Origin of the sequence: Actinomadura sp. KC345 (genome assembly GCF_004348515.1) — a bacterium.
Classification (GTDB): Bacteria; Actinomycetota; Actinomycetes; order Streptosporangiales; family Streptosporangiaceae; genus Spirillospora.
Map to the genome: position 1 here is coordinate 1 of NZ_SMKH01000017.1, position 49,341 is coordinate 49,341.

Sequence of the window (49,341 nt, forward strand, 5' to 3'; positions counted from 1 at the left end):
CCCTGAGCCCCGATCGGATCGTCCTTCAACCGATCCGGGCCTGGGTCTTCCGGACGGTCACCGGCTCAGCCAGACCCTGTTCGTCCACGACCCGCTGCAGGGTCGCGAGGGTTTCGTCGAGCCCATTCCCCCACCGCTCGCCGGGGGTGAAGGTCGCCGGCAGGTGGCGCATCCCGTTGATGACGCCGATGGTGTCGTAGTGCACCGTGCCCTCGGGGTCGCACCGGTAGTCCGGCATCCGGTCGAGCACCTGCACGAGCATCCGCTTGAACACCGTGCGCGCGACGTTCGAGCCGATGCACCGGTGGATGCCGATCCCGAAGCTGCTGTGCCGGTTGTTCTTCCGCGCGAGGTCGATCCGGTTCGGTTCCGGGAACACCTTGGCGTCCCGGTTGGCCATGGCCCACGACAACCAGAGCCGGTCGCCCTCCTTGAAGCGGGCTCCCTCGATCTCGCAGTCGGCCGAGATCGTCCGGCCGTCGCCCACCGCCGGGGTGTAGAAGCGCAGGAACTCCTCGGTCGCCGAGTTCAGCATGGCGCCCCGCTCGCGGCTCAGCTTCGCGCGCTCGTCCGGATTCTCCCCCAGCCACTCCAGGGCGTGCGCGGTGAGGGCCGTGGTGGTGTCGAAACCGCCGCCGATGATCAGGCCGATCGTACCGAGCAGTTCCTCGAACGGCGGGGTCTCCCCGTCGATCTTGAGCCGAGCGATCTCGTCGATCAGGCCCGGCCGCGGGTTCCGCTGGATCTCCAGGAAGCTGCCGACCAGATGCTGCCCCATCTCTCGGTGCAGCTCAGCGACCCGTGCCGCCTCGGGCGTGCCCGGCCGCGTGTACACCGCCGCGTGCACCGGCTCGTTGTAGATCTGCCAGTCCTCGAGGGGGATCCCCAGCATGCCGAGCGTGAGGACGGCCGGGACGATGTTGGCCAGTTCGTCGACGAAGTCGATGCGGCCTTCCTCGATCTTCTCGTCGAGGCAGGCGCGCACCAGTTCGTCGATCACCGGGACCCACCGGTCGATGGCGGCCGGCGACAGGTACGGGTTGAGCGCCTGCCGGTAGTACCGCTGGGTGGGCGGGTCCATCTCCAGGAAGCCGCCGACGCTTCCCGCACCCCGCTCGGGGGTGGGAATGGAGATGCCCTTGTAGCCGCGCCGCACACCCTTCACATCGTGGTCGTTCGACACGCGGTCGGCGGCTCGGGCGAGCTCGAACACCTCGCGGTTGCCCGCGGCGACCCAGTGGCCGTCATAGGTGTCCGACCACGCGATGGGGCATTTCCCATGCATTTCCTCGGTGATCGCCTCGAACTGCTCGCGATACTCCGGCGTGTGCCGGTCGAAATGGTATCGCGGCTTTTTCCGATCGCCGTCTCTGACGACGTCATCCGCACCCATGTTGCCTTTCTCCAATGCCGATCGAGGTTGGGTCGCCGCGGTGGGAGCCCGGCACGGCGCCGTCAAGAGGTGGAGATCGCTCGCTCCGGACACGAGTTGACGGCCTCGCTCACCTGAACCTCCTGGTCCGGCGGAACATCCTCGTGCACGACGGACGAATGACCGTCGATATCGCGGAGCTCGAAGATCTCCGGGGCGATCATCGCGCAGAGCGTATGCCCTTGGCACCGTTCCGAATCGACGCGCACCTTCACGCTGTCTCCTTCTGCCCGATTGTCGTCACGTATTGATCAGATGTGATAGTCGTGCCACTTCAGGTAACCGCCGGCGTCCACGCGCATCTGCATCCCGGTCACGAACCTGGATTCGTCCGAAGCGAGGAAGAGAACGGTGTCGCTGATGTCGCTCGCCTCGACGTAGGGGACGGGGAAGGCCTGCTGGACCGCGAACGCGGGCTCGGCGTCCGCGCGGGTCGGCGCCTCCAGGTCCGGGCGGAATGAGCGGTACATCGGCACGCTCTGCAGCATCGGGGTGTTGCAGTTGGTCGGGTGGACCACGTTGATCCGGATCTTCTGCGGCGCGAGGTTGCGCGCGAGCTCGTGCGCGTACTCCGACAGCGCCCGCTTGGTGAACGCGTAGCCGGTGCCGCCGGGATTCGATCCGGGATTCTGCACGGCGCCCATGTTCATCAGCGCCGCCGCCGACCCGGTCGCGATGATCGAGGCACCCTCGCCCAGGTGCGGCAGCGCGACCTGGATCGCGTTGATGGTGCCGACAAGGTTGACGTTGATGACGTCCGTCCAGGCCTGCAGAGGCGGCTGCCCGTGCAGCGGCGCGATGCCGGCCTGCGCGACCACGACGTCCAGCCGGCCGAGCTCGCGGACGCCCCGCTCCAGGGCCTCGCCCAGCTGCCCGGCGTCGCGCACGTCGGCCTGCGCCGTGACCACGCGCCGACCCGCCGCCTCGATCAGGCGGGCCGTCTCCTTGAGGTCGTCCGGCCCGGCGAGCTTGTAGCCGACCGTCTCGATGTCCTGGCAGATGTCGACCGCGATGACGTCGGCGCCCTCCTCGGCCAGCCGCACGGCGTGACTGCGCCCCTGTCCGCGCGCCGCGCCCGTCACGAACGCGACCTTCCCCTCGACACGTCCCATATGGCGTCGTCCCTTTCCTGCTATGCCGTCCGGTTCCGTCAACCGGCGGTGGAGCTTGTCATCCGGTCGCCGGCGGTGGCCGCCGCCAGCACTCCGGCCAGCGCGTCCAGGCCCTCGCCCAGCGCGCCCAACTCGGAGCCGTGCTCGGCGGCGACCCGCCGGACTACGTCCATGTCCTTGCCGAGGAACCCGCCCACCGCCGCGGCGAACGCCGTGACGGAGCCGCGCGCCGCCACGCCGGCCAGCGCGCGGCTCGCCGCGCTGCCGTGCTGAAGCGCCTCGATCAGGACGGTCTCGTCCACCCCGGACGTCGCGCCGAGGCGGACCGCGTCGGCCAGCAGCCCGATCTGGGCGCCGAAAAGCGCGTTGTTGAGCAGCTTCACCCGCTGGCCCGCGCCCAGCGCGCCCACGTGCAGGATCGGATCGCCGTAGCCGCGCAGTACGGGCCGGACCCGCTCCACGGCCTCCTCGGCGCCGCCCACGAAGAGGCAGATCCGCCCAGCGGCGATGTCGTGCGGACCACCGCTGACCGGGGCGTCGACCACCTGGACGCCGCGCGATGCGGCGCGGGCGGCGACGGCCTCGACGGTGTCCGGACTCCCGGTGGTGTGCACGACGACCACGGACCCGGTCCGCATCCGGGACATCAGCGGACCGTCGATGCACACGTCGCGGACCTGGTCATCGTCGAAGAGGCAGACCATGACGGCGTCCGCGTCCTCCCCGACGGCGGCGACGTCCGCGACGGGCCGCGCGCCGCCCTCCGCGAGCGCGGTGCGCGCCTCGGGAGTCCGGCCGAGCACCCGGGTCTCGTGGCCGGCCGCGACGAGGCGGCCCACCATCGGGCGGCCCATCCGGCCTGCTCCGACGTATCCGAGGCGCATGGCTGCTCCTATTCGCCAGGGCGTCGCACCCGCGCGACGTGGACGCCGACCCGAACGCGTTCCGTGGGGAGTTCCGGGTGATCGCGACACTAGCCATGCTCAACAGATTGAGCAATAGGTCATCTTGGTGAACGATAGTTCAATCTGTTGATCTGACACATGGAAGATGGAAGCCGGACGCGGGCGGCATGCCACGCGGCACCGCACCGAAACGCAGATCCGTCCAGAAGGAGCGCCGATGAGCGGAGCGAACGTGACCCCTTCGTCTTCGTCCGAGACCACCCCCGACGGCGTGCCCGGGAGCGCACCCGCCGTGACGTTGCGCGTCGGCTTCATCGGGCTGGGCAGCCAGGGGGCGCCGATGGCTCGTCGGATCGTCGACGCGGGGTTCCCGACGACGCTGTGGGCCCGCCGCCCCGCGTCCCTCGAACCGTTCGCCGGCACCGGCGCAAAGGTCGCCGGCTCCCCCGCCGAACTGGCCGCGGACTGCGACGTCGTCGGCGTCTGCGTGGTGGACGACGCGGGTGTCGAACAGGTCGTCGCCGGCGAGGCCGGAGTGCTGGCCCGGCTCGCGGCGGGCGGGGTGATCGTGGTGCACAGCACCGTCCACCCCGACACCTGCCGGCGCCTGGCCGAGGCGGCCGCCGCGTGCGGCGTCTCGGTCGTGGACGCGCCGGTCAGCGGTGGCGGCCCGGCGGCGGCCGAGGGGAGCCTGCTGCTGATGGCGGGCGGTGAGCCCGCCGCGGTCGAGCGCTGCCGGCCGGTGTTCGCGACCTACGCCGATCCGATCGTCCACCTCGGCCCGCTGGGATCCGGGCAGCTCACCAAGCTGCTCAACAACGTACTCTTCACGGCCAACCTCGCGACGGCGGCGGGTGCGCTCGCGCTGGGCCGCTCGCTCGGCGTCGACACGGCCCGCCTCGCGGAGGTCGTGTCCCACGGCAGCGGGGCGAGCTTCGCGCTCGGACGGGTCGCCGCGGCCGGCGGGACGCTCGACCCGCTGGCGTCCCGCGCGGGTGCTCTGCTCCAGAAGGACGCGCGGTTGCTGGCCGCCGTCGCCGAGGCGGCGGGCGTCCCCACCGGCCCGGTCATGTCGGCGGCCGACGACGCCCTGGAGCTCATGGACCATCGCAGGGGAGAGCCCGCCCGACCGTGAACGGAATTGACCTATTTCGGATGCGAGATTAATATTCTCGTACTTGGAGAGCGAGGTGCTGCACATGGGGGACACACCGCATGACGAGTCGGACCGCCGCCCCAAGGACGAACCGGACGGACGGCCGCCGCAGCGGGTCGTCCAGTGGGCCACCGGGAACATCGGCGCCCGGGCGCTGCGGGCCGTCATCGAGCACCCGGCCCTGACCTTGGCCGGAGCGTTTGTCCACACGCCGGCCAAGGTGGGCAAGGATTCCGGGGAGCTGTGCGGCTTGGACCCGACGGGCGTCACCACCACCGGGGACGTTGACGAGATCCTGGCGCTGGGGGCCGACTGCGTCCTCTACATGCCGCAGTCCTGCGACTTCGACACGGTGTGCCGGCTGCTGGAATCGGGGGCGAACGTCGTCACGACTCGCGGCGAGTTCCACCACCCGGGCAGTCTCGACCCCGACGTCCGCAAGCGGATCGAGGCGGCGTGCGAGCGAGGCGGCACCTCCGTCCACAGCACCGGTAGCAGCCCCGGTTTCATCACCGAGGCCGTTCCGCTGGTACTGACCTCGATCCAGCGCCGGCTCGACCGCCTCACGATCCACGAGTTCGCCGACCTCTCCCGGCGGGAGTCCCCCGCACTGCTGTTCGACATCATGGGCTTCGGCAATGCGCCCGCCGAGATGGACGAAGGCCGGCTCGCCCACGGGCGCGCCAGCTTCGGCCCGTCCCTGCGGTCGCTGGCCGAGGCGCTGTCGATGCCGCTCGACTCGCTGGAGGCCGACGGCGAGGTCGCGACCGCGCCGCACACGTTCCGCATCGCCGCCGGCGAGATCGAGGCCGGGACCGTGGCCGCCCAGCGCATCACGGTCTCCGGCATCCGGAACGGACGGGCCGTGCTGCGCTTCCGCGCGAGCTGGTACTGCACCACCGACCTCGAACCCGCCTGGGATGTCCGCGGCACCGGATGGCGCATCGCGGTGGAGGGCGACGCGCCACTGGACGTCGACCTGCGCTTCCCCGTGTCGCCGGACCGGATGGCCGAGACCACCCCCGGCTACACCGCCCACCGCGCCGTCAACGCCGTCCCCTACGTCTGCGCCGCGGAGCCCGGCATCCGCACGACCGCCGAGCTGCCGCAGATCGTGGGCATGCTCGGCTGAGCGCGCCGACCGAACGAAAGCTCCTCCGAGGAGCTGCTCCGCTTTTCGTTGACAGTGATCTCCGCCGTCAACTGGGCTTCTTGCTCCTGGTGCTGCAGCGGTGGGCCGGACGGTGGCCGCACAGCCCGCCCAAGCGCTCCGCGAGACCAAGCGGGTGGTCAACTACACCTGTCCGAAGCGCTGGACGGTGCGGTGTCGGCCGGTTCCGGTTTCGCCGCCGAGGCCGCCGCCATACGGTCGCCCGGGCATGAAAGCGCCTGCTCGCGCTTGGAGGACGGCCCGGTGACGCTGAGGACACGGTGCAGGGGGCGTCGGCACGCAGCGGTTCCTCGCTCCGAGTACCTACAGCGCATCGACGACGCACTGGAGCAACTGAACGCCCGACTCGGCGTCGGTGCGGGGCGGCGGCGCCGCGTCTCAGCCCCGGTCGGGGGCGAGGTCGGCGGCACGCCAGGCCATCGCCGTGATCGAAATCCCGGCCCGCCCGGGCGAGAGCACCCGGCGTCCCCGGCGCTCTCATCATCGGCAAGGCCGAGAACCCAGGCCGGCCAGCACACTGCCTCCTGGACCCGCAGCGGCAAGGCGCCGTGGCAGGCCGCCTTGACATGCTCCCGATGAGTAGCAGATTATTGAATCTGATTTCGATGTCAAGAGTTTGTGCGGGGCAGGAGAGTCCGATGGACCATATTCTGTACGAGGTGAAGGACCGGGTGGCGGTCATCACGCTGAACCGTCCCGAGGCCGCCAACGCCCAGACCATGGAACTGCTGGACGACCTCGACGCAGCATGGACCCGCGCCGCCGCCGACGACGACGTGCGGGTCATCGTGCTGCGCGGCAACGGCAGGCACTTCTCCGCCGGCCACGATCTCAAAGGCGGCGGCCCCGCCCCGGAGAAACTGACGCTCGAATACATCTACGACATCGAAGCGCGCCGGTACCTGGAGTACACACTGCGGTGGCGCAACGTCCCCAAGCCCTCCATCGCCGCAGTCCAGGGCAAGTGCATCGCCGGCGGGCTGATGTTGTGCTGGCCCTGCGACCTGATCGTCGCCGCCGACAACGCCGAGTTCTCCGACCCCGTCGTGCACATGGGCATCGGCGGCGTGGAATACCACGGCCACACCTGGGAACTCGGCCCCCGTAAGGCCAAGGAGATCCTGTTCACCGGCCGCCCCGTCACCGCCGAAGAGGCCGAGAAGGTCGGCATGGTCAACCGCGTCGTCCCCCTCGACGACCTCGACTCCGCCAGCATGGAACTGGCCGAGCAGATCGCCCGGATGCACCCCTTCGCACTCCGCCAGGCCAAACGCGCCGTCAACCAGACCCTCGACGTCCAGGGCTTCTACGCCGCCGTCCAGTCGGTCTTCGACATCCACGAAACCGGCCACGGCAACGCCCTCAGCCACAGCGGCCTCCCCGTCCTCATGCAGCTCGAAGGAATGAAGAAGAACCTCCGAGGCCAGTGAGCGCCCTTGCTGATTTCGACATCGCTTTCGGTTGAACGGTACGGGGAAGACATGAGGTTCGGAGTACAGCTCGGCGCCGTCAGTCCCCGGCTGTGGGGCGAGGTGGCCGGGGAGGCCGAGCGGCTGGGGTTCGAGTCGGTGTGGATCCCCGAGCACCTGGTCCTGCCGATCGATGTTGCGGGGAGCCCGCACCGGGGGTCGGACCATCCACCCCTGCCACCGGAGGTCCCGGTCTTCGACGCGTTCGGGGTGCTGTGCAACCTTGCCGCACGGACGTCCCGCATCACGCTCGGCACCTGCGTGTACAACATCGGGCTGCGGCACCCCTTCGTGACCGCGCGGGCGGCGGCGACGGTGGACGTCCTGTCCGGCGGGCGGCTGGCCTTCGGTGTCGGGGCCGGCTGGCTGCGGTCGGAATGGGAGGCGGTGGGGCTGGACTTCGACCGCCGCGGGGCACGGATGGACGAGGCCATCGCCGTGTGCCGCCGCCTGTGGGACGAGGCCGTGGTCGAGCACCATGGTGAGCACTTCGACTTCGGTCCCGTGGCGTTCGAGCCGAAGCCGCTGCAGCGTCCGGGGCCGCCGCTGCACATCGGCGGCGACGGGGCCGCGGCCCTGCGCCGGGCCGCCACCGTCGGCGCCGGCTGGATGCCGATGAACCACACCCTGGAGGAGCTCCCCCGCTCGCTGGCGCGGCTGGGCGAACTGGCCGAGCACGCGGGACGGACGGCCCCGATCGAGATCACGCTGCCCGGCGAGCGGATCACCCGGCCCGCGGATGTCGAGCCGTATGCCCGTGCCGGGGTGACGCGCCTGATCGTCGCGCCCTGGACCCGTTCCCGGGAGGCGCTGGAGGGGCTGCGCCGGTTCGCCGGCGACTTCCTCGGCTGACGGGCCGAGCCGCGCTCCCTAGCCGCTCCCGCCCTGGAAGGTCCTGGTCACGGCGATGCAGCTGAGGCGGCCGCCGTTACCCGAGTCCCGCAGCTCCACCCTCCCGAGACCGTCCCGCCGGACGGCGGTGGCGATGACGGGTCCCACGCGGGCGGGCTGGAGGTAGCGCAGGCCGAGCGAGCACAGCGTCTCGCCCTGCGCCGGCGACAGTGCCGCCTCCTCCGCGACCAGGGCGAGGAGACCGCCGTTGACGGTGCCCGAGGCGTTCAGACCGTCCTCGGTCCTGGGCAGGACGGCCACGCCGGGGCCGCGGCGCTCGCAGCCCGCGCGCTCGGCGAACGGAACGGCCAGGGGCTCCCGGGACGCCGGAAGCTCGACGCTGAAGCCTGGCGGGAGCCGGAGCCGGGCGTCCGGCGCCGTCATGAACGAGGCGTTCGCGATGGCCAGGGGCCCGCCGCCGGACGACGTGAACTCGACCTCGGCGGCGAAGACCGAGCGGCCGACCTTGACGACCCTGGCGGTCCCCTGGACGGTCCCGTCCCCGGGAGCCGGACGGTACAGCTGCACGTCGAGGTCCAGGGTCACCGGCACGCGGGGCGTCGTGACCTGGGTGGCCAGCAGGCCGGTCAGGGTGTCCGCCCACGCGGCCAGGATGGACGTCCGCAGGTGCGGGGTGCCCGGCACGCGCATCGCGGGGGTGACCGCCGCCGTACCGTGCAGCTCCCTGCCGGCCGTTCTGGTGGCGAAGCCGAGCTCGTCCAGCAGGTACTTCGGCGCCCGCGGCTCGTCGCTGACGGTCACATTCCCGCGCTCCTTCGATCAGAGGGTCATTCCAGTGCCGGGAGGACCTCGTCGGCGAAGAGCCGGACCGTCTCCGGTGCGCCGAAGTCGTGGAACTGGCAGACGAACAGCTCGGCTCCGGCGTCGCGCTGGCGCAGCAGCGCGGCGGCGACCTCGTCGGGGGTACCGGCGATGACGCCGCCCCACGCGCCGAAGCGGCGGTGGGTGGTCTCGACGACCTCGTCGCGCGCGGCCGAGGAGGGTGCCAGGCCGATCGGGTGCTGGACCGAGACCCGGGCACGGCCGGCCGACGGACGCAGCTCGGCGAGCCGGTCCGCGGCGGTCGACGGGCAGTTCCACCAGTCGGCCCGTCCGGCGACCAGCGGCATCGTGAGCTTCGGGCCGGAGCCGCCGATGTGGATCGGCACCCGGCCGGAGACGGGGCGGGGCAGGCAGACCGCGTCCTGGAGGGTCCAGTGCGCGCCGTCGAAGTCGACCGGCTCACCGGTCCACAGCAGGCGGACGAGGTCGATGGCCTCGGCGAGCCTGGCCGCGCGGGCCGGGGGCCCGGGGTCGGTGAATCCGTAGTCGGTGAGCTCCCCCGCCACCGACCCCCAGCCCAGGCCGAGTTCGAAGCGCCCCCCGGAGATCACGTCGAGGCTGGCGGCCATCTTCGCCAGGACCGCCGGGTGGCGGAACTCCGCGCACAGCACGAGGTGGCCGACGTGCAGCCGCTCGGTGCGCATGGCCACCGCCGTGGCGACCGTCCAGGCGTCGAGCATGCCGAGGTCGCGGCCGCGGGGAGGCGCGAGGTGGTCGATGAACCAGGCGGAATGGAAGCCTGCCTCCTCGGCCGCCCGCACGCGCCGTTCGATGGTCGCGAAATCCATCCTGACCTGCGGCAGGTAGAGACCGGCTTGGCCCGCTCCATCATCTGATCGCTCCGCCCGGCGAATCGGTCACACGGGGATGAGGCGGGAGAGGTTGCCGCCCATGATCTTGGCTTTGGCCTCGTCTCCGAGGTGGGCGAGGTCGTCGACGAAGGTGATCGGGTCGGCCTTGCCCTCCGGGTGCGGGAAGTCCGAGCCGAACAGGACCCGGTCGAACCCGATCAGGTCGGCCAGCGCGCCCATGTCGTCCTCGATGAACGGGCTCACGTGGATCAGCCGGCGCATCTGCTCCACCGGCTCCTCCTGGAAGCCGTGCGGCATCTTCTTGTAGGTGGTCGCGAGCTTCTCCAGCAGCGGCCGGACCCAGGACGCCCCGGTCTCGATGGTGGCGATCTTCAGCTCGGGGAAGCGGGACAGGCAGCCGTGGCAGATGAGCGACGCCACCGTGTCCTCGATCGCCCGCCACTGCCCGATCTCGCGGAAGGGTTGCAGCGTGAACGGCAGGTACTCGTTCTGCCGGCCCTCCCAGTCCGCCGTGTAGCGCTGATAGCCGCTGTCGGACGAGTGGAACGCCACCAGGACGCCGCTCGCCTCGACGATCTTCCAGAACGGATCGAACTCCGGCAGCGCGACCGAGCGGGGCCCGCGGATCCCGTACGCCGGGGCGGGACGGATGAGCACGACGCGTGCGCCGCGTTCCAGGCACCACTCCAGCTCCTTGATCGCCTCCTCGACGATCCCGAGCGTTATCACCGGGGCGGTGTAGATGCGGTCCCGGTAGTTGAAGGACCAGACCTCGTCCAGCCACTGGTTCAGCGCGTGCACCGCCGCGTGGGCCAGCTCGGGGACGTCCCGCATGCGCTCTTCCAGCAGGCTGGCCAGCGTCGGGAACATCAGGCTGCGCTGGACGCCCTGCTCGTCCATGAGCTCCAGCCGCGGACCCGGCTCCCGGAACGCGGGGATCGACTCCATCGGCTTGCCGACGATCTCCCGGTACGACTTGCCCTCGGGGTTCCCGTTCCTGAAGTAGTCCTCCTGGGCGCCGGGGCGGGCGACCTTCTCGAACGTGGGGTTCGGGATGTAGTCGCTGATCTGCCCGAGAATCGCGATCTTCGTCCGTCCCCGGACCCGCACGTACTCGATGGCGCCCTGGTACTCCTTCGGCAGGTACCGGGTGAAGGCGTCCTCGGTCTCGTACAGGTGGTTGTCCGCGTCGAACAGCGGAAACGGAAGCTCACGTGACGGCATTGGGTCACCCTTTCGGAATTCGGAGGGACGCCGGGCGTTCGGCCCGCGTCAGGCGCGGGGGGCGGAGGTGACCGGGTCGGCGACGCCGAGCCGGACGACCACCCGGTCCTGGTAGAAGGCGATGTGGTCGAGGAGGACGGCTACCTGGGGGTACGGCTCGGGGTACCCCCAAGCGACCGGCTCGGTGCCGTCCCGCAGCCGCCAGTACTTCGCCGTTCCCTTGAACGGGCACCGCGACGTGTGGTCGGAGGGCGCCAGGTGCTCGGTCCGCACGTCCGCCCGCGGCACGTAGACGACGATGCCGTGGTCCTGCTCGTCGACGACGAGCGCGGCCGCCGTCTCGGCGAGCGTGACGCCCTCGTGCGAGACCTGGACGAGGTTCCGCTTACGGCGCACGTCCACGCGGTAGTCCGGCCGTTCGACGTAGCCCGACGCTTCCATCCCTTGTCCCTCTTCAGTCACGGGCCCCTCCTCGGTCGAGCGCGTGCCGCAGCGAGCCGCCGCGCACCTGCTCCCGCAGCAGGAACTTCTGAATCTTGCCCGTGGCCGTGCGCGGGAAGTCGGTGACCAGATGCACCGACTCCGGCCACTTCTGCCGGGCGAGCCCGGCCTCGGTGAGATGGACCCGCACGTCGTCCAGCGACACCGGTCCCGCCGTGTCGTGCGGGCGTATCACCGCGCAGGCGTGCTCGCCCAGCCGCGGGTCGGGCTCGGCCACCACGCTGACCTCGGCGACCTGGTCCATGGTGAGCAGGAGCGACTCGATCTCCTGCGCGCTGATGTTCTCGCCGCCGCGGATGATCACGTCGGCGACGCGGTCGGTGATCGTGAGGAAGCCGTCGGCGTCCACCACGCCCATGTCGCCGGTGCGGTACCAGCCCTCGCCGGTGAACGCGCGGGCGGTCAGTTCCGGATCGGTGTAGCCGACGAAGCAGTCCGCGCCGCGCGTCAGGATCTCGCCGTCCTCGTCGAGGCGGAACTCGGCGCCCGGCAGCGCGCGGCCGTCGGTGCGCAGCCGCTTGGCGGCGGCGTCGTCCAGCAGGCTCGCCGTGACCGAAGGGTGCTCGGTGCTCCCGTAGGAGCGGTACACCGCGATGCCCTCGCCGGTCGCCCGCTCGGTGAACGCCTCCGGCACCGTCGAGCCGCCCAGCCCCATATACGGGATCAAGGCCAGGTGCTCGGGGGTGAAATCGGGGTGGTCGAGCAGGCTGGTCAGGAAGTAGGGCGGCCCGCCGGCGACGCCTAGCCCGTCCGCGGCCATCGTGCGCAGCACCTCGGCCGGGTCCCACCGGTCGATCAGGAGCACCGGCTCCGCCCGCAGCAGCGGCAGCAGGAACGCGTTGATCATCCCCATGAAGTGGCCGACCGGGGTACCGACGATCTGCGGCGGCCCGCCCTTGCCGTAGAAGTGGTCGGCCTGGCGCGCCTCCCAGCCGATCGTCTGGTGGCTGTGCACCACGCCCTTGGGATTGAGCGTCGTGCCGGAGGTGAACCCGACGACCGCCGGGGCGGTGGGGTCGACGGCCTCCGGCTCCGGGAGCGGGTCGGCGTCCAGCATCCGGGCGAACGGTGTCGCCGCCTGCGGCAGTTCCCGCTCCGGACGGTCGCTCACGACCAGCCACAGCGGCTCGATGTCCCGTCCGGCCAGCAGTTCGCCGTACTGCTCCAGATGATCGGTGCGGCCGAAGCGGTCGGGGGTGACGATCACGTCGGGCCGGACGACGTCGAGGATGTAGCCGACCTCCTTCGGGCCGTAGAAGTGCACCACGGGGACGACGACCGCCCCCACGTAGGTCGCGGCCCAGAACGCGATGGCGGCCTCTGCCCAGTTCGGCAACTGGAGCACGACGACCGACCCCGGGCCGACGCCCCGTACCCGCAACGCCCAGGCGAGCGAGCGGGCGGCGCGGTCGACGTCGGCGAGGGTGCCGTCGTAGGGGCGCGCTCCGGACCGCACGAGGAAGCGCGAGCGCGGGGCGCGGCGCAGGCCGGCGGCCACCATCGAGCCGAGGGATTCTCCGGTCCACCAGCCTTCGTCGCGGTAGCGCTGCGCGAGCTCGGCGGGAACCGGCCGGATGCTCCCGCTTTCGAGAGCAGAGCTTCGGATCACGGTGTCGCCTTCAGTGGTCGGTATCCTGGTCGGACGGACGCCGTCCGCCGGTGCTGACGATCCATATCAAAGTATATTTCGACGTCGAGGTCAATACCTGGAGGGCGGGACCGGCCGAGGCTCACAGCGTGGTGCCCGTCACCGAGCCGACGGTCAGCGGCCGAATCATCCCCTGCACCGCGTAGGAAGCGACAAGCCTGCCGTCTTCGCCGTAGACGCGCCCCTCGCCCTGCGTCATCCCGCGGCCGGTGTACACGACCTGGTTGGCGTAAAGCAGCCATTGGCTGACGTCGACGTCGGCGTGAAAGGCGACCGTGGCCTTCGAGATGCCGGTGGAGATCGTCTTGTGGGCCATCGCCTCGCTGTAGCCGGCGTGCGGACGCAGCGCGGAGGCGATCGTCCAGTGCGTCGTCGACTGCGTCATCAGCGCCGCGTGCAGGTACGCCTCCGGTGGCGCGTCGTCGAACCGGGTCCACACGTACAGCTCCGGCGGCCCGACCCGCCGGGGGTCGAAGTCGTAGGCGTCGTCGACGACGCGGATCTCCCGGCCCCCGACCAGCATCTCGGGGAAACCGAGCGGGCGCACCTCCTCCGGCGCCGGCACGTCGGGCATGGGCGCGGTCGAGCCGACCAGGTCCTCGACGTCCGCCCCCGCCAGGAGGAGGCCGGCGGCGCGCTGCCTTCCCGCCTGGACGACCCGCGCGTTGATCGTGGAGTAGGTCCGGCCCGCGTGCGGTACGTCCAACTCGAAAACGATCTCCTCATCGTGGCCGGCCGCCCGCGAGAAGATCATCGTCGCCGACGTGACGCGCTGGTGCGGGATCTCCCTGGACGCGGCGGCGACGGCGCCCCCGAGGAGCTGGCCGGCCTCCACCACGTTGCGCGCGGACGGCCCGTGGGCGGGAGCGGTGTAGCGCCCCGGCCCGGTCTGGCGCACGTCCATCAGCCTGAGCAGCTCGTCCTGGTCCCAGGGCCTGGCCCCGCCATCCGCGGCCGCATCGTCCCCGGCGGTCGGCACTCCAGGCTCCATCGCTCCCACTCCCGTCGCTCGCTGCGGCACTACCGGCAATCTATGTCCTGAAGCCACCCGTTGACAACGACGTCGAAATCATGTGTTCTCGACAACCACACCCCCGGTGGCGGAGAACGAGGAGGACAGACGTGCCGGACGGCGTTTCCGAGATCCTGCGCTTCGCCGAGGGCTGGGGCCGCCGGACGTACCCGGTGCCCTGGTCGCTCCGGGACACGATCACCTACGCCATCGCGACCGGCGCGGACGCGCACAACGGCCGGGACCTGGTCTGGGAGTCGGCGCCCGGTTTCCGGACACTGGCGACGTTCGCCACGCGCTTCGCGGGCGGAGCCCTCGTCGACTTCGCGGCGGGCACGCAGGATCTGGGGCTCCTGTCCTTCGCGCGCGCCTGCCGCGTCCGCGTCCACCGCCCGCTCCCCGCCGAGTGCGGTGACGCCGTCGCGTCAGCCACGCTCGGTGTCGCCGAACGCACCGGTGACCGGCTGGTGCTCCGGCTTGATGTGGAGACCTCCTCCCCCGACGGGCCGATCGCGGATTCGTCGCTCGACGTGCACTTCCGGCTTCCCGGGGCAAAGGCCACCCGGCGTCCGCCCTCGCCGGGGCGAGACGGCCTCGACGAGACGATCTGGACGGTCGAGGCGCGGGAGACCGTCCGCCCCTACCAGGCCGCGATCTTCCGCACGCTGCTCGGGCTGACGGCCGGCGGGCGGATGCGGGACGCGATGCACATCGATCCGGCCGAGTCGCGAAGGCGCGGGCTGTCCGCGCCGGCGCTGCCGGGCGAGGTCACGCTGGGCCTCGTCGCCCGCCTGGCGCGGCATAACTCCGCGCGGCTCGGCGTCGGCGAGCTTCGCGGGGTCGCGGTCTCGTACCTGAAGCCCGTGTCGGACGACGACCGCCTCGTCGTCGCGTTCGCCCCGGCCGGCGACGGCTCGGTGCGCACGAGGGCCGTCAACGGAGACGGCCGCGTCGCGCTGCGCGGCGAACTCCACTTCCACCCCGACTACCAGGAGGCATCGTGAAGCCTTCCTTCGAGGGCTCTCTTCCGCCTCTGGAGGAGCGCACCGTCCTGCACGTGCTGCGGGAGCGCGCCGAGCGGCACCCCGACCGGCCCGCGATCGCCGGGCCCGGCGTGGAACTGGGCTACGGCGCGCTTCTGGAGGAGGCCGCCGCGCTGGCCGGCGCCCTGCGCGCGTACGGCCTCCAGCCCGGCGACCGCGTGCTCCTGATGATGGACAACCACGTGGACGCGGTCGTGGCGTGGCTCGGGCTGACCTGCGCCGGGGCGGTGGAGGTACCGGTCAACACCGCGTTCGACGCGGGTTTCCTCGACCACGTCGTCGGCGACAGCGGTGCCGTCGCGGCCATCGCCGACACCCGCTACCTCCACCGGCTGGCGGCGGCCGACGGCGGGCGGCTGGACGGCCACGTCATCGCCCGCACCGCGGCGGAGACGGGGCGCGGCTGGTTCGACCTGCCCGCCGGTGAGCCGGTCGTCGCCGAGGCGCACCCGTGGGACATCGCGGCGATGTTCTACACCTCCGGGACGACGGGGCCGAGCAAGGGCGTGCTCCTCCCCCACGCCCAGGCCTACGGGTACGCCAGCCCGGTCTACATCGGGGCGGTCGGGCACAACGACACCAGCCATGTGTCGCTCCCGCTGTTCCATGTGGGCGGTCAGCTGTGGGGCGTCTACAACGCGCTCATCGCCGGGGCCCGCGCCTACATCAGCCCCCGGTTCACCGCTTCGGGTTTCTGGCGGGAGATCGCGGAGAGCGGCTCGACCTTCGCCATCCTGACCGGCGCCATGGCCCGGTTCCTGGAGGCGCAGCCGCCGAGCCCTCTCGACCGGAAGAGCGGCCTGCGCAAGGTCTGCCTGGCACCGCTCCCGGCCGACGCCGACGCTTTCTGCGAGCGGTTCGGCGTCACCTACTGCGCCGGCTACGGCAGCACCGAGGCCGCCACGCCGCTCGCCGCTCCACACGGAGTGTCGGGCGCCGGGGGCCTGGGCTGGGTGCGGCCGGGGTTCGACGCGCTGGTCGTGGACGAGCACGACGTCCCCGTACCTGACGGGCACATCGGTGAGCTGGTCGTCCGGCCGCACGAGCCGTGGACGATGTTCCAGGGCTACGCGGGACGCCCGGAGGCCACCGCGGAGGCATGGCGGAACTCCTACTTCCACACCGGGGACGCCGTCCGCAGGATGCCCGACGGCGAGTTCTTCCTCGTCGACCGCATCCGCGACAGCATCCGGCGGCGCGGCGAGAACATCTCCTCGGTCGAGGTCGAGGCGGAGGCGAACACGCACCCGCAGGTCACCGACGCGGCCGCGGTCGGGGTACCGAGCGAGCACAGCGAGGAGGAGGTCCTCCTGCTCGTGGTGCCCCATCCCGAGGGTCCTCCCGACCCGGCGGAGCTGTTCCGGCATCTGGCGGACCGGCTGCCGTACTTCGCAGTTCCCCGGTTCATCGCGTTCATCCCGGAGCTGCCGCGATCCGCGTCCAACAAGGTCAAGAAGGCAGAGCTGCGCGAGGCGGGCGCCCCGCCGGACGCGTGGGACGCCGAACTCAACGGGCTGCGCGCCACCCGGCGCGGCGTCATCGAGAACTGAAAGGCCCCGCACCATGGACGTCGGTCTCAGCGCCGAGCAGCACCAGCTCGTCGACTCCTTCACCTCGCTGTTCTCCGGCGCGTCGCCGCCGTCCCGGGTGCGGGAGGCCGAGCCGCTCGGCTTCGACGCCTCCCTGTGGGGCACCGCGCGGTCCGCGGGGGTCCTGCCCATGGCGGTCGGCGAGGACGCGGGCGGCTGGGGCGCCCGGCTGCTCGACCTCGCGCTCGTCGCGGAGCTGCAGGGGCGTTTCCTCGCGCCCGCACCGATCATCGAGGCCCAGGCCGCCGCCCGGCTCCTCGCGCGGCTGGGAACACCGCCCGCCTCCGCCGCGCTCGCCGCGGCCCTGGCCGGCGAGCGCACCGTGACGGTGGCCTTCCTTCCCGCCCGCGGCGGTGTGGCCCGGCTCGTACCCGCCGGGGCCGTGGCCGACGGCGCGGTGGTGCTGAACGGCGACCGGCTGCTGCTCGTCCAGGGCTGCGGCGCGCGGGCCGCGAACCTCGGTTCGCTGCCGCTCGCCGACCTGCCGATCGGCCCGGACGCAGACGTGCTGGCGACCGGGCCTGAGGCCGTGGCCGCGCACGAGGCGGCACAGGACGAGTTCCTGCTGCTGACGGCCGCGGCCCAGGTAGGCATCGCCGCCCGCGCGCTGGAGATCGGGGTCGGGTACGTCAAGGAACGCACGGCATGGAACGTTCCGATCGGCTCCTTCCAGGCGGTCGCGCACACCCTGGCCGACGTGGCCGCCGCCGTCGACGGCGCCCGCCTGCTCGCCTATGAGGCGGCCTGGGCGGCCACCGAGGAGCCGGAGCGCTTCGCCGAACTCGCCGCGCTGGCCTTCGGGTTCGCCGCCGAGACGGCGCGTGACGCCACCTACCACAGCCTGCACTTCCACGGCGGCTACGGCTTCACCGACGAGTACGACGTCCAGCTTTACTACCGGCGCGCCCGCGCATGGGCCGGCGTCTGCCTGGAACCGCGTGCCGCCTACCGCCGGGCGGCCGACCGCCGCTACGGCCCCGCACAGATGGAGGAGCAGTGGACTTCGGCCTAGTAGAGCGCGGCGAGGCGCTCCGCACGGAGGTCAGGGCGTTCCTCAAGGAACACCTCACCGGCGAACTCGCCGAGCGGTGCCACCGCACCGGGGTCGCCCACGACACCGGGTTCGTCCGTGCGATGCACGAGGCTGGGTTGCTCGCGCTCGGCTGGCCCGAGGAGTGGGGAGGACGTCCCTGCGACCCGTTCGAGTTGTGCGTCGTGGAGGAGGAGCTGAGCAGGGCCGACGCGCCGACCTACGGGGTCAGCACGACGCACATGGTCGCGCGCGCCATCCTGAAGTGCGGCGACGACACCCAGCGGGAGCAGGTCGTCCCGAAGGCGGTGCGCGGTGAGATCCTCATCGTGCTGGGGTTCACCGAGCCCGAGTGCGGATCGGACCTCGCCGCCGCGCGGACCCGCGCCGTGCGGGACGGCGACCACTGGGTGATCAACGGCTCCAAGATGTTCACGACCAACGCCCACATCGGCGACCATGTGTTCCTGCTCGCGCGGACCGATCCGGACGCCCCCAAGCACGAGGGGCTGACCGTGTTCCTCGTCCCCCTCGACCAGCCCGGCATCGAGGCGCAGGCCGTCCGCACCATCTCCGGTGAACGCACGAACATCACCTACTACCGCGACGCGCGCGTCCACGACGCGTGGCGCATCGGCGAAGTCGGCGGCGGCTGGCGCGTCCTGGGCGAAGCCCTCCAGGAGGAGCACTCCGTCGGCTTCGGCGCCTCGATGCTGCGGCTGCTGGAGGCGGCGGAGGACTGGGCGCGGACGGAGACCTGCGAACGGGGCCGGCCCCGCATCGCCGACCCCGGCGTCCGGGAACGGCTCGGCCGGTGCGCCGCCGAGGCGGAGGTCTCGCTGCTCCTCCAGCGGCGCGCGGCGGTGATGGCCGGGCAGGGCGCCGTCCCCGCGGCGGAGGGGCCGATGGCCAAGCTCTTCAGCTCCGAAGCACTGACCCGGGCGGCGGAGGACCTGTTCGCCATGCTCGGCCCGGACGCGCTGCGCAGTCACCTGTCCCCCGGCGCGCCCGGGGGCGGGCGCGTCGAGCACTCGCTGCGCTTCTCGCTCGGGACGACGATCTACGGCGGGACGAGCGAGGTCCAGCGCGGCAGCATCGCCCGCCGGGGGCTCGGGCTGCGCCGCTGAGCGGGAGCCGGCGGCGAAAGAGCCGGTGCCGGTGCCCGCCCTCCCAGGCGGCCACCGGCGCCGGCCCTGCTCATTCCCCCCGGCGGGTCAGTCCCCGACCGGTTCCTCCTCCGGCCCGGCGCTCAGGTAAGCCGACTGCAGGGCCCCGGACGAGGCGAGCAGTTCCTCACCGGTGCCCGACATCGCCAGGCGTCCCCGCCGCAGCACGTGCCCCCGGTCGCTGACCGACAGCACCTGCGATGCGTGCTGCTCGACGATGAGGACCGCCGTCCCGGCGTCGGCGGCGGCGCGGAGCCGCTCCAGCAGCCGTGTGACGATCAGCGGGGCGAGGCCGAGGGACAGCTCGTCCACCAGCAGCAGGTCCGGCTTGCCGGCAAGGCTGCGGCCGAGCGCGAGCATCCGCTGCTCGCCGCCGGACAGCAGCCCGGCGGGCCGGTTGAGGAGCGGCTCCAGTTCGGGGAACAGGGCGAGCGCGTCCTCGACCTTGCCGGGACCGAGCTTCAGGTTCGCCAGCGTCGTCAGCCGGCTGAAGACCGAGCCCCCCTCGCCGATGTAGGAGATGCCGCGTTTGGCCCGGACGTGCAGCGCGCCGCGCAGCGGGGCGTCCCGGTAGAGGACGCGCCCCGACGACGGCACCAGCACCCCGGCGAGGGCGAGCAGCGTCGTGGTCTTGCCGGCGCCGTTGGGCCCGAGCAGCGCCACGACCTCGCCCTCGTCGATGTGCAGGTCCAATGACCGGATCACGTCCACGCCGGTGTAGCCGGCGGACATCTCCTCGACCTTCAGCAGCATGGCGTCACGCCCTTTCCCGCTCGGTCTGCGCGTCCGACCCGAGGTAGGCGGCCACCACGGCCGGATCCCGCAGGATCTCCTCCGGCTCCCCGTCCGCGATCAGCGTTCCGAAGTTGAGGACGGCGACCCGGTCGGCGCACGTCCGCACGAAAGACATGTCGTGCTCGATGACCAGGACCGCGATACCGAGGTTGTCGGCCAGCCGCCGGATCAGCCGGGCCAGCTCGGCCGTCTCCTGCTCACTGAGCCCGGCCGCGGGCTCGTCCAGCAGCAGGACGGCGGGGCCGGCGGCCACCGCGCGGGCGATGGCCAGCAGCCGCCGCCGGCCGTGCGGCAGCTCGTCGGGAAGCCGCGCCAGGTCGTCGGCGAACCCGAACTCCTGGACGGCGGCCTCGCCGGCGACCGTCAGCGCGGGCATGCGCGGCCGGACCAGGTCGGTGAGGTACCGGGTCTTGGCCGGGGTCCCGGCCGTGACCAGGAGGTTCTCCATGACGGTGAGGTCCTCGAACAGTTCCAGCGACTGGAAGGAGCGCACCAGCCCGGCGCGGGCCCGGCGGGCGGCGCCCCAGTCCTCGAGCGCCGCGCCGCCGAGCCGGATCCGCGCGCCCCGGTCAGGACGCACGAAACCCGTCAGCGCGTCGATCACGGTCGTCTTCCCGGCGCCGTTCGGCCCGATCAGCGCGAGCACCTCGCCGCGGCCGACGTCCAGCCGCACATCGTTCACGGCCTGAACCCGCCCGAAGCGGACACTCAGCCCGGAGACCTCGAACACGCGCTCGCCCGGTGGACGTTCCCGCGGCAGGGCCTTCGCGGTGTCCGGTGCCGGAGTCGGCGGAGGCTCGGCCTGACGGCGCTCGGCCGGCCTGAACCGGTCGCGCAGCATCGTGGCGAACCGGACCTGCTCGAACGCCATCCCGCTCGGGTTGGCGAGAATGATGATCAGCAGCATCGCGCCCGAGACGATCTCCAGCGCGTTGGTGCCGAGGCCGAAGGAGTGCAGGATCTGGCCGCCGATGCCGCCGGGGGCGAAGCCGCCGCCGCCGAGCGCGCCGATCACGAAGCCGATCCCGCCGATCACCGTGTACACGACCAGCTGCACCGACGAGAACGGCGAGAACTCGGTCAGCACCAGGTTCTGCTGCCGGAACGCCAGCAGCACGCCCCCGAGCGCGGCGAGGGCCGCGCCGAGCGCGAACGCGTAGACCTTGATCGTCGCACTGCCGAGGCCGAGCGCCGCCGCCGCCCGCTCGTTGCTGCGCAGCGCGATCAGCCGCAGGCCGGTCCAGCCGCGCCGCACGTTCGCCACCGCGAGAGAGACCGCGACCAGCAGCCCGAGAGTGACGAAGGCGAGCCGGCGCGGATGGTCGAAGCCGTCGATCTCCCAGCCGAACACGTTCAGCGTGCCGATGTCGATGCCGGCCATCCCGCCGGTGAGGGCGGGATTCTGCAGGATCAGCTGGGACAGCACGACCGACAGGCCGAAGGTCAGCAGGGCGAGGTTGACGCCCCGCGTCCGCAGCGCCGGGATCGCGATGAGGACCCCGACCGCCATGGTGATCGCCACGGCGGCGATCAGGGCCGGGATGAACGGCCAGGACTGCGTCTGGATCAGCTTTCCGGCGATCCACGCGCCGGTGCCCGCCAGACCCATCTGCGCGAGGGAGATCTGCCCCGTCAGGCCGGTGACGACGACCAGCGACAGGCAGATGATCGCGGTGGCGAGGCTGACCTGGATCGAGGCCGCCCACGCGGGTGGCACCGCCAGGATGACGGCCGCGGTGATCCCGACCGCGATGAGCAGCCCCGGAACCGACACGCGGCCCGTGCCGAGCACCGGGAGCCGGTCGAGCAGCTCACCGCGGACGGGGAGGTTGCGGCCCGCGACGAACAGCACCACGACGATCATGAGGAACGCGGCCGAGTGCGACACCGACTGCGCGGTGAACGTGCCGAACAGCAGGTTGTTGTCCGAAACGACCGGCGCCAGCGGGCCCTCGTTGGTGATGTAGCGGCCGAGGAGCGTCTCCACCACGCCGATGACGAGCGCCGCCGCGAGCGTCCGCCAGAACGAGTAGAAGCGGCCCACGAGCGCCGCCGCCAGCGACCGCAGCACGATCAGCGCGAGTGCCTCGACGCTGAGGAACAGGACCGGGGCGATCAGGATGCCGGCCAGCGAGGCGAGCACGGCGCCGATCATCCAGTTAACCGTGGCGACGCGGTCCGGTGACTTGCCGAGCGCCGCCGCGGCCACCGGGTTCTCGGCGACCGCCTCGGTCGTGCGCCCGAACGACGTCCAGCGGAACAGCGCCACGAGGCCGAGCGTCAGCACGCCCGCGATGCCGATGATCCAGAACCGGTCCTGGCCGATCCCCGCGCCCGTCCCGAACAGGTGGTGCACGGTGTCCGGGAGCGGGGAGACGACGAGGTCCTGCCCGTGTCCCCACAACTGGTAGCCGATCCCTACCAGCAGTGCGAAGACGCCCAGGGTCGCGACCAGCCGCACCAGCGACGACGCGCGCCGCAGATGCTTCATCAGCAGCAGGTGCGTGGCCGCGCCGAGCAGCGCGGGGACGCCCAGGGCGAGCGGCCACGCGGCGGCCTGCGGGAGCCCGAGGTCGGGGGCGACGCGGAAGAACAGGTAGGCGCCGATCATGCTGTAGGCGCCCTGTGCGAAGTTCACGACCCCGCTGCCGCGGTAGATGAGGACGAGGCCCTGGGCCGTGAGGGCGTAGACCGCCCCCACGGACAGCCCCAGGATCACGAAGGTGAGGAAGTCGTTCATGGGCGAAGCTCCTGGCCTTTCCGGCTACTGCTTCGCGAGCTCGTTCAGATCGGTGAACTTGCCGCCGGCGGGAGCTTGGATCTCGCCGCCCTTCACCGTCTGGAACTGGATGGTCGCCCGCGGGAGCTGTGACAGCTTGAGGAAGTTCGGCGTGCCGTAGGTGAAGTCGGGGGCGATCCCGATGGAGACCTTGCTGCCCTTGAGCGACCTCATGAGCGCGGCGCCGCTGATCTCGTCCGTCGTGCCGAGCCGGTCCGCCACGAAGTGGACCGCCGCCCACGCGTTCAGCGCGAACTCGGTGCCCTCGATCTCGCCGTCGCCGTATTTGTCGATCTCGTCCTGGAACTGCTTGATCTTCGGGTTCGCGGTGTTCGTCGGAGCGTCGTAGTCGCTGGTGACGATGGTGCCCTCGCCCGCCTCGCCCGTCTTCTTCAGGGACGCCTCGGAAACCGCCGTCGCGACGACCGCGATCTTGCCCTGGTAGCCGGCCTGCCGCAGGCCCACGATCGTCTTGCTGGTGACGTCGGTGGAGGCCAGCAGGGCGACGCCGTCCGGCTTCTCGCCGGCGATCTGGCTGAACTGCGAGGTCAGGTCGGCCGACGCGTCGAACGGCAGGTAGTGGGTCTTCTTCAGGTCGTCCGGCGACTTCAGCAGGGCCTTGACGTACTGAGGCACCAGGCGGCCGGACGGGCTGTCACCGGTCACGACGGAGACCGTCTTGGCCCCCGCGTCCTGGAGCGCCGCGCCGGTGGCCGCCGACAGCATCGGCGAGCCGCCCACGAGCGGGAACGAGGCCGGGTTCACGAAGTCCTGCTCGGTCTGCACCTGCGTGCCCACCAGCGGGATCGACGCCGACTCGAACGCCTTGACGACCTCGTCCGACGACACGTACTTGCCGACGCTGGCGACCGCCTTCTTGTCGATGGCCTCGCGGGCGCACTTCACCGCGGCATTCGGGTCGGTCACGGTCGACGCCTCGCAATCGACCAGCTCGATCGGTCGCGCGTCGCCGCCGCCGGACGGCTTCACGCCGCCCGCGTCGTTCACCGCGTTGGCCGCGGCCCTGGCGGCCTTCAGCAGCTCGGGCTGGTAGATGGGCCCGGGCCCGGAGGCGATCACCGACAGCCGGATCGGCTCGCCGGGGAGATCCTTACCGTACTCGGCGTCGGAGCCGGAATCGGAACACGCGGTAACGCCGGCCGCCGCGAGCGCCGCGACGGCGGCGACGGAGAGGAATCTGCGCACGGTGGAACTCCCAACTACTTACACGAAAGGGGGTGCCTGGTCAGGGCTTTCGCCGTCCGGGCTGACGTTAGTCATCAAAGTATATTTCGACGTCAACGTCAATAGATAGAGAAAGACCAGGTGAAGCGGCCGCGCGCGGCCGCACTCAGCGGGCCGCGCGCTCCGCCTCCAGCGCGCCGATCCGGCCTTCCAGCCGGGCGACGACGTCGAGGAGCCCGAGAACGCCCTTGCGGATGACGATGTAGTCGTCCTTGGCGATCCGGTTGCCGTCGATGTCCTTCAGCTTCTCCAGCAACAGCACCGTCTGGGCCGCCTCCGGGCTCGCCTGGACGTCCTGGATCGAATTACCGATGTGCTGCGCCATGATCCCTCTCATTCGGGCGCGCTGACGCCCTTCTTCTCGAGCACCACGCCCGGACCCGTCACGCGCAGCCGGCAGGCGAGCCGGACGAGCGGGCCGCGCAGCCGCTTCGGCAGGCGGGTGCGCATCTGGAAAAGCTCCTCATCGTCCGGCGGCACGCATCCGAGCTCGCCGTCGACGACCTTCGCGAAGCACACCATGCACTCCGCCTGCCCGTAGCACTTCGTCGGCCAGATGTAGCCGAGCCGCCACGCGGCCTCGGCGACCGACTCCCCCGCCGGGACGTCGAACTCGACGCCGGCCGGCTCGACGCGAACGATCGGCATCGTGGCAAGACCCCCAGCTCGCAGGCCGGCCGGACCGGCCGTGCGCCCGGGGCGCACCACGGCCGGCCGGCCGCTCGGTCACATGTTCGAGGCGATGACGCGGTCCATCTCCTCGTGCATGTTGGCGATCGACTTCTCGTACTTGCTGGACAGCCGCAGGCCGTCGAAGTCCTGCGAGTGCAGGCCGCGCTGCTGGCCCTCGATGTTGCTGAAGTCCTGGCGCGGGATCAGCCCCCAGTGCTCGGTGTCGTCCTTGTCGAAGACCCCGAGCAGCTCGGCGCGCTCCGGCTCCTGACCCTCCGGATAGGTGGTCAGCGACCACACGTCGAAGACGCACTTCTCCGGGTCGTCCTGGTAGGGACGCGACCGGTAGCACAGCGCGTTGCCGTACATCGGCAGCATCAGGTAGTTCGGGAACAGGAAGATGTCGCCGCCCCACAGCCGCATGGCGTCCGTCAGCGGCGCCATCGGGATCCCCGCGCCCTCCGCGTACTCGTACAGCGCCGAGATGGCCGCCGCAGGGAAGTCCGACAGGTCGATGTCGGTGCGGTTGCGCAGGCCCTCGAACACCCGGATGTCGCCGTCCAGGGTCATCGCGTCCTGGCCCTGGGCGAGGAGCCGGCCCGACTCGATGAAGGTATCGGCGTCGGCGGTCCAGCCCTCGTTCTCGAACGCGCCTCCCTGGAACCGGGCGTGCCCGTTCCCGAAGACCGTGTACTCGATGGCCTCGCTCATCATCGCGCCGGCCTCCTCGCCGCCGCCCATCATCAGCTGCGGGTGCGTCTGCAGCGTGTGGTAGCCCTCGAAGAACGCCTCCTGCGCCATCTTCCAGTTGGCGTTGAGGATCACCTGCTTCCACCACTTGACCCGCATGTTCCCGACGCCCACCGCGTCGAGCATGTCGGCGACCGGCGACAGGGCCTCGCGGAGCGGTCGGGCCTCCGGGTCCATGTTGATCCAGACGTGGCCGGACCAGATCTCGACGCGGCACTCCCGCAGCCGGATGTCCTCCTTCTTCAAGCACTCCGGCTCGAACGCCGAGTCCATGAAGACGAACGACGACGACCCGTCGAGGTTCCAGCGCCAACCGTGGAAGGGGCACACGAGCTGGCCGCCGGGGAACCGGCCGGAGCCCTTCGCCAGCTCAGTGGCACGGTGCCGGCACGCGTTGTGCAGGGCCTTCACCGAGCCGTCGCGCTGCCGGACGATCAGGATCGAGCGCCCCGCGACCTCGTACTCGACGAAGTCACCGGCGTTCGGGATCTCCTCCAGCCGCGCCGCCATCTGCCAGACGCGCGACCACAGGTGCTCCTTCTCGAGCTCGTGCAGCTCGCGTGAGTAGTACCGCTCCTTCGGGACGAAGTTCGCCTCCCGCATGGGATGCGGGATCTTCGCCTGGACCTTCGGCGAGTTCGGCCCGGGAGCCGTGTCCCGGGGCGTGGCCGTTCCGGTGGTGACATCGGCTGTCATGACTCGGACACCTCGTTTCGAAGTGGGGTGGTGGGTCGGTCATTCGTCCGTTTCGATCGTGGCGAGGAGGGTGCCGACCGGGTACGTCCCGTCGGGGACGGCGTCGCCGTGGCGGAGCACGCCGGTGGCCGGTGCGGGGATCTCGGTCTCGACCTTGTCGGTGGCGACGATGTAGATCGGCTGCTCCTCGTCGACGCGCCGGCCGTCTTCGACCAGCCACTCGACGAAGACGCCCTCGTGGGCGGCCATTCCGAGCTTCGGCATCCGCACGGGAACGCTCATCGGCCGGCCTCGACCGTCTCGCGGACGGCCGCCGCGACGCGCGCCGCGTCGGGGAACACGGCCTCCTCCAGGACGCTCGCCGACGGGATCGGGCGGAAGCGTGCGCCGAGCCTGCGCACCGGCGCCTTCAGGCGGCCGAACAGCTCGCCGCCGATCTGCGCCGCCAGCTCGGCGCCGGGCCCGGCGAACTCCGTCGCGTAGTGGGACACGACCGCGCGGCCGGTCCGCCCCACCGACTCCAGCACGGCGGCAGCGTCCAGCGGGACCAGCGTCCGCAAGTCCAGCACCTCGGCGTCGATGCCCTCGGCCGCCAGCTCGTCCGCGGCCGCCAGGGCGTCGAAGACACCGCGGCCGTAGGTCACGATGGTGACGTCGGTCCCGGGACGCTTGATGTCGGCCTTGCCCAGCTCGGCGACGTGGTCGTCGGGGACCTCGCCCCGCGCCCCGTAGGTGTAGACGGTCTCGATGAACAGGCACGGGTCCGGATCGAAGATCGCCGCCTTGAGCAGCGCCTTCGCGTCGGCCGGCGTGCTCGGCACGATGACCTTCATGCCCGGGACGTGCATGAACCAGCTCTCCAGCGACTGCGAGTGCGTCGCCCCGGAGCCGAGCCCGGCGAACGTCGCGGTGCGCACGGTGACCGGGCACGGGGTCCGGCCGTCGGACATGAAGCGGGCTTTCGCCGCCACATTGACGATCTGGTCCATCGCGATGCCGATGAAGTCCATGATCATGATCTCCGCGACCGGGAGGCGCCCCTCCAGCGCGGCGCCGATCGCGGCCCCCGCGATGGCGGCCTCGGAGATCGGCGTGTCGAGCACCCGTTCCCGGCCGTGCTTGGTGGACAGCCCGGCGGTGACGCCGGACACGCCGCCGGCGGGGTCGGCCAGGTCCTCGCCGAGCAGGAAGACGCGCTCGTCCTCGGCGAGCGCCTCGTCCAGCGCCTCCTGGAGAGCGGCGAGGACGGTGAGGGTCCGGGTCTGAGCCGGGGTCGTCATGCGGGGATCCCTTCCATGGCGGCGTACACGTCGCGGTCGATCTCGCCGAGGTCCGGCACCGGCGAGTCGAGGACGGCCCGGAGCGCCTCCTCGACGCGGGCCGACGCGTCCGCTTCGATCGCGGTCAGCTCGGCGTCGGTGAGCACACCTCCGTCGAGCAGCACCTGCCGGTACCGGGGGATCGGGTCGGCCTTGCGCGCCGCGGCGAGCTGCTCCGGCGGCATGTACTTCTGCGGGTCGCCGGAGTAGTGGCCCTCGAAGCGGAAGGTGACGCATTCGAGGAGGGTCGGGCCGCCGCCGCTCCGGCCGCGCTCCGCCGCCCGCCCGACGGCCGCGTGAACGGCCTCGGGGTCGTTGCCGTCGACCCGCTCGCCCGGCATCGCGTAGCCGAGGGCCCGGTCGGCGACCCGCTCGACGCGCATCGTCTCGGCGATCGGCGTCATCTCGGCGAACAGGTTGTTCTGGCAGACGAACACCACCGGCAGCCGCCACGTCGCCGCGAGGTTCATCCCCTCGTGGAAAGATCCGGTGTTCGTCGCGCCGTCGCCGAAGGACACGGCCACGACCCGGTCGCTGCCCTGCTGCCTGGCGGCGAGCGCCTGCCCCACGCCGACCGGGACGCCCGCCCCGACGATGCCGGTGGACAGCAGCACGCCGACCTCGGGGGCGGTGATGTGCATGGTGCCGCCCTTGCCGCCCGACGCGCCGGCCGTCCGGCCGAGCACCTCGCCGATGACCTCGATGAGTGGTACGCCCTTGCCGATGAGGTCGTGCAGGCCCCGGTAGGTCGTGACCAGGCGGTCGTCGGCGCGCAGCGCCGCTCCCATGCCGGCCGCGATCGCCTCCTGGCCGCGGTGCGGCCAGATCACGGCGGCGAACTCACCGCGGCCGATGCCGCGCCGCAGGCGCTCGTCGCACGCCGCCGCCAGCGTCATCGTCGTGTACATGCGGCCCGCCGTGTCCTTGCCTACGTCTTCTGTCGACATCGAAGTCATAAAAGCTCCGTTCCCCGGGACCTTCGCTAGCGCGGACGGGAGATGGCCTGTTTGCGCACGTCCAGTCAATGCGAGAAAGAACGCCTACTCGCTGCGAGGCTAACAACGTGTGGTACAGGCCACAAGAGTAAATTGACGTCGACATCAGGATTATTTCCAGGCGAGAATCGGATTCTCCGGAACCGCGAGTGGTACGGGCCACTGGCGACCCGGCGCGGGGGCGCGGCCGGTGCTCAGTCCCGCGTCCGGACGACGCCGCGGTCCCTCAGGCCGGACACCCGCGACTCCGGGACGCCCCAGTCGGCGAGCGCCGCCGCACCGCCGGAGCCGGGCAGCGTCGGGCCGCCCGGCGCGGACGGGGCAGTGCGGCTGAAGCGGGGCGCCGGAGCGGGCTGGTATCCGTGCGCGGTCGGGTGGAGCACCTCGCGCGCCCGGAGCTGCGGATGCCCGGCGGCCTCACCCATCGACAGGACCGGGGTCGCGCAGACGTCGTCGCCGGCGAAGAACCCCTCCCACTGCGCCCGCGTCCGCGTCCGGAACACGCCGGCGATCCGGTCGCGCACCGCCGGCCACTCCGCCGGGTCGTCCAGCGCGCCGGCCAGCTCAGCGGGAAGCCCCAGACGCGAGAGCAGGCGCAGCAGGAACTTCGGTTCCATCGCGCCCACGGCGACGTGGGCGCCGTCGGCCGTCTCGTAGGCGGTGTAGTTGGGGGCGCCGCCGTCCAGCAGGTTGCTCCCCCGGGCGTCGTTCCAGCGGCCTGCGTTGCGCAGGGTGAACGGCCAGGCCATCAGCAAGGACACGCCGTCGATCATCGCCGCGTCGACGACCTGGCCGTGCCCCGACCGGCGTGCCTCGAACAGCCCGGAAACCAGGCCGAACGCCAGCAGCAGGCCGCCCCCGCCGAAGTCGCCCAGCAGGTTGAGCGGCGGAACCGGCGGCCCGTCCGCGGGCCCGATCGCGTGCAGCGCGCCGGTGAGGGCGGTATAGTTGATGTCGTGCCCGGCCCTGTCCGCGAGCGGGCCGTCCTGGCCCCAGCCGGTCATTCGGCCGTAGACCAGGCGCGGGTTGCGGGCGCGGAGCGGCTCCGGGCCGAGACCGAGCCGTTCGGCGACGCCGGGCCGGAACCCCTCCACGAGGACGTCCGCCGTCTCGCACAGCCCGGCGACGAGTTCGGCCCCCGCGGGGTCCTTCAGATCGACCTCCACGGATCGGCGGCCGCGGGAGAGGATGTCCTCTGCGAGCCACCAGTCGTCCTCCGGGCCTGTGCGCAGGCGGTCGAGGCGCAGCACGTCGGCGCCCATGTCGGCCAGCATCATGCACGCGAACGGGGCCGGCCCGATGCCGGCCAGCTCGACCACCCGCACGCCCTTGAGCGGTCCGCTCATCCTCGCCTCCCGTGGCCGTTCACAGCTCGTCCAGCAATAGCCGCGCCTTCGCGAGCGCGGCAGGCAGCCTCGGGAGCATGCGCACTCCCCATGCGGCCGTGTCGCCCCGCTTGAGCGCGTGCTTGGCGATGAGGCCGGTCGTGGCGGTGAGCTTGAACAGCGCGAGCGCCAAGAACCAGGCCATCTCCCCGACGTCCTCGCCGTACGCCTCGGCGTACTCCCGCAACAGCGCGTCCGTGCCCGGCAGGCCGGGTGCGGACCGCACCGCCGCTGGGTGGTCCCCGTCCAAGGACAGGACGAACCACGCCAGGTCCACCCGCGGATCACCGCGGGACCAGATCTCCCAGTCGATCACCGCGGTGACCTCCGTGCCGCGGCACAGCATGTTGCCCAGCCGGAAGTCACCGTGGGTCAGGCACGGGACGACCGGCACCGGCTCGGTGGCGCGCAGCCGTTCGCCGCAGTCCGCCCAGGCCAGGCCGAAGTCCGCCGGAAGGGTGCGCAACGCCTTCTCCCAGCGGGTTATCTCCGCTCCCAGCGACACGGGCTCCTCCTCGGCCCACCAGGGTGCGGTGAGCTCGGTCCGGTGCAGCGCGGCGAGCGCGCGTGCCGCGCTGAACGCCCGTGCGCCGAGCACGCCCGGGCCCGGAAGCCCCTCCTCCGCGTCGTCCACGTTCGGTTCGAGTGCGGAACCCTCGCAGTGGCTCATCGCGAACAGCGGCCCGTCCGTGCCGTCCTCGGCGAACAGGAGCAGGGGGACGGGCACCGTGCCGGCCGGGCCGAGTCCGGCCAGCAGCCGCGCCTGGCGGAGCATGTTGCGGTTGCGCCTCGCGGGCAGTCCCGCCGGGGCCACCTTGACGACGATCCGGTCGTGGGGCGCCGCGTCCACCGAGGCCAGGAAGGTGAGGCTCGACTCGCCGCCGGGCAGTTCGCGCACCGCGGTGATCTCGGCACCGGGGTGCCAGCTTCGCGCCGCGGCGTTCAGCCGCCCGACCAGGGCCGGGACGTCCGGGCCGAGCGCCGCGGCCGCCGCCTCAGCCCCCATCCCGCACCCGGGCGAGGACGTCCGCGTGCTTGGCCAGCGCGGCCTCGCGGCGGGCGGGGACGTGCTCGCTCGGGAACCTGCCCTCCGCCGGACGCACCGAGCGCAGCAGCTCCCGCGCGACGGTCATCTTGTGGACCTCGGTCGGGCCGTCGGCGAGCCCCATCACGAACGACTCGACCAGCGTCTCCACGAACGGCATCTCGTGGGTGACGCCCAGCGAGCCGTGCAGCTGCAGGGTGCGGGACGCGACGTCGTGCAGGACGGTCTGCATCGCGGCCTTGACGGCGGCGATCTCACCGCGGACCGCCTTGTAGTCGTCGCACTCGTCGATCCGCCACGCCGTGCGCAGGGTCAGCAGCCGGAACATCTCCAGCTGCGTCCAGGAGTCGGCGATCATCCCCTGGACGAACTGCTTGTCGGCGAGCCGCTCGCCCTGCGTGAACCGCGACACCGCCCGCTCGCACATCGCGTCGAGCGTGCGGCGGACCAGGCCGATCGTGCGCATGGCGTGGTGGATCCGCCCGCCGCCCAGCCGGGTCTGGGAGATCGCGAACGCCTCACCGGGCTCGCCCAGCACGTGATCGCGGGGCACGCGGACGTCCTTGTACCGGATGTAGGCCTCGTAGCCGGTGCCCGGGGTCTCGTACCCCATCCCGACATTGCGCACGATCTCCAGGCCGGGCGTCTCGCGCGGCACGACGATCAGCGACTGCCGTTTGTACGGCGGATTGTCCGGATGCGTCACCGCCATGACGATCATGAACGAAGCGAAGCAGGCGTAGGAGGAGAACCACTTCTCGCCGTTGACGACCCACTCGTCGCCGTCGAGGACGGCGGTCGTGGTGAAGACCTTCGGGTCCGCGCCGCCCTGTACCTCGGTCATCGAGAAGCATGACCCGATCTTGTTCTCCAGCAGCGGCTCCAGGTACCGCTCCTTCAGCATCGGGCTGCCGAAGCGCGCCAGGATCTCGCTGTTCCCGCTGTCGGGCGCCTGGCTGCCGAACACGATCGGCGCGCAGGCCGAGCGGCCGAGGATCTCGTTCAAAAGCCCGAGCTTGACCTGCCCGTAGCCGCGGCCGCCCAGTTCGGGGCCGAGGTGGGTGGCCCATAGGCCGCGCTCCCGGACCTTGTCCTGGAGCGGCGGGATGAGCGCCTGCCGGACCGGATCGGCGTGGTCGTAGGGCGAGTCGACGAGGTAATCGAGGTCCTCGACCTCCTCGCGGACGAACGCGTCCGCCCAGTCGAGCACCTCCTGGAACTCGGGCTCGGTTCGGAAGTCCCACGGCATCGGCGTTCCTCTCGACGGCCGCCGCGCGACCGCGCACGGCGGACCTCAGCAGGATCACCAAACTTACAATATTGACGTCAAAGTAGAAAGTGTTACCGAGGATTCAGCGGTCCAGGTAGCGCGGTGGGCGCCGCTCAAGGAACGCGGCGCGCGCCTCGGCGGCGTCCACCGTCCCGGCCGCCATGACCTGGGCCCGGTCCTCCCGGTCGAGCGCGGCGCGCAGGTCGTCCTCGTCGGCGTTGGCCCACATCACCCGCTTCGTCATGCGGACGCCGAAGGGGGCGTTGGCGATGATCGACGCAGCGGTCTCCACCGCCGCGCCGATCAGTTCCTCCGGCTCCACCAGCGGGCCGACCAGGCCCCGAGCATGCGCCTCATCCGCGCCGACCAGCCGTCCGGTGAGCATCCAGTCGGCCGCGGCGTTCATCCCCACCAGCCGCGGCAGGTGATAGCTCAGTCCCATCTCGCACCCGCTCAGCCCGATCCGGATCGCACCCGCGCCGAACTTCGCCGACGGCGTCGCGATCCGGATGTCGGACGCGCAGGCCAACGCCATCCCACCGCCCACCGCGGCGCCGTTCACGGCCGCGATGACCGGCTGCGGCAGTTCCCTGACCACGGCGATGATCCCGCTCATGTACCGCTGGAACCCCAGCAGCGCCTCGGGCCCCTCGTCCGGGGACGGCACCGGGCCGCCGAAGTCGCGCACGTCCAGGCCGGCCGAGAACGCCCTGCCCTCCCCTGTGAGGATCACCGCCCGGACGTCCGGGTCCCGGCCCAGCTCGCCGAATCGGTCGTACAGCTCGGCCATGAGGCCGGCGTCGAGGGCGTTGAGGGAATCGGGACGCGCGAGCGTCACCACGGCGATCCCCGGCCGCTCGCGGCCGACCCGCACAACACTCGCCATCCCGCGCTCCTTGAGGCATTATTGATTCCGACGTCGGCATTGTAACCGACGTCCGCCTTCCCGGCCCGGACCCGGGCGGAACCGACGTGAGGAGCGGGACATGGGTCGACTGGACGGAAGGGTCGCCCTCGTCACCGGCGCGAGCCGGGGACTGGGCCGGTCCATCGCGGGGACGCTCGCCGCCGAGGGTGCGCACGTCGCCGTCGTGGCGCGGACAATGGAGGCCAGGGACGGCGTGTCCGGTTCCCTGGCGGAGACGGTGGCCGAGATCGAGTCCGCGGGCGGGCGGGCGACGCCGTTCGCCGCCGATCTCTCCGACCCCGCGAACTGCGACGGGCTGGTCGCCGACGTCCGGGAACTGGCAGGGGCCCCGGCCGTCCTCGTCAACAACGCCGCGGTCACGTTCCTGCGCCCCCTGGAGGACTTCCCGATCCGCCGCGTCCAGGTGATGCTGAACCTTCACCTGCTGACCCCGCTCCGGCTCGCGCAGCTGGTGGCGCCGGGGATGCGCGCGGCCGGCGGCGGCTGGATCGTCAACCTGACCTCCGTCGCGGCCGTCCGCCCGGAAGGCCCGCCGTACGACGCGTTCGCCCGCACCGCGGGCTTCGGCGTCTACGGGACGGTCAAGGCCGGGCTGGAGCGGCTCACCGTCTCGCTGGCGGCCGAGTTCACCGACGCGGGCATCGCGGTGAACGCCGCCGCCCCCCTGAACCCGGTCGCGACGCCGGGCGCGCGCACCCTGGACCTGGCCGAGACCGGCACTGAGGACGTCTCGCTCATCTGCCGCACCGTCCTGGAACTGTGCAGTGGCGACCGGACCCGGCTGACCGGACGGATCGAGCACACCACGCCGTTCCTGGAGCGGCTCGACGCGGGCGAGGTCGCCGGCGCGTACCAGAACGCCCGAGCGTGAGGAGAAACGACATGGGCACTCCCCGGATCTACCACGTCGGCATCGTCGTCCCGGTGCTCGAACCCGCGATGGCGCAGCTGGGGGAGGTCGCGGGCGTGACGTGGGGCCGGTTGCAGCGCTTCACCGTCGAGTTCGACACCCCCTCCGGGCCGCGGACGTTCGACCAGACGTTCGTGCTGTCCCTGGAAGGGCCGCCCCACATCGAACTGCTGGTTCGGGTCGAGGACAGCGTGTGGGAGAAGACCGGCCTGCACCATCTCGGCATGTGGAGCGACGACGTCCCCGGCGAGTCGGCCGGGCTCGAAGGCGGCGGCTGCCTGTGGGAGGCCGCCATGCTGGACGCCGAGGGGCGGCGGGCGGGCGGCTGCTACCACATCCTCCCGGGCCTCGACGCCCGCGTCGAACTCGTCTCCCGCGCCGCGAGCGGCCCGCGCCTCCAGAACTACCTCGCGGGCGGGTCAGAGGAGTTCGAGGATCGTGGCGTTCGCCAGGCCGCCGCCCTCGCACATCGTCTGGAGGCCGTAGCGGTGGCCCTCACGCCGCATCCGGTGGACGAGCGTGGTCATGAGGCGGGCGCCCGAGCCTCCGAGGGGATGGCCGAGCGCGATCGCCCCTCCGTCGGGATTGACCGCGGCCGGGTCGGCGCCGGTCTCGGCCAGCCACGCGAGCGGGACCGGCGCGAACGCCTCGTTCACCTCGAACGTGCCGATGTCCGAGACCGGAAGGCCCGCCCGGTCGAGCGCCTTGCGGGTCGCCGGGATGGGCGCGCTCAGCATCATCACCGGATCGTCGCCGGCCAGCACCGCAGTGTGCACCCGCGCCAGTGGTTCCAGCCCGTACCGCGCCGCGTTCGCCGACGTGGTCAGCAGCAGCGCGGCCGCGCCGTCGCTGATCTGGGACGACCCGCCCGCCGTGACGACCCCGTCCTCGCGGAAGACCGGCCTGAGCTCCGCCAGCCGGGCGGCCGTCGTGTCGCGGCGGACGCCCTCGTCCTCGTCGATGACCGAGCCGTCGGGCAGGGCCATCGAGACGATCTCCGCCGCGAACCGGCCTGCGTCGATCGCCGCGGCCGCGCGCGCGTGAGAGCGCAGCGAGTACTCGTCGACCTCGGCGCGGCTCAGCCCCCAGCGTTCGGCCATGAGCTCGGCGCCGACGCCCTGGTTGAAGCCTTCCACACCGAAGCGGGACGTCAGCGAGGACGGCGTCGGCGTGCCGGCACCGTAACCGAGCGCCGCCCCCAGCGGAACCCGGCTCATCATCTCCACACCGCCCGCGACCGCGAACTCGTACTGCCCCGAGATCACGCCGGCCGCGGCGAAGTGCACGCTCTGCTGCGAGGACCCGCACTGCCGGTCGACCGTCGTCGCCGGGACCGACTCCGGCCAGCCGGCGGCCAGCAGGGCGCCGCGCCCGATGTTGAGGGTCTGCTCGCCCACCTGCTGGACACAGCCCCAGACCACGTCGTCGACCAGCGCCGGCTCCAAACCGGTGCGCTCGGCGAGCGCCCGCAGCACGCCGGCTGAGGCGTCCACCGCGTGCACCTGCGCCAGCCGACCGTTGCGGCGGCCGATCGGGGTCCGGACGCACCCCACGATGACGGCGTCGCGTTCACTCATGTCCTGTCGTTCCTCCCCGAAGAGCCGGACGGCTCAGGCCGCCGGGGACGCTGTCAGCGTCTCGGTCAGCGTGGTCTTCGTCCCGACGGCGTGGTACAGGTACCAGTTCTTGAAGGGGTAGCGGTCCTCGGGCGTGAAGCCGTAGTCGTCGACCACGCCGGGAACCGAGAGGCGGGTCTGGTCCAGGTGGGTCTTGAGCTGCTCGCCGGAGCACGGGTGGCCGCAGCTCTTCAGCGCCTCGCCGAACGCCCGCGCGGCCAGGTAGCCGATCACCAGCTCGCCGTCGTTCAGGCCCTTCGCGGTCGCCGCGTCCTGGATCGCCGGCTCGACCGCGCCGATGTACTCCTTCACGCCGCTCTCGGTGCCCGCCGGGTCGACGAGCGCGTAGACGTTCATCGCGTAGACGCCCTCGTCCTTGGACGAGACGAGGGAGGCGAAGTTCCCGGTGCCGTCCAGCCAGACGAACGGCGCCTGCACGCCCGCGGCGCGGACGCCCTTGAGGACGCTCAGCATGCCCGGCCCGGTGGTGGTCACCAGAACGACGTCGGGTTCGGTCTCAACGACCTTCGTCACCTGCGCGGACACGTCGGAGGCCATGAGGTCGACCTCCTGGGCGGTGGCCAGCTCGACGCCGGCGCCGCCGGCCTGCTCCTTCATCGACTTGGCGAGCGCCTCGTTGGTCAGCGTGTTCAGGTAGACGAGGGCGGCCTTCGGGCCGTCCTTCTCGGTGACCTTCTTCGCCGCGTCGAACATGGCACTCGCCGCGCGCGTGTTGTCCGGGCCGATGCTGAAGACGTAGGGGTTCGGCTCGGCGACGGAGATGCAGCCCATGGGAACCTCGTAGCGCTCCGCGACCGGCTGCGCGGCCGAGCAGTTCGAGCTCAGCACGTTCCCGAACATCGCGTTCACCTTGGAGGCGGTCGCCAGCTGGGTCGCGTTCGCCGCGGCCCGGGCCTGCTCGCCGCCGTTGTCGAGCGAGGTCAGCTTGATCTTGTGGCCGTTGATGCCGCCGGCCGCGTTGACCTCGTCGACGTACCCCTGGATTCCCTGCTGGAGCGTCTTGCCGTAGGACGAGGCCGCTCCCGACAGCTCCGCGTTGATGCCCAAGTTGTATTCGCCGCCGGAGCCCGCGTCGCCGCCGCCTCCGCATCCGGCGGCGGCGAGGACGGCCGCGCCTGCGACGGCCAGGGCCTTGAGAAGGGTTCGGGGTGCACCGGGCATCGCAGCATCCTTGTCATGAAGAACGTCGGGGGTGGGGTGTGACCGATGTCATTTTTAACTTTGATGTCAGAAAATAAATCCGCTTGAGGGTGCTGTCAAGGTCTCTCCGGCAGCGTGACCTCGGCGAGCCCCGGTCCCACCGTGAGGACGCCGTCCGCCGTCGTCCGCAGCTCGATCTCGACGACCGCCCGCCCGGCTCGCCGCTCCTTGGCGACCACCCCGCCCTCGACCCGGACCAGAGCGCCGGCCGGCGTGAAGCGCGCCATCCGGAAGTTCCTGATCGCCTGGATGGTGCCCTCCAGGCCGATGTAGTCGCGCAGGGCGCGCTCCCACATGCCCTGCAGGAGGATCGCGCTCGCGTACATGGACGGCGCGCCGTTCGCCCGCGCGTAGGCGTCGTTGTGATGCGTCGCGGTGAACTCGCGCCCGGCCCCCGCCGCCATGACGAGGCGGTGCACGGGCAGCGGGAGCGTCAGGCCCGGCAAGCGGTCGCCGACCGCGACGTCCTCGAAGCGGCGCTGCCCGCTTCCAGGCACGTTTGGTTCAGGCACGCTCGATTCAGGCACGGGCGCCCTCCCCCTCCACCGGGACCGGGTCGAAGAAATAGATCTGCGCTTCGACCCGGCAGATCGGTTCCATGTCGCCGGTGAACACATGCCGGTCGAACGTGACGAACGCGCCCCGTCCCACCCTCGTCTCCTTGGGCTCGCAGGCCAGCAGGCGCCGCGGCCCGGCCCCGGCCCGCTCCCCCGCGTGCAACGGCCGCTCGAACTCGATCGACAGGCACGTTCCGAACATGCCCGAGGTGGGCGGCGCCCCGGGGAAGACGTCGTCGGAGATCGTGCTCCGCCATGGCTGCGCGTCCCTGGACGGGCCGTCGAACGTGGGACGCTCGCCGGGCTCCCACACCGCCGGCATGATGAAGGTCCACATCGCCGTGTAGGGCGCGATGACGTCCGGCCAGCCGTAGGCTCGGGCGACGGCGGCGTCGCGGTGGAGCGCGCAGTCGAACTCCAGCGGTTCGAGCCAGCGCCGGATCGCGCCGCGCTCGACCGGGTCGGGGCCGTACCGGACGTCCGGCTCGTCGATCTCCGAACCGACCCGGTCCACGAGCGGTCGCCAGGCCGCCTTCCAGTCCTCCGTCATGCGCCCCTCCCCGCATCGGTGCCGCACCCGTTCACTGACCCACGCCTTCCGCGGCCTCGCCCAGGTAGGAGCGCTTGACGACGTCGCTGCCCATCACCTCGTCCGGGAGGCCCACGTGCAGGACCTCACCGAAGTTCATGGCCATGAGCCGGTCGCAATTGCCCGTCACGAAACCGGGATCGTGGTCGATGAGCACGATCGTCCGGCCGAGTTCGCGGAGCCGGTGCAGCGCCTCGCCGATCTCGCCGCGCTCCTGTCCGCTGACACCCGAGGTGGGCTCGTCCAGCAGCAGCAGCTCGCTGCCGGCCACGACGGCGCGGGCTATGTCGGCCAGCTTCTGCACGGCGCTCGACAACTCGCCCAGCGGCCGGTGCGCGTACCGCTCCAGTCCGAACTCCCTGAGCACCGCGGCGCTCCGGTCGCGCGCCGCGTCCTTCGCCCGCCGCCTGCGATGGCCGCCGAACCGGAGCGCGCCGGCGACGGTGTTCGGCAGCTCGCCGAGCGCGACGAGCTGCAACGCGGTGAGGTCGCGGAAATAGTGGGTCGACTGGAGGCTGCGCCCGATGCCGTGGTCGCGCATCCTGTGCGGGCGCACCCGGCGCAGGTCGACCTCCCCGTAGCGGACCGTTCCCGCGGTCGGCCGGACGATCCCGTCGACGACGTTGAGGATCGTCGTCTTGCCGGCGCCGTTCGGGCCCACGATGCCGAAGACCTCGCCCGGCCGGACGTCGAAGGTGACGCCCCGCAGGATCTGCACGCCGCCCAGGTGGACGTCCACGCCGTCGACGTCCAGCCGGTGGCCCCGCTTCTCATCGTTCATGTCGCCCCAGGTACGCGTCGAGGACGGCGTCGATGTCCAGCGAGTCCAAGGGCCCGCTCGCCACGAGCGACCCGCTGTCCATGACCTGTACTTCGTCGGCGACGTGCAGAGAGGCGTGCACCGCCTGGTCGGCGGCGAGGATGGTGAGCCCGCGCTCGTCCGCGAGCCGCCGCAGGTAGCTCATCAGCTCCCGCACGATGCCCGGCGCCAGTCCGAGCGACAGTTCGTCCACCAGCAGGACGCTCGGCTTGCGGAGGAGGACGAGCGCGGTGGCGAGCATCTGCCGCTCCCCGCCGCTCAGCAACCCCGCCCGTACGGCCCTGCGCTCGCGCAGCCGCGGGAAGAAGTCGAAGATCTCGTCGATGTCCGGCTTGCGGGACGTCACGAGGCGCAGCTGGTCCTGAACCGCCATGTTGACGAAGACCTTGTCGCGTTCCGCCACCAGGCCGACGCCGAGCTTGGACAGGCGCAGCGGACCGGGGCGCTTCACGACCTTCCCCCGCACAGAGATCGTGCCCCGCGCGGAGCCCGTCTCGTGGGCGAGGAAGCCCGTGATGCCGCGCAGCGTGCTGGTCTTGCCGGCCCCGTTCCGGCCGAGGATCACCGTGAGGGTGCCGGGGAGCAGGTCGACGTGGTAGTTCGACACGGCGGGCAGTCCGCCGTCGTAGGACACCACGAGGTCCCGCACGGTGAGAACCGGATCCGTCATGACTCCGCCGGCCTTCCGCCGCGGCGGGCGCCGAACGCGCGCCGCAGCAATCGCTCCGCCTTCCCCAGCAGCCCCTCGATGCCCTCGGGCTCGAACAGCACCACAAGGAGGAAGAGCAGGGAGAAAAGGCCCGCATTGGCGATGCTCTGGTTCTCGGTGTACCAGTTCGCACTCAGCCCGAGCTCGGTCAGCCAGCCGGACAGCCGCAACTGAAGGACGTACGGCAGCGCGGTGATGACGACCGCCCCGGTCAGCGCGCCCAGCCGGGACCGGACGCCGCCGATGAAGATCATCGTGATCAGCGCGATCGACAGGTTGAGGTCGTAGGTCGCGTAGTCGGCCCGCCCGACCAGGTAGGCCAGCAGCGAACCGGCGACGGCGGTGATGGAACCGCTCGCGGCGAACGCGTACAGCTTCCAGCGGACGACGTCGACGCCGCTGACCGCGGCCGCCACCTCGCTCTCGCGGATCGACCGCCACGCGAGGCCGATCCCGGTCCTCTCGGTCAGGGCGACGACGAGGTACACGACCGCGAGGATCGCGATGAGCACGGCGTAGAGCGACCGGCCGGCGGAGACGTCCAGGGAGCCGATGTGCAGCGGAGGCACCACGAGCCCCGCCGGGTGGTACTCCGACTGGTAGTTCTTGGTGATCGCCGTCACCATGAACTGCAGGGCGAGGCTGGACAGCAGCAGGTACAGGCCCCGGAAGCGGAGCCCCGGGATCCCGGACAGCAGGCCGACGAGCCATCCCGTCACCGCGCAGACCACGAGCGGGACGGGGAAGGTCTCCAGCGGCGTGCCGGCGAGGGTACCTGTGACGAACGCGCCGATGGCCATGAAGGCGGCGCCGCTGAGGGCGATCTGGCCGGCGCTGCCGATGAGGACCGACTGGCCGATCGAGGCGATGGCGTAGACCGCACACGCCTGCCCCACGAGGTTGAGGAAGGGGCTGCCGTTCAGCGCCCACAGCGCGCCGGCGAGCAGGGCGCCCGCCAGCACGAGCCGCGTGAGGCCGCCCTGCTCGCCCAGCGCCTCGATGATCCGGGCACGTGCCGTGGAGAGCGTGCCGACGGCGGGGGCCGGTCGCGCCGCGAGCCGCTCGCCGCTCGCCTCGTCGCCGCTCACAACCGCACGACCTCGGCCTTGCCGAACAGGCCGGACGGGCGGAAGAACAGGAACGCCAGCATGATCGCGAAGGAGAAGAGGTCCACCCAGGCGGACCCGATCCCGATCCGTACGGCGTTCTGGACGCCCGCGAGCATCACGCCGCCCACCAGGGCGCCGCCGACCGAGCCGAGGCCGCCGAGGATGATGGCCGGGAACGCGAACAGCCCGATGTTGGCCACCCCGACCGGGTCGACCGCGGAGCGGAGGCTGAACGCGATTCCGGCCAGCGCGGCGGTCCCTCCGGCCAGGGCCCAGGCCACGGTGGCGATCCGGGCCGAGCTGACCCCGAGGTGGACGGCCAGCGTCGCGTTGTCGGCCACCGCCGCCATGCGCAGTCCCAGCTGGGTGTAGCGCAGCATCAGCACGAGGACCGCCACGACGGCCGCGGCCATGGCGACGGCCACGATGTCGGCGACCGGCACGACCGCGCCCATGAACCGGTGGGCGTGCGCGGACACCACCTCGGGAAGGCTGAGGGGCGCCGTTCCGTACTTGATCCCCACGGCGGCCTGCAGGACGCCGGCCAGCCCGATCGTGGCGACCGAGGTGGCGAACGCCTCCCTCGCGGCCACCCTGGCGAAGATGAGCACGTAGACCAGGGCGCTGAAGGCCGCCACGACGGTCATCGTGATGAGCACGGCGAGCGGGAACGGCCGGCCGCCGTCCTGGACGAGCGAATAGAAGATGAAGGCGCCGAGCAGCATGAAACCGCCCTGCGCGAAACTCAGGACCTTCGACGCGCGAAACAGCAGCGCGAATCCGACGCCGACCAGCCCGTAGATGGAACCGGTCACCAGCGTGCCCTCGACAGCCTGGGCGACAACGCTCACAACGTCGCTCCCCCTTCTCCGCCGGGGCCGCGGCCGTAGCGCCGCGACCCCCTTGCCGCAGGGACAAAATTTGACTTCGACGTCATAACATAATGGGTGGGCAAGGGCGCGTCAACGATCCAGGATGCATCCGGAACCTGGCCATCGGCGGTCATCCGGCCATCAGCGGCCGGTCGCACGGGCGGCAAGGAACTCCCACGTGTGTTCGGCGTCGACGTCGGATGTCGCCAGAATGTGCGCGGCGAAGTCGGTGGTGCCGCTCACCTCGAAATCGTCGAGGCGCCGGGCCGCCTCAGCAGGCGAGCCGACGATCGCGAGGTCGGCCACCCCTCCCGCGCCCTCCCGGCCCAGTACCTTCCGATAGGACGGAAGGTGGTCGTTGGCGCCGAGCGCGGCGTGGATGTGCTCACGCGTGCCCGCGACATCATCGGTCACGCAGATCGGCAGGGCGGCCACGATCCGGAACGGCGCGCCGGCCGGACGGTCCCGCAGCGCCGGGCGGATGACGTCCGCGATCGTCCGCGGTCCCGCGGCCCAGGTGACGACGCCGGAGGCCACTTCCGCGGCCAGAGCGGCCATCGCCGGGTTGACCGCGCCCAGCAGGACGGGCGTCGGAGCGCCCCCGACGACCACCCGCCGGCCGTCCCGGCCGGTCATGACGGACTCCAGCTCCTCCACGTAGCGGCGCGTCGCCGCGATAGGCGCCGTCCACTCCAGCCCGAACGCGTCCCGGACCAGGGCCTCGTGGGACGGCCCGATGCCCAGCGCCAACCGTCCCCCGAGCACCTCCTGGACCGTCGCCACCTGCTGCGCGAGGGCGAACGGCGGGCGCAGCGGCATCGGCACCACGGCCGTCCCCAGTTCCACGCCCGGTACCTCGCGGCCGGCGACGGCGAAGGCGGTGAGCGTGTCATGGCCGGTGAGCATCGGCGCCCAGTAGCCGGCGAGGCCCGACTCGGCGACACGGCGGACCTGCTCGACGACGCCGTCGACCCTTCCGCGCATGGTGAGTCCCGAATGGATGGCGATGCGCATTGCGTTTCCTCCGCGCCCGTCGTGGTTTCGGCAGGTCCGGGTCTCAGTAGGACTTGGGCAGGCCGAGGACGTGCTCGCTGATGTAGTTCAGCACCATCTCCTGGCTGACCGGGGCGATGCGCATGAGGCGGGACTCACGGAAGTAGCGCTCGACGTGGTATTCACGCGCGTACCCGTATCCGCCGTGTGTCTGGACCGCCGCGTCGGCCGCGGTGAATCCGGCGTCGGCGCAGAGCCACTTGGCCGTGTTCGCCTCCTTCCCGCAGGGTTCTCCGGCGTCGTAGCGGGCGGCGGCGTGGCGTGCCGCCAATTCCGCCGCGTCCAATCGCATGGACGCCTCGGCGAGCGGGAAGGCGATGCCCTGGTTCTGCCCGATCGGGCGGTTGAACACCACTCTTTCCCCGGCGTACCGCACGGCCCGGCGCAGCGCGGCCCGGCCGATGCCCAGCGCCTCGTGCGCGAGCAGGATCCGCTCCGGGTTGATGCCGTCCAGCAGGTAGGTGAACCCGCGGCCCTCCTCCCCCACCAGGGCGGAACCGGGAACGCGGTAGTCGTCCAGGAACACCTCGTAGGAGGACACGGCGTTGCGGCCCATCTTCGGGATCGCCCGCATCTCGATGCCGGAGCCGAGGAGGTCGATCACGAACATCGACAGGCCGTCGGTCGGGCGCCCGCCCTCGCGCGGCTCGCTCGTGCGCGCCAGCAGCACCGCCTTCTGCGACTGGGCCGCCTTGGTGATCCAGACCTTCCGCCCGTTGAGCACGTAGTCCGATCCGTCCCGCCGGGCGAACGTGCGGATGCGGCTGGTGTCGGAGCCGGCGTCGGGCTCGGTGATGGCGAAGCAGACGTGCAGGTCACCGGCGGCGGCGCCCGGGAGCAGCTCGCGGCACAGGGCGTCGCCGCCGTGCCGCGCCACCAGGTTGAGGCCGAAGATCGTGAGGTGGAACGGGCTGCAGCCGTTCATGCCGGCCCCGGACGCGGCGATCTCGTAGACCATCGAGGACGCCGCCGAGATGCCGAGGCCGGCGCCGCCGTACTGCTCGGGGATCGCGATGCCGAGCCAGCCGGCCGACGCGAACGCCTCGTAGAACTCCCACGGGAACCGCGCCTCCTGGTCCAGGTCCGCCCAGTAGACGTCGTCGAACCGGCCGGCCACCTCCCGGACGGCCTTGCGCAGTTCCTCGTCGGTGAGTTTCTCACCGGTGCCGTCCGGCGCGGCGGATGCGGGCTTCTCGGTCATGGGCGGGTTCCCCTCGGGTGGCGATGTCTGTGAAGCGGGTGTCAGCGGACCGAGCGGCCGCCGTCGACGTAGAGGACCTGGCCGGTCACGAACCCGGACTCCTCGGCGGCCAGGAACAGCGCGGCGTTCGCGATGTCCGCGGGCTTCCCGGCGCGCCGCACCGGGAGGCCCGCCGCGACCTCCGCCAGCCGCTCCTCGGCGGGCACACCGAGACGCTCGGCCGTGGCGCGGGTCATCTCCGTGTCGACGTAGCCGGGCCCGATCGAGTTGACGGTGATGCCGAACGGCCCGAGCTCGATGGCCGTCGTGCGGGTGAAGCCCTGGATACCGGCCTTGGCCGCGGAGTAGTTGGCCTGACCGCGGTTGCCGAGCGCCGAGGTCGAGGAGACGTTGATCACCCGCCCGTAGCGCCGCTCGACCATGATCCGCTGCGCCGCCCGGGTGACGAGGAACGTGCCGCGCATGTGGACGCCCACCACGGTGTCCCAGTCGTCCTCGGTCATCTTGAACAGCAGGTTGTCGCGGGTGACCCCGGCGTTGTTGACGACGATGTCCAGGCCGCCGAACTCCCGGACGAGCCGCTCCAGCGCCTCGTCGACCTGGGCGGCGTCGGAGACGTCCGCGCCGAGGGCGACGGCCCGCCCGCCGGCCTCGGTGATGGCGGCCACGGTGCCGCGGGTCAGGTCCTCCTCGAGGTCGAGGACGCCGACCGCGGCTCCGGCGCGGGCGTACAGGCGGGCGATCTCCGCCCCGATGCCGCGGGCCGCGCCCGTCACCAGCGCGACGCGGCCGTCGAGGTTAGTCATGATCCGTCAGCTCCAGGGGTCTCGGTCGTGGGGGGTGGGTGCGCCGTCCGGTCGCGCGTGAGCGTGCGGACCGCGTCGCGATGGAAGTCGGTCTCCAGCAGCCGGACGTGCCATTCGGCCTCGGCGTCGGCGCAGGCGGCAAGCGCGGAGTCGTGGGCGCGGGTCACGTGCTCCTTCATGGCGCGGACGGCGTCCGGGGAGGAGGCGGCGAGGCGTCCGGCGAGCTTGCCCACGTGGCCTCGGATCCGGTCGTCGGGGAGCACGTCGGTCACCAGGCCGAGATCCCGCGCGCGGGCCGCCGGGACGGGCGGCGAGAAGAAGAGCAGCTCCAGTGCCCGCGAAGGTCCGACGAGCCGGTGCAGCAGCCACGTGCAGCCGAAGTCTCCGGCCAGGCCGAGCCGGCCGAAACCGGTGCGCAGCGTCGCCGAGGCGCCCGCATAGCGCAGGTCGCAGGCGAGGGCGAGGCCGAGACCGGCGCCGACGGCGGGCCCGTCGATGAGCGCGATGGTCGGCTTGCCCATCTCGTTCAGCCGGGCGACCGTCGCGCGCTGGAGCGCCTTCTGGGCCGCGAGGCGCGCCTCCGGCTCTCCGGCGGGGCCGAAGATGCTCGCTCCGGCCGCGAGCATGCCGAGGTCGCCGCCCGCGCAGAAGACCCCGCCGGCGCCCTCCAGCACCACGACGCGGACGTCGTCCGACGTGGCGGCGAGGTCGAGCATCGCGGCCAGGGCCTCCAGCATCTCCCGCGAGAACGCGTTGCGGACGTCCGGGCGGTTGAGCGTCAGGGTCAGCACCCCGGAGGCCGTGGTCGCGAGAAGGTGCCCGGTGCCCGTCTCGACGGCCCCGGCCCGGTCCGGCCGCGTACCGGGTTCCGGCGCCACATTACTTGACATAGACGTCGAAATTATAATGAGACAGGCGGTCGGGTCAATCCTCCCCCTGATCGAGCCCTCCACATGAATCGATATCGATGTCAAACTAAACTCCAGGATCGAACCGCCTCGGGGCGGCGCCCCGCGAGACCGCGCACACGGAGGACCACATGCACGATCGGCCAGGCCAGGACCACGCCGCCGGCCCCGAACCGCCTCTTGCCGGTACCGTCGTGCTGAGCTTCGAGCAGGCGGTCTCCGCGCCCTACTGCACGCGGATGCTGGCCGACCTCGGCGCCCGGGTCATCAAGGTGGAGCATCCGCGCTCCGGCGACCTCACCCGGTGGTTCGACGACGCCGCCGAAGGCCTGGCCACCTACTTCGTCTGGTTGAACCGCACCAAGGAGTCCCTCGCCCTCGACTGCAAGCGGCCCGAGGCGCGGCCCGTCCTCGACCGGCTGATCGAACGCGCCGACGTCGTGGTGCAGAACCTCGCGCCCGGTTCCGCCCGCCGGCTCGGGCTGGACGCGGCCACGCTGGTCGAGCGCCGCCCGTCCCTCGTGGCGGTGGACATCTCCGGCTACGGCGCCGGCGGGCCGCTCGACCACCGCCGCGCCTACGACCTGCTCGTCCAGGCCGAGAGCGGTTCCTGCGCGGCCACCGGGCAGGCCGACGCGCCGGCCAAGCCGGGCATCCCCGTCGCCGACATCGGTACCGCGATGCAGGCGGCGTCGGGCATCATGGCCGCGCTGCTCGGGCGGGCCCGCACCGGCTCGGGCGCCGCGCTGCAGGTGAGCATGTTCGACACGGCCGCCGACATGCTCGGCTTCGCCCTCCTGTACGCCCGCTACACCGGCAAGGAGCGAGCGCCGCTCGGCATGTCGTCCCCTATCGTGGCGCCGTACAGCGCGTACCCGACGAAGGACGGCCGCACAGTCGTCCTCGGAACCACCAACGACGCCGAATGGCAGCGGCTCGCCCGCGACCTGATCGGACGGCCGGACCTGGCCGACGACGAGACGCTCGCCACCACCCCGCTGCGCTGCGGGCAACGGGGAAGGCTGGACGAGGCCATCGCCGCTTGGACCTCGACGCTCGACCTCGCCGAGGTCTGCGCGCGCGCCGACGCGGCCGGCATCGGCAACGCCGAGTTCAACCGCGTGACCGAGGTCGTCGACCACCCTCAGCTGACCGCCCGCGACCGCTGGCAGGAGGTCGGGTCACCGGCCGGTCCGGTCGCCTCGCTGCTTCCCCCCGTCATCACCCCGGCGTGGAACACGCCCCTGAAAGAAGTCCCCGGCCTGGGCGAGCACACCACCGCGATCCTCACCGAGCTGGGCTTCCCCCAAGACGCACAGGACGGGCTCCGCCGGGCCGGCGCAGTGTGACGCGCCACAGAACGTCCCCGCATCCGCACCGAACGCCAAGGAGAGACATGAACGACGCCGTGATCTGCCAGCCCGTGCGAACCGCGATCGGCCGGTTCGGCGGCGCCCTGCGGACGGTCCCCGTCCAGACGCTGGGCGTGACGGTCGTCGAGGCGCTGATGGCCCGCAGCGGCCTGGACGGCGCGCTCGTCGACGACGTCGTGTTCGGCCACTGCTACGGCACCGCCGAGGCGCCCGCCCTCGGCCGGGTCGTCGCGCTCGACGCAGGCCTGCCGACCACGGTCCCCGGCATGCAGCTCGACCGGCGCTGCGGCTCGGGCCTCCAGGCCGTGGTGCACGCCGCCGCGATGGTGCGCTCCGGCTCGGCCCGGGCGATCATCGCGGGCGGCGCCGAGAACATGTCGCAGGCACCGCACTACTCACTGACGGCGCGCTGGGGATCGGGCGCCGGCGACATCACGCTGACCGACACCCTCACGCGGGGACGCACGACGGCCGGCGGGCGGTCGTACCCCGTGCCGGGCGGCATGCTGGAGACGGCCGAGAACCTGCGGCGCGAGTACTCCATCAGCCGGGAGGAGCAGGACGACCTCGCGTACCTCTCGCACCAGCGCGCGCTGGACGCCCAGGACCGCGGGGCATTCACCGACGAGATCGTCCCCATCAGGGTGGGCACCCGCAAGGGGGAGGTGGTCGTCGACACCGACGAGCACCCGCGCCGCGACATCTCCCGCGAGGCGCTCGCCGGGCTCCGCGCGGTGATGCGGAAGCAGGACGCCGGGGCGACGGTGACGGCGGGCAACGCCAGCGGCCAGAACGACGGCGCCGCCGCCTGCCTGGTCACCACGCCCGAGTTCGCCGCCGAGCACGGGCTGCGGCCGCTCGCCCGCGTGGTGTCCATGGCCGTGGCGGGCGTGTCGCCCGGCGTCATGGGCATCGGGCCGGTGCCGGCGACGCGGCGTGCGCTCGACGCCGCCGGACTCAAGCTGGCCGACATGGACCTCATCGAGCTGAACGAGGCGTTCGCCGCCCAGGCGCTCGCGGTCACGCGGGAGTGGGGCTTCGGCTTCGGCGACTTCGAGCGCCTCAACGTCAACGGCTCGGGGATCTCGCTCGGCCACCCGGTCGGCGCCACCGGGGCGCGGATCGTGGCGACGCTGCTGCACGAGATGGCACGCCGGGACGCGCGGTACGGCCTGGAGACGCTGTGCATCGGCGGGGGGCAGGGCATCGCGGCGGTCTTCGAGCGCGCCCCGGCGTGAACTTCGGCCGGCCCGGCGCCGCGTGGTGGGAGCGTGTCGGGAGGTTCAGGCGGTTCCGCTCCCGGCCTTCGGCTGGGAGGCGGCCTGCCGCCCGCGACCGGCGGCGGTGGCCGGGCTGAGGCCGAGGGCGTTCGCCCACAGCAGGGTGAGCTGCTCCACCGCGTCCTGCATGTCGAACCGGGCGCCGCCGATGAACATCATCTCGGCGAACTTCGCGACCATGCCGCCGAGCGCGGTGGCCGCGAGCCGCTCGTCGATCCGCTCGTCGGCCACGCCGGCCGCCTGCAGCCGCTTGATCGCCGACTCCAGCCGGGCCGCCAGGTAGTCGTCGCGCTTCGACCGCACCATGCGGACGTCGTCGTTGTAGCGGCTGACCTCCTCGATGACCCGCATGATGCGGGCCTCTTTCTTGTAGGCGGTCAGGTAGGCCTTGTTGGCGGCGCGGATGCGGTCGATGGGGGTGGCGTCCTCACCGCGGTCCTGCGCGATGTCGTCCATGGACACCAGCCGGACCTCGACCTCCTCGGCGATCTCGCGGAACAGGGACTCCTTCGAGTCGAAGTAGTGGTAGAAGGATCCGTGCGAGACGTTCGCCTCCGCCGCGATGTCGGTGATCCGCGCCTGGAGGAAGCCATCGCGTTCGAACACCACCTTGCCGGCCTCGAAGAGGCGCGCCCGTGTCCGACGGCCCTTCGCCGAGCGAGGCTCTGTGTCCATTCCGTCCTCCAAACCATGAATTTGACGTCAGAAACATAATGCCGCAACCACTCGCGTTCAACATCATCCGACGTTCCGGCGGGGGATCACAAACGAGCCGCGGAACCGCACGGACGGAGCCTCAGCCGCTTCTCCGGATGTCGATGTGCCGCCGGGCGAACAGGAGGCGCCCGTCCTGCCAGGTCATCCGGTCGGTGTAGGCGCCGGCGAAGATCGCGCCGGTGCCGGTGACGAAGACCGCGAAGGAGGAGGCCGCCTCGATGTCGCCGTCGCGCCGGACGCTGATACTCGGGACACCCTGTATGTGGGTGGCACGCGGCGCCCCGGCGGCGAACGCGGCCAGTTCCTGCTCGCCGGTGATCTCGCGGTCCCCGAGCACCAGCGCTCCCCCGGCGGCGTAGAGCCCGGCGAACGCCTCCCCGTCCCCCGCGTCGACGAACCGGGAGTAGTCCGCCTGCAACCGCGTCACCGCGGCCAGCCACCGGCCCTCCGGCACCTCGTCATCCAGCATGGCCCACCTCGTTCGTCCGGCCGTAGGTCAGGGAACGATCCAGCCTACATTTTTGACATCGAAATCTAAATATCGGCCCATCTACCGGTGGTCAGATGCAAACGATCAGCGGGGCCCCTCGTCTTCTCTTTGATGTCGACGTCAGTATAAGATAATGCTCGCCGCGCGTCTCGGTGGCCGTCCGGGCAGCGCCCGGAGGGCCACGCGGACGGCGGGCGGGACGGCGTTCCGCGCCCGCCCCGACCCCG

Annotated in this window: 48 protein-coding genes; 11 read left to right on the top strand and 37 right to left on the bottom strand. The window is 71.7% G+C overall.

Translation table 11 applies throughout. The features are described 5' to 3' along the window. Positions 1–25: 25 nt before the first annotated feature. The 4 genes from E1281_RS04775 to E1281_RS04790 all read right to left on the bottom strand — a co-directional run bounded on the left by E1281_RS04775 (position 26) and on the right by E1281_RS04790 (position 3,428). A complete protein-coding gene (locus E1281_RS04775; protein ID WP_131875902.1) occupies positions 26–1,393 on the bottom strand; it encodes a cytochrome P450 in 1,368 nt (455 codons plus the stop codon). 62 nt (positions 1,394–1,455) lie between these two features. Continuing rightward, positions 1,456–1,647: a ferredoxin gene (locus E1281_RS04780; RefSeq protein WP_131875903.1), complete on the bottom strand. Its 192-nt coding sequence runs from the start codon at positions 1,645–1,647 to the stop codon at positions 1,456–1,458. Positions 1,648–1,683: 36 nt separating this feature from the next. After that, on the bottom strand, positions 1,684–2,544 hold the full coding sequence (locus E1281_RS04785; protein WP_131875904.1) for a mycofactocin-coupled SDR family oxidoreductase: 861 nt from the start codon (positions 2,542–2,544) through the stop codon (positions 1,684–1,686). Between the two features lie 38 nt (positions 2,545–2,582). Then, positions 2,583–3,428: an NAD(P)-dependent oxidoreductase gene (locus tag E1281_RS04790; protein ID WP_131875905.1), complete on the bottom strand. Its 846-nt coding sequence runs from the start codon at positions 3,426–3,428 to the stop codon at positions 2,583–2,585. A 238-nt stretch (positions 3,429–3,666) separates the two neighbouring features. Between E1281_RS04790 and E1281_RS04795 the strand changes: the two genes are divergently transcribed. From E1281_RS04795 to E1281_RS04810, 4 genes are all read left to right on the top strand, one after another. Continuing rightward, a complete protein-coding gene (locus tag E1281_RS04795; RefSeq protein ID WP_207943103.1) occupies positions 3,667–4,584 on the top strand; it encodes an NAD(P)-dependent oxidoreductase in 918 nt (305 codons plus the stop codon). 64 nt (positions 4,585–4,648) lie between these two features. Next, the gene (locus E1281_RS04800; RefSeq protein ID WP_131875906.1) at positions 4,649–5,737 is read left to right on the top strand and encodes a dihydrodipicolinate reductase; all 1,089 of its coding nucleotides are present in this window, start codon (positions 4,649–4,651) and stop codon (positions 5,735–5,737) included. Positions 5,738–6,414: 677 nt separating this feature from the next. Further along, positions 6,415–7,206, top strand: a complete 792-nt coding sequence (locus E1281_RS04805; protein WP_131875907.1) for an enoyl-CoA hydratase — start codon at positions 6,415–6,417, stop codon at positions 7,204–7,206. 51 nt (positions 7,207–7,257) lie between these two features. Continuing rightward, positions 7,258–8,097 carry an LLM class F420-dependent oxidoreductase gene (locus E1281_RS04810; protein WP_131875908.1) on the top strand — a complete coding sequence of 280 codons (840 nt, stop codon included), beginning with the start codon at positions 7,258–7,260 and terminating at the stop codon, positions 8,095–8,097. An 18-nt stretch (positions 8,098–8,115) separates the two neighbouring features. Here the strand turns inward: E1281_RS04810 and E1281_RS04815 are convergent, their stop codons facing one another. The 6 genes from E1281_RS04815 to E1281_RS04840 all read right to left on the bottom strand — a co-directional run bounded on the left by E1281_RS04815 (position 8,116) and on the right by E1281_RS04840 (position 14,155). Next, positions 8,116–8,898, bottom strand: a complete 783-nt coding sequence (locus E1281_RS04815) for a hotdog domain-containing protein (RefSeq protein ID WP_207943104.1) — start codon at positions 8,896–8,898, stop codon at positions 8,116–8,118. A 26-nt stretch (positions 8,899–8,924) separates the two neighbouring features. Continuing rightward, positions 8,925–9,833, bottom strand: coding sequence for an LLM class flavin-dependent oxidoreductase (locus tag E1281_RS04820; protein ID WP_347813265.1), 909 nt, complete (start codon positions 9,831–9,833; stop codon positions 8,925–8,927). Positions 9,834–9,836: 3 nt separating this feature from the next. Beyond that, positions 9,837–11,015: an amidohydrolase family protein gene (locus tag E1281_RS04825; protein ID WP_131875910.1), complete on the bottom strand. Its 1,179-nt coding sequence runs from the start codon at positions 11,013–11,015 to the stop codon at positions 9,837–9,839. 48 nt (positions 11,016–11,063) lie between these two features. Continuing rightward, a complete protein-coding gene (locus E1281_RS04830) occupies positions 11,064–11,477 on the bottom strand; it encodes a DUF427 domain-containing protein (RefSeq protein ID WP_207943105.1) in 414 nt (137 codons plus the stop codon). Then, a complete protein-coding gene (locus E1281_RS04835) occupies positions 11,470–13,125 on the bottom strand; it encodes an AMP-binding protein (RefSeq protein ID WP_207943106.1) in 1,656 nt (551 codons plus the stop codon). Before E1281_RS04835 ends, E1281_RS04830 begins: the two co-directional genes overlap by 8 nt. Positions 13,126–13,246: 121 nt before the next feature. Then, positions 13,247–14,155, bottom strand: a complete 909-nt coding sequence (locus E1281_RS04840; protein ID WP_131875911.1) for an acyl-CoA thioesterase domain-containing protein — start codon at positions 14,153–14,155, stop codon at positions 13,247–13,249. Between the two features lie 131 nt (positions 14,156–14,286). Between E1281_RS04840 and E1281_RS04845 the strand changes: the two genes are divergently transcribed. Genes E1281_RS04845 through E1281_RS04860 form a run of 4 tightly spaced genes read left to right on the top strand, consistent with a single transcriptional unit; the run spans position 14,287 to position 18,965 of the window. Continuing rightward, positions 14,287–15,180, top strand: coding sequence for a MaoC family dehydratase (locus E1281_RS04845; protein WP_131875912.1), 894 nt, complete (start codon positions 14,287–14,289; stop codon positions 15,178–15,180). Further along, complete coding sequence (locus E1281_RS04850) at positions 15,177–16,769, top strand: AMP-binding protein (RefSeq protein WP_131875913.1); 1,593 nt, start codon at positions 15,177–15,179, stop codon at positions 16,767–16,769. Before E1281_RS04845 ends, E1281_RS04850 begins: the two co-directional genes overlap by 4 nt. A 13-nt stretch (positions 16,770–16,782) precedes the next feature. Beyond that, entirely contained in the window at positions 16,783–17,820 is a 1,038-nt protein-coding gene (locus E1281_RS04855; RefSeq protein WP_131875914.1) for an acyl-CoA dehydrogenase family protein, read from the top strand. Then, positions 17,805–18,965 (top strand): acyl-CoA dehydrogenase family protein, encoded by a 1,161-nt coding sequence (locus E1281_RS04860; RefSeq protein WP_207943107.1) that lies wholly within the window; start codon positions 17,805–17,807, stop codon positions 18,963–18,965. Before E1281_RS04855 ends, E1281_RS04860 begins: the two co-directional genes overlap by 16 nt. An 87-nt stretch (positions 18,966–19,052) precedes the next feature. Here E1281_RS04860 and E1281_RS04865 read toward each other — a convergent pair whose 3' ends face one another. The 13 genes from E1281_RS04865 to E1281_RS04925 all read right to left on the bottom strand — a co-directional run bounded on the left by E1281_RS04865 (position 19,053) and on the right by E1281_RS04925 (position 32,841). After that, positions 19,053–19,757 (bottom strand): ATP-binding cassette domain-containing protein, encoded by a 705-nt coding sequence (locus E1281_RS04865; RefSeq protein WP_131875916.1) that lies wholly within the window; start codon positions 19,755–19,757, stop codon positions 19,053–19,055. Positions 19,758–19,761: 4 nt separating this feature from the next. Beyond that, the gene (locus E1281_RS04870) at positions 19,762–22,539 is read right to left on the bottom strand and encodes a branched-chain amino acid ABC transporter permease/ATP-binding protein (RefSeq protein ID WP_131875917.1); all 2,778 of its coding nucleotides are present in this window, start codon (positions 22,537–22,539) and stop codon (positions 19,762–19,764) included. Positions 22,540–22,563: 24 nt separating this feature from the next. Then, the gene (locus E1281_RS04875; protein ID WP_131875918.1) at positions 22,564–23,784 is read right to left on the bottom strand and encodes an ABC transporter substrate-binding protein; all 1,221 of its coding nucleotides are present in this window, start codon (positions 23,782–23,784) and stop codon (positions 22,564–22,566) included. Between the two features lie 145 nt (positions 23,785–23,929). Continuing rightward, positions 23,930–24,148: a hypothetical protein gene (locus E1281_RS04880; RefSeq protein ID WP_131875919.1), complete on the bottom strand. Its 219-nt coding sequence runs from the start codon at positions 24,146–24,148 to the stop codon at positions 23,930–23,932. 8 nt (positions 24,149–24,156) lie between these two features. Continuing rightward, on the bottom strand, positions 24,157–24,471 hold the full coding sequence (locus E1281_RS04885; protein ID WP_131875920.1) for a 2Fe-2S iron-sulfur cluster-binding protein: 315 nt from the start codon (positions 24,469–24,471) through the stop codon (positions 24,157–24,159). 78 nt (positions 24,472–24,549) lie between these two features. Beyond that, positions 24,550–25,941 carry an aromatic ring-hydroxylating dioxygenase subunit alpha gene (locus E1281_RS04890; RefSeq protein WP_207943108.1) on the bottom strand — a complete coding sequence of 464 codons (1,392 nt, stop codon included), beginning with the start codon at positions 25,939–25,941 and terminating at the stop codon, positions 24,550–24,552. Between the two features lie 39 nt (positions 25,942–25,980). Then, positions 25,981–26,223: a biotin/lipoyl-containing protein gene (locus E1281_RS04895; RefSeq protein ID WP_131875921.1), complete on the bottom strand. Its 243-nt coding sequence runs from the start codon at positions 26,221–26,223 to the stop codon at positions 25,981–25,983. Continuing rightward, entirely contained in the window at positions 26,220–27,221 is a 1,002-nt protein-coding gene (locus tag E1281_RS04900; RefSeq protein ID WP_131875922.1) for a transketolase C-terminal domain-containing protein, read from the bottom strand. The genes E1281_RS04895 and E1281_RS04900 overlap by 4 nt, the downstream gene beginning before the upstream one ends. Beyond that, complete coding sequence (locus E1281_RS04905) at positions 27,218–28,207, bottom strand: thiamine pyrophosphate-dependent dehydrogenase E1 component subunit alpha (protein ID WP_207943109.1); 990 nt, start codon at positions 28,205–28,207, stop codon at positions 27,218–27,220. The genes E1281_RS04900 and E1281_RS04905 overlap by 4 nt, the downstream gene beginning before the upstream one ends. Positions 28,208–28,449: 242 nt before the next feature. After that, entirely contained in the window at positions 28,450–29,601 is a 1,152-nt protein-coding gene (locus E1281_RS04910; protein ID WP_131875923.1) for a CaiB/BaiF CoA-transferase family protein, read from the bottom strand. A gap of 19 nt (positions 29,602–29,620) precedes the next feature. Then, positions 29,621–30,646, bottom strand: coding sequence for a phosphotransferase family protein (locus E1281_RS04915; RefSeq protein WP_131875924.1), 1,026 nt, complete (start codon positions 30,644–30,646; stop codon positions 29,621–29,623). Then, positions 30,636–31,934, bottom strand: a complete 1,299-nt coding sequence (locus E1281_RS04920; protein ID WP_131875925.1) for an acyl-CoA dehydrogenase family protein — start codon at positions 31,932–31,934, stop codon at positions 30,636–30,638. The genes E1281_RS04915 and E1281_RS04920 overlap by 11 nt, the downstream gene beginning before the upstream one ends. Before the next feature lie 103 nt (positions 31,935–32,037). Beyond that, entirely contained in the window at positions 32,038–32,841 is an 804-nt protein-coding gene (locus E1281_RS04925) for an enoyl-CoA hydratase-related protein (RefSeq protein ID WP_131875926.1), read from the bottom strand. Between the two features lie 100 nt (positions 32,842–32,941). On the opposite strand from E1281_RS04925, the gene E1281_RS04930 reads away from it, so the two are divergent. After that, positions 32,942–33,754 carry an SDR family NAD(P)-dependent oxidoreductase gene (locus E1281_RS04930; protein ID WP_131875927.1) on the top strand — a complete coding sequence of 271 codons (813 nt, stop codon included), beginning with the start codon at positions 32,942–32,944 and terminating at the stop codon, positions 33,752–33,754. 458 nt (positions 33,755–34,212) lie between these two features. On the opposite strand, the gene E1281_RS04940 is transcribed toward E1281_RS04930, so the two are convergent. The 12 genes from E1281_RS04940 to E1281_RS04995 all read right to left on the bottom strand — a co-directional run bounded on the left by E1281_RS04940 (position 34,213) and on the right by E1281_RS04995 (position 45,236). Then, positions 34,213–35,370, bottom strand: a complete 1,158-nt coding sequence (locus E1281_RS04940; RefSeq protein ID WP_131875928.1) for an acetyl-CoA C-acyltransferase — start codon at positions 35,368–35,370, stop codon at positions 34,213–34,215. 33 nt (positions 35,371–35,403) lie between these two features. Continuing rightward, complete coding sequence (locus E1281_RS04945; protein ID WP_131875929.1) at positions 35,404–36,591, bottom strand: ABC transporter substrate-binding protein; 1,188 nt, start codon at positions 36,589–36,591, stop codon at positions 35,404–35,406. A gap of 95 nt (positions 36,592–36,686) precedes the next feature. Next, positions 36,687–37,142 carry an acyl dehydratase gene (locus E1281_RS04950; protein WP_207943110.1) on the bottom strand — a complete coding sequence of 152 codons (456 nt, stop codon included), beginning with the start codon at positions 37,140–37,142 and terminating at the stop codon, positions 36,687–36,689. A 7-nt stretch (positions 37,143–37,149) separates the two neighbouring features. Then, on the bottom strand, positions 37,150–37,737 hold the full coding sequence (locus E1281_RS04955; RefSeq protein ID WP_131875930.1) for a MaoC family dehydratase N-terminal domain-containing protein: 588 nt from the start codon (positions 37,735–37,737) through the stop codon (positions 37,150–37,152). A 31-nt stretch (positions 37,738–37,768) separates the two neighbouring features. Then, positions 37,769–38,557, bottom strand: coding sequence for an ATP-binding cassette domain-containing protein (locus E1281_RS04960; protein WP_131875931.1), 789 nt, complete (start codon positions 38,555–38,557; stop codon positions 37,769–37,771). Further along, on the bottom strand, positions 38,547–39,266 hold the full coding sequence (locus tag E1281_RS04965) for an ATP-binding cassette domain-containing protein (RefSeq protein WP_131875932.1): 720 nt from the start codon (positions 39,264–39,266) through the stop codon (positions 38,547–38,549). The genes E1281_RS04960 and E1281_RS04965 overlap by 11 nt, the downstream gene beginning before the upstream one ends. Beyond that, on the bottom strand, positions 39,263–40,393 hold the full coding sequence (locus tag E1281_RS04970) for a branched-chain amino acid ABC transporter permease (RefSeq protein ID WP_165958791.1): 1,131 nt from the start codon (positions 40,391–40,393) through the stop codon (positions 39,263–39,265). Before E1281_RS04970 ends, E1281_RS04965 begins: the two co-directional genes overlap by 4 nt. Beyond that, the gene (locus tag E1281_RS04975; protein ID WP_131875933.1) at positions 40,390–41,265 is read right to left on the bottom strand and encodes a branched-chain amino acid ABC transporter permease; all 876 of its coding nucleotides are present in this window, start codon (positions 41,263–41,265) and stop codon (positions 40,390–40,392) included. The genes E1281_RS04970 and E1281_RS04975 overlap by 4 nt, the downstream gene beginning before the upstream one ends. Positions 41,266–41,427: 162 nt before the next feature. After that, complete coding sequence (locus E1281_RS04980; RefSeq protein ID WP_131875934.1) at positions 41,428–42,300, bottom strand: LLM class flavin-dependent oxidoreductase; 873 nt, start codon at positions 42,298–42,300, stop codon at positions 41,428–41,430. Between the two features lie 43 nt (positions 42,301–42,343). Continuing rightward, the gene (locus E1281_RS04985) at positions 42,344–43,540 is read right to left on the bottom strand and encodes an acyl-CoA dehydrogenase family protein (RefSeq protein WP_131875935.1); all 1,197 of its coding nucleotides are present in this window, start codon (positions 43,538–43,540) and stop codon (positions 42,344–42,346) included. 41 nt (positions 43,541–43,581) lie between these two features. After that, on the bottom strand, positions 43,582–44,346 hold the full coding sequence (gene fabG / locus E1281_RS04990) for a 3-oxoacyl-ACP reductase FabG (protein WP_131875936.1): 765 nt from the start codon (positions 44,344–44,346) through the stop codon (positions 43,582–43,584). After that, positions 44,343–45,236, bottom strand: coding sequence for an enoyl-CoA hydratase-related protein (locus E1281_RS04995; RefSeq protein WP_131875937.1), 894 nt, complete (start codon positions 45,234–45,236; stop codon positions 44,343–44,345). Before E1281_RS04995 ends, fabG begins: the two co-directional genes overlap by 4 nt. A gap of 149 nt (positions 45,237–45,385) precedes the next feature. On the opposite strand from E1281_RS04995, the gene E1281_RS05000 reads away from it, so the two are divergent. Then, positions 45,386–46,603 (top strand): CaiB/BaiF CoA-transferase family protein, encoded by a 1,218-nt coding sequence (locus E1281_RS05000; RefSeq protein ID WP_131875938.1) that lies wholly within the window; start codon positions 45,386–45,388, stop codon positions 46,601–46,603. Positions 46,604–46,650: 47 nt separating this feature from the next. Then, complete coding sequence (locus tag E1281_RS05005) at positions 46,651–47,865, top strand: acetyl-CoA C-acetyltransferase (RefSeq protein WP_131875939.1); 1,215 nt, start codon at positions 46,651–46,653, stop codon at positions 47,863–47,865. Between the two features lie 45 nt (positions 47,866–47,910). On the opposite strand, the gene E1281_RS05010 is transcribed toward E1281_RS05005, so the two are convergent. Together E1281_RS05010 and E1281_RS05015 are read right to left on the bottom strand one after the other, a co-directional pair. Then, complete coding sequence (locus tag E1281_RS05010) at positions 47,911–48,582, bottom strand: TetR/AcrR family transcriptional regulator (RefSeq protein WP_131875940.1); 672 nt, start codon at positions 48,580–48,582, stop codon at positions 47,911–47,913. A 121-nt stretch (positions 48,583–48,703) separates the two neighbouring features. Then, positions 48,704–49,093 carry a nuclear transport factor 2 family protein gene (locus tag E1281_RS05015; protein WP_131875941.1) on the bottom strand — a complete coding sequence of 130 codons (390 nt, stop codon included), beginning with the start codon at positions 49,091–49,093 and terminating at the stop codon, positions 48,704–48,706. Positions 49,094–49,341: the final 248 nt, after the last annotated feature.

What these genes read in the sequence shown, in the direction of transcription:
- E1281_RS04775 (WP_131875902.1), bottom strand. Translation starts at nt 1,393, where the DNA reads ATGGGTGCGGATGACGTCGTCAGAGACGGCGATCGGAAAAAGCCGCGA.
- E1281_RS04785 (WP_131875904.1), bottom strand. Translation starts at nt 2,544, where the DNA reads ATGGGACGTGTCGAGGGGAAGGTCGCGTTCGTGACGGGCGCGGCGCGC.
- E1281_RS04790 (WP_131875905.1), bottom strand. Translation starts at nt 3,428, where the DNA reads ATGCGCCTCGGATACGTCGGAGCAGGCCGGATGGGCCGCCCGATGGTG.
- E1281_RS04795 (WP_207943103.1), top strand. Translation starts at nt 3,667, where the DNA reads ATGAGCGGAGCGAACGTGACCCCTTCGTCTTCGTCCGAGACCACCCCC.
- E1281_RS04800 (WP_131875906.1), top strand. Translation starts at nt 4,649, where the DNA reads ATGGGGGACACACCGCATGACGAGTCGGACCGCCGCCCCAAGGACGAA.
- E1281_RS04805 (WP_131875907.1), top strand. Translation starts at nt 6,415, where the DNA reads ATGGACCATATTCTGTACGAGGTGAAGGACCGGGTGGCGGTCATCACG.
- E1281_RS04810 (WP_131875908.1), top strand. Translation starts at nt 7,258, where the DNA reads ATGAGGTTCGGAGTACAGCTCGGCGCCGTCAGTCCCCGGCTGTGGGGC.
- E1281_RS04825 (WP_131875910.1), bottom strand. Translation starts at nt 11,015, where the DNA reads ATGCCGTCACGTGAGCTTCCGTTTCCGCTGTTCGACGCGGACAACCAC.
- E1281_RS04840 (WP_131875911.1), bottom strand. Translation starts at nt 14,155, where the DNA reads ATGGAGCCTGGAGTGCCGACCGCCGGGGACGATGCGGCCGCGGATGGC.
- E1281_RS04855 (WP_131875914.1), top strand. Translation starts at nt 16,783, where the DNA reads ATGGACGTCGGTCTCAGCGCCGAGCAGCACCAGCTCGTCGACTCCTTC.
- E1281_RS04865 (WP_131875916.1), bottom strand. Translation starts at nt 19,757, where the DNA reads ATGCTGCTGAAGGTCGAGGAGATGTCCGCCGGCTACACCGGCGTGGAC.
- E1281_RS04870 (WP_131875917.1), bottom strand. Translation starts at nt 22,539, where the DNA reads ATGAACGACTTCCTCACCTTCGTGATCCTGGGGCTGTCCGTGGGGGCG.
- E1281_RS04880 (WP_131875919.1), bottom strand. Translation starts at nt 24,148, where the DNA reads ATGGCGCAGCACATCGGTAATTCGATCCAGGACGTCCAGGCGAGCCCG.
- E1281_RS04885 (WP_131875920.1), bottom strand. Translation starts at nt 24,471, where the DNA reads ATGCCGATCGTTCGCGTCGAGCCGGCCGGCGTCGAGTTCGACGTCCCG.
- E1281_RS04890 (WP_207943108.1), bottom strand. Translation starts at nt 25,941, where the DNA reads ATGACAGCCGATGTCACCACCGGAACGGCCACGCCCCGGGACACGGCT.
- E1281_RS04895 (WP_131875921.1), bottom strand. Translation starts at nt 26,223, where the DNA reads ATGAGCGTTCCCGTGCGGATGCCGAAGCTCGGAATGGCCGCCCACGAG.
- E1281_RS04900 (WP_131875922.1), bottom strand. Translation starts at nt 27,221, where the DNA reads ATGACGACCCCGGCTCAGACCCGGACCCTCACCGTCCTCGCCGCTCTC.
- E1281_RS04905 (WP_207943109.1), bottom strand. Translation starts at nt 28,207, where the DNA reads ATGTCGACAGAAGACGTAGGCAAGGACACGGCGGGCCGCATGTACACG.
- E1281_RS04910 (WP_131875923.1), bottom strand. Translation starts at nt 29,601, where the DNA reads ATGAGCGGACCGCTCAAGGGCGTGCGGGTGGTCGAGCTGGCCGGCATC.
- E1281_RS04915 (WP_131875924.1), bottom strand. Translation starts at nt 30,646, where the DNA reads ATGGGGGCTGAGGCGGCGGCCGCGGCGCTCGGCCCGGACGTCCCGGCC.
- E1281_RS04920 (WP_131875925.1), bottom strand. Translation starts at nt 31,934, where the DNA reads ATGCCGTGGGACTTCCGAACCGAGCCCGAGTTCCAGGAGGTGCTCGAC.
- E1281_RS04925 (WP_131875926.1), bottom strand. Translation starts at nt 32,841, where the DNA reads ATGGCGAGTGTTGTGCGGGTCGGCCGCGAGCGGCCGGGGATCGCCGTG.
- E1281_RS04930 (WP_131875927.1), top strand. Translation starts at nt 32,942, where the DNA reads ATGGGTCGACTGGACGGAAGGGTCGCCCTCGTCACCGGCGCGAGCCGG.
- E1281_RS04940 (WP_131875928.1), bottom strand. Translation starts at nt 35,370, where the DNA reads ATGAGTGAACGCGACGCCGTCATCGTGGGGTGCGTCCGGACCCCGATC.
- E1281_RS04945 (WP_131875929.1), bottom strand. Translation starts at nt 36,591, where the DNA reads ATGCCCGGTGCACCCCGAACCCTTCTCAAGGCCCTGGCCGTCGCAGGC.
- E1281_RS04955 (WP_131875930.1), bottom strand. Translation starts at nt 37,737, where the DNA reads ATGACGGAGGACTGGAAGGCGGCCTGGCGACCGCTCGTGGACCGGGTC.
- E1281_RS04960 (WP_131875931.1), bottom strand. Translation starts at nt 38,557, where the DNA reads ATGAACGATGAGAAGCGGGGCCACCGGCTGGACGTCGACGGCGTGGAC.
- E1281_RS04965 (WP_131875932.1), bottom strand. Translation starts at nt 39,266, where the DNA reads ATGACGGATCCGGTTCTCACCGTGCGGGACCTCGTGGTGTCCTACGAC.
- E1281_RS04980 (WP_131875934.1), bottom strand. Translation starts at nt 42,300, where the DNA reads ATGCGCATCGCCATCCATTCGGGACTCACCATGCGCGGAAGGGTCGAC.
- E1281_RS04985 (WP_131875935.1), bottom strand. Translation starts at nt 43,540, where the DNA reads ATGACCGAGAAGCCCGCATCCGCCGCGCCGGACGGCACCGGTGAGAAA.
- fabG (WP_131875936.1), bottom strand. Translation starts at nt 44,346, where the DNA reads ATGACTAACCTCGACGGCCGCGTCGCGCTGGTGACGGGCGCGGCCCGC.
- E1281_RS04995 (WP_131875937.1), bottom strand. Translation starts at nt 45,236, where the DNA reads ATGTCAAGTAATGTGGCGCCGGAACCCGGTACGCGGCCGGACCGGGCC.
- E1281_RS05000 (WP_131875938.1), top strand. Translation starts at nt 45,386, where the DNA reads ATGCACGATCGGCCAGGCCAGGACCACGCCGCCGGCCCCGAACCGCCT.
- E1281_RS05005 (WP_131875939.1), top strand. Translation starts at nt 46,651, where the DNA reads ATGAACGACGCCGTGATCTGCCAGCCCGTGCGAACCGCGATCGGCCGG.
- E1281_RS05010 (WP_131875940.1), bottom strand. Translation starts at nt 48,582, where the DNA reads ATGGACACAGAGCCTCGCTCGGCGAAGGGCCGTCGGACACGGGCGCGC.
- E1281_RS05015 (WP_131875941.1), bottom strand. Translation starts at nt 49,093, where the DNA reads ATGCTGGATGACGAGGTGCCGGAGGGCCGGTGGCTGGCCGCGGTGACG.